Origin of the sequence: Maribacter sp. MAR_2009_72 (genome assembly GCF_007827235.1) — a bacterium.
Classification (GTDB): Bacteria; Bacteroidota; Bacteroidia; order Flavobacteriales; family Flavobacteriaceae; genus Maribacter; species Maribacter sedimenticola.
In genome coordinates this window covers 57672-115342 of the sequence record NZ_VISB01000001.1, presented here as the reverse complement: position 1 = coordinate 115342, position 57671 = coordinate 57672, and the positions used below count along the sequence as shown (strand labels likewise).

Below are 57671 nucleotides of genomic sequence, written 5' to 3'. Positions count from 1 at the left end.
CCCCAATAGTATTGTTATAGATGGCTTGACCGTAATAGTCGTCATCTTTCAATTCTTTTTTCTCCTCGGTCATATAATCTCTCATTGCCTTTCTATATTGACCAAGGCTGGCATAAATATCATAAAAGGCAATATTTTCGGTTAAACCAAGCTCTCGTTTTATGCGCCTAACCTCTATTTGATTGGAGAACATTTGTAATTTGGCGTAATTATCATCCAAGAGGTCCAAGATGGTCTTCTTGAGTTCCATATCCAATTCATCAAGATTGCCATACATTGATTTTGAAATGGCCAAACTTTTTTGGTAGTTGCCAAGGTCATAGTAAATCTGTGATTGAATAAGTTGGTAATTTCTTATTGACGCCGTATCCTTGGTTTTTTCAGAACTATTTAAATATACCTTTACGGTATCTAACCAATCATACGGGGAAACTTGATTATATCTATTTGGAGTGTTGAAGAAAAAAAACGTACGTAGTTCGCCGTTCTCCAATTCTTGAAATTGCTTATAGTAATCTTCATTTTGCATTGAAAGGTCTTCTTGCTGTGCACATACTACAAATGAGTATACACTGAACAACAGCGACCAGATCAAATTTAAAATTAGATTCCTTTTCATATAAACTTAAAAGTAGATTCAAACATATAACAAATACCTGTTTCTACTAAATTTTTGTTGTGAACCTAAGTTATATTGACATCAATAAACTTTTGGTCCAAAAAGTGTGTTCTAGTTACTTTTCTTAACAAATCAATATTTCAACATAATCATTGTTCAATATTCTAAGTGGCCTTGATATTTAAAACGCACGATTATGTGGATTTGCACTTCTACAAATTTAAAAAATAGCCCTCCTTCTTATTTTAATTTGTTGTGTAACCTCCTATATATGTTGTGAAACTATTTTTAACGGCAGAACGATGTATTTCACCGATAAAACAAAACACTTTACCGATGAAAATAATCCATTCATCTATAAGATGTGCATAAAAAAACACCATCACTGGTGCTTTAGTATATGTTATAGTACATCTATCTACGAATTCATTGCAGAGATGATGAACTCTTTAAAATCTTTTGAAATAGGTATCAGTGTATTATTTATCATAATATCTTTTGAATTAATGGCATCAATGTGGTCCACATTAACGATATATGATTTATGTGCCCTATAAAACTTATTCTGTGGCAATTTTTCCAAATAGTCTTTTAAAGGTGAACGGACCAAAAATTTCTTATCTACCGTATTCACTTCTAAATAAACGTTATCCGCTTTAATAAATTGGATATCGCCAAATTGAATTCTGTAATATAAATGTTGTTTTTTTACGAATATTGAGTCCTTTAAAATAGAATTGGACATAGGAACATCCTCGTTGACCGTTTCATTGGATAATCCTTTAGAAAGGTTTTGCTTTCCATAGATAAAATTGGATAACGCAATTTCAATAGAGGTGTACAAATCTTGTTGCTCAAAAGGTTTTACTAAATAACCATTTGGTTTAACCGTCTTGGCATTTTCAACCGTAGCCCTATCTGAGTTTGAGGTTACGAAAATAAATGGAATGTCGTAATTATCCCTAATATGCTTTCCTAGGTCAATACCGGTTTTATCAGAAGCAAGAATAATATCGATAAGTACCAAATCTACCTGTTGCGTTTTTAATACCTCTACCGCTTGTTCGTAAACAATAACATTGTCTACTATTTCATATCCTATTTCCTCTAACATGGACTGCATATCATCCGCGATAATTACATTGTCCTCAACAATTAGAATTTTAATGGGTTGTTCCAAGGTTTAAAATGGTTTAGAAGGTTACAATCAAAATTACAAAAAATAATAATAACTAATAAAAAACAGCATTGCCGTTAAAAAAGTACTCAGTGCCAATTTTTTAAGCTCTGGGTCCAGATCCGCTTCATTTTCCGTTACGGCTACCTTGCGCATATGAACGAACACAGGCAAGAATCCAATAAGACTTACATAACGCAAATGTGATCCATTTGTTGTGAGCAAAAAGGAAAACAGACATAAAAATGCACCGATCAATAAAATGTAATGGTAATTTTTGGCCCTGGGATACCCCATTTTAACAACGACCGTATTTTTACCGACCGCTTTATCTGATCTATGATCCCGCATATTGTTTAAATTCAGCACACCAACACTTAGTAGCCCTATAGCCATGGCCGGTAGCATTGCTAACGGATAAAATGCCTTAACGAATAAAAAATGAGTACCTAAAACACTTACCAGACCAAAAAAAATGAATACAAAAACATCTCCCAATCCGTTATAGCCGTATGCAGATTTACCCACTGTGTACTTAATGGCCGCCCAAATTGCAAAACCACCAAGAAATAAAAAAAGTAGTACATAACCAACATGAGCCATTCCAAAAGATAACAGTATTAAAGAAACAACCAATAAAATGTTGATTATAATGCTGATATAAATTCCGTTTTTTAATTGTGTTGCAGTTAGAAGACCACTTTGCAGTGCTCTTTGTGGACCAATTCTATCTGTATTATCCGTACCTTTTATACCATCCCCATAATCATTGGCAAAATTGGAAGTTATCTGAAGACCAACCGTCGTTATCAATGCTAGAAATAGAATATTATTATTACTATAACCTTGCCATGAAGCTATAGCGGCACCTACCAGTATTCCGGAAATTGATAAAGGAAGAGTTCGTAATCTTGCAGCGTTAAGCCACGCTTTTAATTTGGTCACTAATAAGGGTCTTCAATTTGAATACGCTTACCGTCCTTGTAAGATGCTACGAAAGCGTCATCAAAACCAAGATCTACCAATTGCTTTCTAAATGACTGAGCTTCTTCCAGTGTTTCAAAATTTCCTAAGGAGTAGGAATAAAATGGATTGGTCTTAACGAATAGTGTATTTGTTAAAGCCTCTGATGCCAATGTAATATTGTTATCAACAAAGGATTTAACCTGTACGGAATATATTTTTTCCTTCTGAAGAAATTCCTTGGCCAAATAAAACTCTTTTACCAAGCTCAATTCTTCATTCTGCTCCTTCAGATTATCAATACGAGCTTTAATGGCATCTAAACTATCTATAGAGGTAAATACCAAATCACTATTATTATTCTTCTTATTGAATCCTCCAGAAATACTAATGCCAGCCGTTAACGAACCAAAGGCAATACCTGCCAAGATAAAGAATGTGGTAATCCCCGCAAAAATATTGCGTTGAATCTTACTCTTTTTTAATTCCTTATTCTTGAACTTTATCTGGTCTAATAGACGCTCATTAATAATTTGCGCCTTATCGACATCTTTATGTAATTCCAATAAATCACTCTCTTCTATAAAAGGCATATAACTGGGGTAATTTTTATTCTTAAAGCTAAATGTAAGCTAAAAACTGTAAATAACTTTTCATTTACTACGAAAATAAAATTATTTGATTAGTCTAACAACATTCCTGCTAAGAATTTAATCTATAAATCTGCAAATCAACTAATTAAGAAATTTCTCACAATAAGAGTTAATCCTCATTGAGTGAAATTCCATCAGATTCCAATTTAATCTTTCGTTCTTTATAAAGGGTACCTACACCTTTTTTAAATGTTTTTTTACTCATCTGGAAAGTATCCCTAATCTCTTCTGGGGAAGATTTATCATGTAAAGGCAAAAATCCGCCATGCTCTTTCAATACCTCGTAAATCTTAGTTGCCGCAGGTTCCAAGACCTTTGCTCCCAAAGGTTGCAATGAAATATCCAATTTATTATCCTTTCTTATGGTCTTTATACAACCAGGAATAACATCCCCAATATTAATAGGCTTAAATACTTCGTTAAAATACACCAATCCTTTGTGTCTTTCATTAACAATAACTTCCCAACCTAAATCGGTCTGTCTGGTAACAACCAGATCCACTTGTTCCCATACCTTTAGGTCTATATTATCGTTGCTCAGAAATTTATCCAATTTGTTGGAAGCTACCAATCTGCTGGAGCGTTCATCCAAATAACAATGCACAACGTACCACTGCCCTTCTTTCATCTTTACGCGTTGCTCCCTGAACGGGACCAAAAGATGTTTTTCCAAGCCCCATTCCATAAAAGCCCCAAATTCATTGACCTCAGCCACTTGCAATAATCTGAATTCCCCTAGCATAATATCCGGCTCCAAAGTGGTAGCTACAGGTCTCTCATCATAATCTAAATAACAAAATACCTTTATCTTTTCACCAATTTCATATGTGGAAGGCACATATTTATTGGGTAACAATACATCATTACCTTCTTCGTCACCTAAAAAAAGACCTACACTGGTATCTCTTAAGATTTCAAGATTATTTATACGTCCTAATTCTATCATGGCACAAAATTACATTTTATAATCTATAAACCTAACGGTAAAAAAAAGACCGTTGCCAAAATTGGCAACGGTCTTTAAATTGTACATTCAAAATTCTATTTATCGTAAACAGACGCTTTCTTAAAATGTTTACAAAGCATATAGTAAATAACGGCTCTATACTTATTTCTATTTGATGAACCATACTTATCCATTACGGTCTTAATAGCATCATCTAGCTTGGAATCATCCGCTAAACCTAATTTCTTAATCAAGTAATTATTTTTAACCGTATCCAATTCCTTTTGATCACTTCCAGAAACTTTTGAAGCATCTATATTATAAATTGAAGGTCCAAGACCAACTGTTACTTTTTTAAGCAAATCCATATCCGCGTTTTCACCAAATTTATCTTTGATGTCAGCAGCATACTTTTCAATTAAATCATCTCTTTTACTCATGTTAGTGTGTTATAATTAATGGTTAATACACCTCTAAGATATAAAACGAAAATAATCAATCAAAATTTTATCGTTTATTAATGCGGGAGTTTCAATTTCCAATAGTTTTGGACGGTCAGATTCACTAAAAAAACGGGGCATCATCTCATTGAGCGAATCTTTTGAATTTGCCTTGTTATGTTCAATATTAAACATCTTACAAAGGTGCTTGGCACTCAAATTATGTCGGGTTTCAAAAAAGGTTTTAAAAGATTCCGATTCTTTCTGTCCAGGAAGAATCCTAAATATGCCACCGCCTTGGTTATTAATGACGATAATCCTAAAATTATCCTTTATATAATTATTCCATAATGCGTTGCTGTCATAGAAAAAGCTCAAATCTCCGGTAATGAACAAGGTAGGATTTGCATTTACAACCGATGCGCCTATTGCCGTAGAAGTACTGCCATCTATGCCACTGGTTCCCCTATTACAATTAACGTTTATGGAAGCATCAATTTCAAATAACTGCGTATATCTAATTGTGGAACTATTGGCCAATTGTAGAAGATATCCCTTAGGGATGGCATTCAAAATAGAATTAAAAGCATAGAAATCTGAAAATGGGATTTGCGCAAGGTAAGTAGCTCTCTTTAACTTATAATTTTCCTTTACCATATGCCATTCCGTAAAATAACTGCTGCCAGATGCCTTAATATCCGTATACATCTCCTGAAAAAAATAATTGACGGAAACTTTTATATGTTCCTCCAAACAAAAAAATGTATTGTTAGCATTTATGCTTCCTACATGCCAGTGATGTTTTGGTTTATATTTTCGCAAGAACGCCTTAATTTTTTTTGAAACGATAAGTCCCCCAAAAGTCACCAAAATCTCTGGCTGCAGTTTGCTAAACCCTTCTTGGGGCTGTTCTCCCATTTCTATGGGAGCAATTATAGAATCTATACTATTAAAAAAATTAGGATGATTAAGGTTAGAAGTCGTTTCCGTAAAAACGATAACACTTGGATCATTCGCCAAGGCATTAATCATGGCCTCATTTAACGTACTTGGAGCACTTACCCCAACCAATACCATCTTTTTGGCTGTGCTGTTCCAAATTTTCCTTTTATTGTCCAAAGTTGGAGTATTCGTTTTGGGTTCCGCTAAATCCGGTATATTGGCACTAATACTTGGTTGTAACTGTGTTTGGTATAAAGGTTCCTCAAAAGGTACATTAATATGAACAGGGCACAGTTCTTTTAGCGCAAAAGTTAATGCGTTATTAAGTTCTACGTCATTATAATGCTGGACTTTACTTTGGGAACGTTCAATATGATTATCACTTATCCAGCTAGGCGCATACTGTTTTATAACCTCCGATGAATGGCTAACATCCTGTTTTAAGTTGGCGGAGTACCCTATCTGATTAGCATATATATTTTTTTGATGTATGGTTTGCCCATCTCCTATCCCAACTTTATAATACGGTCTATCAGCAGATATGACCACTAAAGGAATTGTGCTATAAAAAGCCTCTGCAACCGCAGGATAATAATTTAACAATGCACTACCCGATGTACAGAGAACGACCACAGGTTGCTGCAGCTGTTGTGCCATGCCCAACGCAAAAAAACCGGCGCAACGTTCATCCACAATACTAAAACATGTAAAAAAAGGATCTTCTGTAAACGATATGGTCAGCGGTGCGTTTCTTGAACCGGGAGAAATGACAATATTTGAAATATTCTTGGCCCTACAATGTTGAACAATGGATTGGGCAGTTGGTATAGATGAGTATTTCATGGACATCAAAAATACAACCAAAGCCTAAAATAACCCAAAAGATAGTGGTCTATTTGCTGTTCAAAATACGTAACATGGTCTTACTTTTATATGCCGTTTCCTCCCACTCCCGTTCAGGGTCGGAATCTTTAGTAATACCGCCACCAACATATATGTTTGCTTTATCTTGGACAAGTTGCATACACCTTAGATTAACATATAGTTCCGATGATTTCCTTATACTTTTGTAAGCACTGTTTTCTTGATTCTTACGATTCCTGTTCCGTGGCATTTCTTCCTGCAGATTCAATTCTCCCAAAAATCCGGTATAGAAGGAACGTTTATAAGATTCATTGTATAAAATAAAACGTTTAGCATTTTGTAAGGGGTTACCACAAACTGCCGGAGTAGGATGTAAAGCCTTCAGTACAGCGCCAAATTTAGATGGAGCTATAACTCCTGTCAGCTCGGTTCTCAGGTGCCATAATTGTCCCGCCCTTACAGATTCCCGCTCCAATACTTTCAATGCCTGAACATTTTCCTTCAAAACATCAACAATATAATCTGTTACCACCTGCTGCTCGTTCAATTCTTTGTAAGACCAACTTGGGGCCTGTCCTTTCTCTATTCTTTGAGTGCCGGCCAAGGACATTGTAGTAAACTGGGTTCCACTGGTCTTGATCAAGATTTCTGGCGTAGCCCCCATCCATGTCCCAATTTTAGGATGGTGCCAATAATAACAGAACGCTTCTGGATAAGTAGTTAGAAGACGTTGAAAAATATGATGATATGTGTCCGTCAGTTCTACGTGTACCTTTCTGGACAAAACTACTTTATCAAAGGTTCCTTTTTCAATATAGGACAAGGCTTTTTTCACCAACCGAATATAGTCTTCCTTACAATCAACATTCAATAGAACTGAGCTCTCAATGGGTTTTAACGTGTTATTTTCCGGTGTAAAATTACTTTTCAAAACTACATCCCTTTTAATGTAAATAGCATCTACATCCGCATCAAAAGGAGCAAAAACAAAACCAGTTTCAGAATAATCAACTACTGTATGAACCTCATCGCTATCCTGAAATATTCCAATTAATTCATGTGTATTTGGCTTTCTATAGAGTACAAAAGGTAAATGCTCATTTAAGCAAGACCTTGTACGATCAAAAAGTTCCTGTACCATATTAGGTTCTGGGTAAAGCTATGGTCGTTAATTTACATAGGGAAACCAATTCATCTGCCTCATTGGTGATTTTTATTTCCCAAAGCTGGGTGGTTCTTCCCTTGTGTACTATTACGGCTTTAGCAAATACAAAACCATCTTTTACACTTTTTACATGGTTGGCAGAAATTTCTATACCACGAACAAAATATGAACTGGCATCCAAGAAAATATAAGAAGCCGCACTACCCACACTTTCTGCCAATGCTACCATGGCCCCACCATGTAAAACTCCATCTGGTTGATGAACCTTAGGGGTCACCGGCATTTTGGCCAATAAAAAATCCTCACCCACATCTACATAATCAATTTGTAACGTCTCCATCAACGTATTCTTGGAAGTTTCGTTACAAATCTTAAGAATTTTCTCTTTGTAGTCGTTCATTCTTTTTTTTGTAAAATTACGCATTACATTGTCAACTGTAAAGTTTGAAAAGAAGTGATTTACTTATGAACAACACAATCAAGCACGTTTCTTATACAACCACCAATACATATGAAACTTTAAACAAACTAACTGGCAAGACCAAAAATATATGGCTTGTGTTCCATGGTATTGGTTATTTGAGCAAATTTTTCTTGCGTTATTTCGATGAATTAAATGCAGATGAAAACTATATTATTGCTCCGCAAGCACCTTCCAAATATTATTTAAAAAACACCTACAAACATGTTGGAGCAAGTTGGCTGACCAAAGAAAATACCGACATGGAAACCAATAACATCTACAATTATTTAAATGCTGTTTTAGCACAAGAAAAACTTCCCGAACAATGTAACCTAATAATTTTAGGGTTTTCCCAAGGTGTTTCAATTGCCCTGAGATATTCGGCATTTAGTCAAATCCCCTGTAGCAAGCTAGTTTTATATGCGGGTGGAATCCCCAATGAACTTAAAAAACACCACTTTGATCATTTAAAAAACACAAAAGTAATTTCTGTCATAGGAGATAAAGATGAATATCTATCCCCAGAAAGGTTAAGGGAAGAACGGCACAAACTAATATCTTTGTTTGGACAAAATATTCATTACATCAATTTTAACGGAGGCCACGAAGTGCGCAAAGATATAATCAATCAAATATAATAATGATGATTTCACCTGTTTTACAAGATGACAGGGTAATGCTAAGTCCATTAACCTCAACCAATTACAAAGAGCTTATTGATATAGCTCTTCAGGATAAACTTGTACAATATTCACCATCGGAAATTAATACGCCAAATAGTCTAAGGAATTATGTGGAGATAGCATTGCAACAAGCTAAGGCAGGTACCAGTATACCCTATATTATCTACGATAAAAAATTCAACAAATACGCAGGATCCACCCGGTTCATGAATATCAACCTTAAAAACAAAGTCCTGCATATTGGTTCTACTTGGATCGGCAAGGAATTTCATGGAACCGGCCTAAATAGCCATATGAAAGAATTAATGCTCACCTATGCATTTAATACTTTGGGGTTCGAAAAAGTGGAATTTAGGGTGGACGAAAGAAATATTGCCTCTAGAAAAGCAATTGAAAAACTGGGCTGTACTTTAGAAGGAATACTTCGTAAAAATGTATATCTCTTGGACGGCTTTAAAAGAAACACCTGTTGTTATGGACTTTTAAAGAATGAGTGGGCAGCCAAACAATAATGTTAATTGTTTTCTTTGAGGGAAGTCTTGTAATACGTAATTTTTCTGGTCTTATAAGAATTATCCGGTGTTATGATTTGCTTGATCCAATTACCTTGGTTTACTTGATCGTACTGATAGATATATTCTTTTTTTGAAGTACTTATACCAGACTTGGTAATTTCCTCGACCAGCATATTCTTATCATCGTAAACATAAGATGTCCTAACGGTAGGCTCAAAACTTTGCTCCGTGGCATTATAGCTGAATTCTTGCTGTGCCATTAATTTTCCGTCCATATCAAACACTTCTTCAAAAGCCATATTTGCTTCACCGTTTAGATATTCCTTGGTCAATACTACTTTCTGGTCAGGTTTGTTCTTTGGTTTTAAAATAGAGGTACGAATAGATTTTAAAGGCTGATCGTTCAACAGATAGGTTACCGTATATTCCCCATTAATTTTTTTATGCTCTACTTGGGTGATATCGGTACCGTCATTGTTTGTCCTTCTTATACTGGAAATATCACCGGCTTCGTCATATTCATATATATACTCTTCCAAGAACTGTTTGTCATAGGAGAAAATACGTTCTTGAATCTTTAGATTTTCCGTTGAATCTATTTGATAAAAATGCGCAATGGAGGTATTGGGATCAAAAACATTGTTCTGATAGGATTCCGAACGTTTTTCAATTAAATGATTGTTCTTGTATTTATAATAGACAACATCATAATCCTCTGCATTATAACGAGTTACGGATTTTGTAAGTAATCCATTTCTATTAAAATCATATTCTTCCTTACCATAGTCAGTACTTACCAAACAAGTTTTGACACTATCCCGTAAATCAAAATCTGCCAGGGTGAAAATTTGTATTTCCTGTCCATGTACCTTGATCGTAAATATGATGCCAAGTAGAATAAGTATTTGTAAGTATTTCTTTACCATAGCACAAAATTAGGGTATTATTACTGGGTGAAAAAAGAAATACGATAAAAGTAAAAAAGGGCGGTAAATACCGCCCTTTTTAATATCAATATATGGTTAACTTATTTAACCTCTTCAAAATCTACATCCTCTACATTATCACCTTCGGTTGCACCACCATCTGCAGTAGGCTCTCCTTGAGGAGCTCCAGCACCTTGTGCATCTGCCTGTGCTTTGTACATTTCCTCAGATGCTACTTTCCAAGCCTCATTGATTTTATCCAAGGCAGGATTTATAACTGCTATATCCTTGGTTTCATAAGCCGCCTTAAGTTCTGTTAAGGCTTCTTGGATCGGTTTCTTTTTATCGTCGGATAATTTATCTCCAAACTCTTCCAATTGCTTTTCTGTCTGGAAAATCATTCCGTCCGCCTCGTTTAACTTGTCAGCAGTTTCCTTGGCTTTTTTATCCGATTCAGCGTTAGCTTCAGCCTCAGCCTTCATCTTCTTGATTTCTTCCTCGGTTAGACCTGAAGAAGCTTCAATACGGATATCTTGTGATTTTCCTGTAGCTTTATCCGTAGCGGATACTTTGATAATACCATTGGCATCGATATCAAAAGTTACCTCAATTTGAGGAGTACCTCTTTTTGCCGGTGGAATCCCATCTAAATGGAACCTACCAATAGTCTTGTTATCATTGGCCATTGGACGCTCTCCTTGCAATACATGAATTTCAACCGATGGTTGGTTATCCGCTGCTGTTGAGAACACTTGAGATTTCTTTGTAGGGATAGTAGTATTGGCTTCTATCAACTTGGTCATTACACTACCCATAGTTTCAATACCTAATGAAAGTGGTGTTACATCCAATAATAATACATCCTTAACATCTCCCGTTAATACACCTCCTTGAATAGCCGCACCGATTGCAACGACCTCATCTGGGTTTACCCCTTTAGAAGGTTTCTTGCCAAAGAATTTTTCTACGGCCTCTTGAACTGCAGGAATTCTTGTAGAACCACCTACTAGGATTATTTCATCAATATCGCTCTTGGACAATCCGGCAGATTTCATTGCCGCCTCACAAGGCTCTATTGTTCTTTTTACCAAATCAGCGATCAATTGCTCAAACTTAGATCTGGTCAAAGTTCTCACTAAGTGCTTAGGTCCAGAAGCAGTTGCGGTAACGTAAGGTAAGTTAATTTCTGTTTGTGCAGAAGAAGACAATTCTATCTTGGCTTTTTCTGCAGCTTCACGCAAACGTTGCAAAGCCATTGAATCTTCCCTAAGATCCAGACCTTCTTCAGCCTTGAACTCTTCCGCTAACCAATCAATGATTTTTTGATCGACATCATCACCCCCTAAGTGGGTATCACCATCTGTAGCCAATACTTCAAATACTCCATCACCCAACTCTAATATAGATACATCATGTGTACCACCACCAAAGTCAAATACAACTATTTTTTGATCGGTATCCTTTTTATCCATACCATATGCCAAAGATGCAGATGTTGGTTCGTTGATAATACGTTCAACGGTTAAACCTGCAATCTCACCAGCTTCTTTTGTTGCTTGTCTTTGTGCATCGTTGAAGTATGCAGGAACCGTAATTACGGCACGAGAAACTTCCTGACCTAAGTAATCTTCGGCCGTTTTCTTCATCTTCTGAAGAATCATTGCCGATAATTCTTGTGGAGAATATAAACGACCGTCAATATCTACCCTTGGCGTATCATTATCTCCTTTTACAACCTTATACGGTACTCTTTCCGCTTCCTTTTGGGATTCTGAATACTTGTTACCCATAAACCTTTTAATAGAATAAATGGTTTTGGTAGGGTTGGTAACCGCTTGTCTTTTTGCCGGATCACCTACTTTAATCTCTCCACCTTCAACAAAAGCGATAACCGAAGGAGTTGTTCTTTTACCTTCTGCATTCGGAATTACTACTGGTTCATTACCTTCCATTACGGAAACACAGGAATTGGTAGTACCCAAATCTATTCCAATAATCTTACTCATCTTATATATTTTAAATTAGTGCTTTATTTTATAATCGCTAACAAGAGGACAAACAATATGCCAAGCAAGAAAAACTGACATGATGTCATTAACAACATCAAATGCTTGATGAATTATGCCAATCAAAGCATATTATTGCATTTCTAAACATTGTAACTTAGCAGCACAAAACAATAGAAATTGGAAAGAGAGAGTATAAGTATTTTTGATATGCTTAAAATAGGTGTTGGGCCATCAAGTTCCCACACCTTGGGGCCATGGCGTGCCGCAGAGAGATGGTTGGCCAGGCTTGACTCTAGAAACAACCTGGAACTGGTAGATGAAGTTATAGTACATCTATATGGTTCGCTTTCGTTGACTGGAAAAGGGCATGCCACGGACTATGCCGTAATGTTAGGATTATTGGGCATGGACCCGGAACGAATTCCAATAGAAAATATAGACCCATTAATCAAAACAATAAATCAAGATCATGTTTTACGATTAAACGGTGTTTATGACATTACATTTGACCCTAAAAAAAACATTATATTCAATAAAAAATTTCTACCCTATCATGCCAACGGCGTAAAGTTTCAGGCGAAATTAAAAACCGGTAGAACAATTTCAAAGACGTACTACAGCATAGGAGGTGGTTTTGTGGTAAGCGAAGAACGAAAAAACGCCAAACGCAAAATAGACATGTTCAATAATTTTCCTTATCCTATAGAGAAGGGAACCGACCTTTTGGAGGCTTGTAAAACAAATGGATTAAAAATTTCCGAACTGGTCTTACAAAATGAATTGTCATTACGTACCGCACAACAAATTGATTTTGAATTACAAAGAATTTGGGGTACGATGTTGGAATGTATGTACACCGGATGCCATACGGAAGGTACTTTACCAGGTGGGTTGAACGTGAAACGCAGGGCGTTTGAAATGCACCAAAATTTAAAAAGCGACCTCCCCTATTCAAATTCCGAAGAATGGATGCAAACCTTAAGGCTAACCGAAGTAAAGTTCAGGCAAATTTTAAAGTGGGTAAGTTGCTTTGCATTGAGTGTCAATGAGGTGAACGCATCATTAGGACGTGTAGTTACCGCTCCTACCAATGGCAGCGCCGGTGTCATTCCCGCTGTACTTATGTACTATATGGTCATAGAAAACCATGCCGGCAATTTTGAGCATATTAAACAATTTCTACTAGTGGCCGGAGAAATCGGTAGTATTTTTAAGAAAGGTGCTACAATATCTGCGGCAATGGGTGGCTGCCAAGCAGAAATTGGCGTTTCATCCGCAATGGCCGCAGGTGCTCTTACGGAACTCTTGGGCGGTACGCCGGAACAAGTGCTAATGGCCGCTGAAATTGCTATGGAACATCATTTAGGACTTACCTGCGACCCCATTGGCGGCTTGGTCCAAATTCCATGTATAGAACGAAATTCCATGGGGGCCATTAAAGCCATCAATGCCGCTGAACTAGCTTTAGGTTCTGACCCATCTGCTGCAAAAGTTCCACTGGACAAAGTGGTGCAGACCATGTGGGAAACAGCAAAGGATATGAGTACCAAATACAAGGAAACATCTGAAGGTGGTTTGGCCGTTGGCGTCTATTTAAGTGATTGCTAAATACCCTATTGGCTACAATTAAACTTAAAATATGAAAAACCTTATTTCTGAAAGAGTAGCAGATTTTATTAAAAACTATCCACCATTTAATGTATTGGATGTAAAATCACTTTACCTTTTAGCAGAACAAGTACTCATCATTTATAAGGAAAAGAATAGTATAGTATTTTCCGAGGACGAAAACCCACACGCGCATTTCTATCTTGTACATAAAGGGGCGGTAACGCTAACGAACACTACAACCAATACTATTATAGATTTTTGTGACGAAGGCGATATTTTTGGACTCCGCCCGTTGATTGCCAATGAAAATTACAAATTAGAAGCAAAGGCCCATGAAGAATGTATCCTATATGGTATACCCATAGAGGTATTTAGGCCAATTGCAAAACAAAACGAGGAGGTATCAGTATTTTTAATGGAAAGTTTTGCTTCCAACACCCGTAATCCGTATTCCAAAAACCAAAAGGGCCAACTTTATGGTTTTGATGTAGATTCTGACAAAAACAAAGATGTCAATATACCAGATTTACAACTAGCAAATTATTCAAAAAAGCTAATTTCCTGCTCTCCTAGGACTACCATACAAAAAGCTGCAGAATTAATGACCAAAAAACATATAGGTTCAATTCTAGTGGTGAGCAATGAATTACCGGTAGGTATTATCACGGACAAGGATTTGCGCAGTAAAGTTATTTCGGGCAAACATCCTATTACCGCTACCGTAAGAACCATCATGACATCACCGGTAATTACCTATCCTAAAAAACTTACCATTACACAAGCACAAATGGCCATGATGAAAAGTAACATAAGTCATTTGGTCATTACGGAAGATGGTACGGTCAATTCCAAAGCGTTGGGCATAATGTCCAAACATGATGTTATGGTCTCTCTTGGGGACAACCCTGCAGTTTTGGTAAAGGCAATTAAAAGAACTCAAAAAGTAAAACAGATCAAACAACTTAGAAAAAGTGTTATGATCCTGCTAAGCGGTTATTTGGAACAAAATATTCCATTGGGACTAATTGCCAAGATAATTTCTGAGCTTAATGACACCTGTATTAAGCAAGTTGTTGAACTCTCTTTGGCAAAGATGAATGAAAAGCCACCGGTTAAATTTGCATGGCTGGCACTAGGAAGCCAGGGAAGAAGTGAACAGTTATTACATACAGACCAGGACAATGCCCTGGTTTTTGAAAATGTACCAGAAGCCGAACTACCTAAAACAACAGCTTACTTTTTAGGGTTGGCAAAACGCGTTACTAAGGGGCTGAACACCATTGGCTATGAATATTGCCCTGCAGATATGATGGCATCTAACCCAAAATGGTGCTTAAGTTTACAGGAATGGAACAATAGGCTATCTTACTGGATCAGTAATCCCGGCCCCAATGAAGTTTTAATGTCCTCTATTTTCTTTGATTATAGTTTGGCATATGGTGAACGCGATTTGTTGGACCAAATGTCCGAACATATTTTTAGAACGGTTGAAAAATATCCGATATTCTTAGTCCATATTGCCAACGGAGCATTACAAAGTCCGTCTCCCACAGGCTTTTTCAGACAGTTTGTCGTGGAACAGGACGGTCAGCATAAAGATTTTTTCGATTTAAAAAGTAGGGCTTTAAGACCATTAATAGATGCTGCAAGAGTGCTTATATTATCACATTCCATAAAAGGAATTAGCAATACATGGGAGCGCTATGAAAAATTGGCGGAGTTGGAACCCAATAATCAAGAACTATATATGGCATGCTCCTATGCTACAAAAGCCCTACTTAAGTTTAGAACGCGCCAAGGTTTATTACATCATGACTCGGGAAGGTTTATTGAACTGGAAGAATTGACCAAGCAGGAAAAAATGAAACTAAAACGAACATTTAAAGCCATTAAGGAAATTCAAGAATTGATAACCTTACGCTTTAAAGTAGCAAATATATTGGGCTAATGGCATTGTTCTCCAAAAAATCCAAACATTTACCAGCTTTTTGGACCAATTATGAAAATAGGTTCAAAGAGAAAATAGCTGCAGATTTAAATGAAATTACATTTGTGGTCTTAGATACTGAAACAACCGGTTTTAGTTTCGATGAAGATCGTATTCTTTCTATAGGTGCCGTTAAGATTAAACATGAAACCATTGCCGTTCAAGAAGTTATGGATGTTTACTTGGAACAAGAAAAGTTCAATAAAGATAGTGTACCCGTACATGGTTTATTAAAAAATGGTCAGCGTAACTGCATAAGCGAAATTAACGCTATGGAGCAATTTCTGGACTATATTGGCAATGCCGTAATTGTGGCTCATCATGCAGGTTTTGATATGGGTATGCTCAACATGGCCCTTAACCGTAACGGGCTGCCCAACCTTAAAAATAAAATTTTGGATACAGGTGTCCTATACAAAAGAACGCTTATAAAAACGTATTTAATACAGCCCAAAACCAATTATACGTTAGATGAACTTGCCGAAAAATTTTCCATTTCAAAAAAAGATAGACATACCGCCCTGGGTGATGCCTATATAACCGCAGTGGCTTTTTTAAAGATTATCAGCCGCTTAAAGGAAAAAAGAAAATTTTCCGTGAAAAAACTATTGCATTAGTTTAAATGCTTTCCAAATAAGCTAACACATTTCTATTTATACGGTCATGAATATTGCTCGTATCGGCCTTTACAAAAGGTTGACCTATAATATGTTCATAAAGCTCTATATATCGGTCTGATACCGAGGCTATATACTCATCTGTCATGTGTGGTACCGTTTGCCCATCTAGACCTTGAAATCCGTTGGCTATTAGCCATTGCCTTACAAACTCTTTGGACAATTGTTTTTGAGATTCATTGTTGTCCTGGCGTTCCTGATATCCTTCTTTATAAAAATATCTGGAAGAATCCGGTGTATGAATTTCATCGATCAAAACTATTTTACCCTCACGAGTCTTTCCAAATTCATATTTTGTATCGACCAAAATCAAGCCTCTTTCATCTGCTATCTGGGTACCTCGTTCAAACAGTGCATAAGTGTATTTTTCCAAGACAGCATAGTCTTCTGCAGAAACAATGCCTTTAGAAATAATATCCTCTTTTGATATATCCTCGTCATGGTCTCCCATCTCTGCCTTGGTAGCGGGAGTTATTATGGGTGATGGAAACCGATCGTTCTCCTTTAACCCCTCTGGTAATGGTACACCGCAAAGCAATCTTTTACCGGCCTTGTATTCCCGGGCAGCATGTCCTGACATATAACCCCTTATCACCATTTCAACCTTAAAAGGTTCACAGGCAACCCCCATGGCTACGTTTGGATCAGGTGTGGCGGTCAACCAATTGGGCACAATATCTTCCGTTAAAGCCATCATTTTGGTTGCAATTTGATTTAAAATTTGACCTTTATATGGAATGCCTTTGGGCATAATGACGTCAAAGGCAGATAATCTATCGGTGGCAACCATTAAAAGAATATCGTTCTCCAACGTATAAACTGTTCTTACTTTACCCTTATATACATTTTTTTGACCGGGGAAATTAAAATCGGTATCGTAAATAGTATTGTTCAACATGTAGCTTTAATTGTGGTGTTCAATAGTTTTATAGGCGGCAATTACTTTTTTGACCAATTTATGGCGTATAACATCCTTATCATCCAAATAAATAACATCTATACCCTCTACATTCTGTAAAATAAGTAAGGCTTCCTTTAGACCGGAAATTGTTCTACGAGGCAAATCTATTTGACCGGGATCTCCGGTAATCAAAAAACGCGCATTCTTACCCATTCTTGTTAGAAACATTTTCATTTGGGCATGAGTGGTATTCTGTGCCTCATCTAGGATTACAAAGGCATTATCCAAAGTTCTACCTCTCATAAATGCCATTGGGGCTATCTGTATGACACCGGTTTCTATATAATGTGCTAATTTTTCGGCAGGGATCATATCACGTAATGCATCATAAAGGGGTTGCATATAGGGATCAAGCTTTTCCTTTAAATCCCCTGGCAAAAACCCTAAATTCTCACCGGCTTCCACAGCGGGTCTTGTCAATATAATTTTCCTGACCTGCTTTTCCTTTAAAGCCTTTACTGCAAGTGCAACACTGGTATAGGTTTTACCGGTTCCGGCAGGACCCACAACAAAGACCATATCGTTTTTTCTTGCTGCATCTACCAATCTTCGCTGGTTTGCCGTTTGTGCCTTGATCAGTCTACCGCTTACCCCATGCAATAGTGTTTCACCGCTTTTGGCAGAAGATTTGTCATCATCTTCAGAACTGGTCAATACCCGTTCTATACTGTTTTCGTCCAACTTATTATATTTCAAGAAATACTGAATAAGGAGATCAAATCGCATCTCAAACTCCTCAAGAAGTTCTTCATCTCCATAGGCTTTGATCTTATTGCCACGGGCAACGATCTTTAGCTTGGGAAAGTATTTTTTCAATAAGTCAATATGCTCGTTTTGTTGTCCAAAAAACTCTCTTGGACTAACTTCTGTCAATTCTAGGATAATTTCGTTCAAACAGTCTTTTTTAGTAAGTATTATAGATAGCGAAGTTTAATTTCCAATCGCTGTTTTTTTGTTTAGTTTTGTAGTTCAAATTTAAGCAAATTTTAAGTTTGACTAATTAAAAACATATCAACATTGCTGTATGGCAATAATCACCCTAACTACGGATTTTGGACTTAAAGATCACTTTGTAGCAGTACTAAAAGGCTCTATATATAGTGAACTGCCCGATGCTAAAATTGTTGATATTTCCCATGACATTATGCCATTCAATATACATGAATGTGCATATATCCTATCCAATTCATATAAAAGTTTTCCTAAGGGCACCATCCACATTGTAGGTGTAGATTCTGAGGAGACCCCAGATAACAAACATGTAGTGGCATTGATCAATGGCCATTACTTTATTAGTGCCAATACTGGTGTAATAGGTCTTATTACTGAGGAAATGACTCCAGAAAAAGTAGTAGAGATCAATTTACCGGATTCAATAGCCTATTCTTTCCCTGTACTCAATGTTTTTATTCAAGTAGCATGCCATATTGCAAGGGGAGGAACATTGGAAATTGTAGGTAAGCCTTTTGACGGACTCCATAAACTAAGGGAGTTTGCGCCTAGAATAGTAGAGGACGGCAAAAAAATTATTGGTAGTGTAATCTATATAGATAATTATGGAAACGTAATTACCAACATCCGTAAAAACTTGTTCGAAGCTTACCGTAATGGACGGGAATTTAAATTATTGGTCAGAAACCATAAGATAGACAAAATCCATAAAGCTTATGGAGATTTCATAGATTACGACCAGGAAAAAAACCAGCGTAAAGGGGCTGGCGACCTTTTGGCCATATTTAATTCATCTGACTACATAGAATTGGCTATCTTTAAAAGTAACTTAACTACTGTTGGTGGCGCCTCTACCCTTCTGGGGCTTGATTATAGGGACACTATAATGGTAGATTTTGAATAATGAAGTTAATGGAATTCTATTAATACCTTTTCTATATCATTGTGTAGAAAGCAATAGTTAATAACTATTTTTTAAATGATAAATTAATTTAGCTTGTTGCAGCAATACCGATACTTACACCAAGGCAATAGACCGTTAAAACTGTTAATAAGTTTGTTTCCTTAAAAAGACCAATTAAAATATCTTTGTTGGTATTGAAAACTACCAATAATAAGGAGTTTCAACTATTTTTAGAATAGATTTAAATTTTTACCCATAAAAAATAAATAATGAAATTTATAGTTTCAAGTACTTATTTGCTAAAACAGCTTCAAATTTTAGGAGGTGTTATTAATAACAGTAATACGCTGCCAATTCTAGATAATTTTCTTTTTGACTTACAAAAGGATAAATTGACCGTTTCGGCTTCAGATCTAGAAACCACTATGAGTTCCGTAATTAAGGTTGACTCAGATAATGAAGGCACTATTGCCGTACCTGCAAGGTTACTTTTAGAAACTTTAAAAACTTTTCCAGAGCAACCGTTAACGTTTGTGGTTGAAGATAACAATACGGTAGAAATAAGTTCCAATCATGGTAAATATGCTTTGGCATATGCAGACGGTGCAGAATTTCCAAAAGCAGTGGAATTGACAAGTCCTAGCTCCACGACCTTACTTGGTGATATTCTTGCAACTGCAATCAACAAAACCATTTTTGCTGCAGGTAATGATGATTTGCGACCTGTAATGAGTGGTGTATTCTTTCAGTTTTCGCCAGAGAACTTAACTTTTGTCGCCACAGATGCCCATAAATTGGTAAAGTACCAACGTACAGATGTTACCGCATCACAGGTAGCTGAGTTTATCATGCCTAAAAAACCATTGACCTTATTAAAAGGGATTTTGGCAGGTAGTGAATCTGATGTATTGATCGAATATAACGAGAGCAATGCTAAATTCAGCTTTGAGGAAACGGAATTGATCTGTAGGTTAATTGATGGAAAATATCCTAATTATGAAGCGGTTATACCGAAGGAAAATCCAAACAAACTTACAATTGCCAGAAATCAGTTCTTAAGTTCCGTTAAAAGGGTATCTATTTTTTCAAACAAAACGACACATCAAATTCGCTTAAAGATTGCCGGGGCAGAATTAAATATTTCTGCAGAAGATATCGATTACTCAAATAAAGCGGAAGAACGATTAACTTGTTCCTACCAAGGTGATGATATGCAAATAGGCTTTAACTCCAGGTTTTTAACTGAAATGTTGAACAATTTAAATTCTGATGATGTTTCGTTGGAAATGAGTTTACCTAACCGCGCGGGAATTTTAACTCCAACGGATGGTTTGGATGAAGGGGAATATGTTACCATGTTGGTAATGCCAGTAATGCTTAACAGTTAATAAACCAACCTATATCAATTAAAAAGGGACTATAATTTCTTATGGTCCCTTTTTTTAATGTGTCTTAATTATTATGAAATGAACCTAAAGGTTCCAAAGTAACTTGGTGACTGGCCATTACTAGCCTTTATGGCGTTAACGGCAGGTATAATTAAAGATAATATACCTGAAAAGATCAGAACCAAAATACCAAGTCCAAAAAACAAAATACCGGGTATGCCAATTATTAGATAAAGGATTAGCGAAAGTTGAAAATTTATTATCGATTTGCCATGCTCATCCATTCCTATAACAGAATCCTTGGATGTTAACCAAATAACCAAAGGCACGATAAGTCCGCCAAAACCGGTTACAAAATATAAATATTGAGATAAATGTGTAACCACCAAAAGATTGCGGTCTTCACGTAAAACTATACTATTATTTACAAGTTCCATTTTTGATTGATTTTATGATGAATACTATAAATATGACGCATAACTTACGTAATTGTTACATTCATTACTTTTATAATTTTCTTTTCAATTTTTTTAATTTCTCGTTTTCCTTCATAAGCTTAATTTGCTTATTTGCTACTTTATCTTCAATTTTCTGAATTTCTATAGATGATAACGAACCTTTTATAGTTCCCTTTTCTAATTGTCCCTTTAATTTTTCAATTTGCCTTTCTTCTTTAGCAATGGACTTCTCTTTTGCATTAATCTGTTTCTTAAGCTTCTCAACTTTTTTTTCCTCAGCGGCTACTTTTTCCTGTTTTTTTGCTTTAGCTTCCGCTTTTTCCACCTTTTTCTTTACCAATTCCAATTCCTGCTCGGCTGTAAGTGTATCGGTAGAATTTTGAGATTCGGATTGGGCCTTAGCAGCACCACAAATCATAATTAATAACGCAAGTACAATAAATTTTTTCATGTTTTAACCAATTTTTAATCTGTAAAATTACTATATAATTAATTACCTAAAGCGTTATATCATGAATTTGGGAATGCCTTAACCATTAATAAATGATTATTTTTGCCAGATGATTCAGAACGATACCATAATAGCACTAGCGACCCCTTCAGGTGCGGGGGCCATTGCAGTTATTAGAATTTCAGGCCCAGAGGCTATTGCTATTGCTTCTGAACATTTTGAATCTGTTTCCGGCAAAAAACTTGGCAACCAAAAAAGTCACACTATACATTTAGGATATATCAAGGAAGGCGCCAATACTTTAGATCAAGTATTAGTTTCCATTTTTAAAAATCCACACTCTTATACGGGTGAAGATGTAATAGAAATTTCATGTCACGGTTCATCATATATTCAACAACAAATTATTCAGTTATTCTTAAGAAATGGATGTAGAACGGCTACCCCAGGTGAATTTACCCTTAGGGCGTTTTTAAATGGAAAAATGGACTTAAGCCAAGCGGAAGCCGTAGCGGATTTAATCTCTAGCGATAATGCTGCCAGTCACCAAATTGCAGTTCAACAAATGCGTGGAGGTTTTAGCAATGAGATTAAAGTTTTACGTTCGGAATTATTGAATTTTGCTTCGCTGATCGAACTTGAGCTTGATTTTTCCGAAGAAGATGTAGAATTTGCTGATCGCACACAGTTTAAGGAATTACTAAAACGTATTCAGAAAGTATTGCAAGGCCTTATAGATTCTTTTGCAGTTGGTAATGTTATAAAGAATGGAATACCTGTAGCCATAGTAGGTGAACCTAATGTGGGAAAATCCACATTATTGAACGCCTTTTTAAATGAAGAACGGGCTTTGGTTTCAGATATAGCAGGCACTACTAGGGACACCATTGAAGATGAAATTTCCATTGGCGGAATAGGCTTTAGGTTTATAGATACGGCAGGTATCCGTGAAACCGAAGATATTGTAGAGGGCATGGGTATTAAAAGAACTTTTGAGAAGATAGAGCAGGCACAGGTCATACTATTATTGGTAGATGGGCCTCAACTAGTATCGGGAAACCAAAAGTTAAGAAACACTGTATTAGATTTTGAAAAATTAAAAAATAAAAATCCGCAAAAACCTTTATTGTTATTAATCAACAAAGCAGATATGTTATCTAAAGATGATAGATTACAAATTAATCAACATTTAGAAAACGTTCATTTTATTTCAGCAAAGAGAGGAATAGGCGTGGACGAACTTAGACACTCGCTTTTAAATTTCGTAAATACAGGAGCATTACGTAATAATGAAACCATTGTCACCAATACACGTCATTACAATTCTCTTTTAAAAGCGTTGGAAGAAATAGAAAAGGTACAATTTAGTATGAAAGAAAATATTTCAAGTGATTTAATGGCTATTGATATAAAAGAAGCACTGTACCATTTAGGCGAAATTACAGGTCAAGTCACTAATGATGAATTACTAGGAAACATTTTTGCCAATTTTTGTATCGGAAAATAAAAACCATTAAAATATATGTTCAGTTTTTTTACTAAAAAGCATTTTTTAATTGACCATTTAGAAGGTTTTATTGACATTCATAATCATATTCTTCCGGGTATAGATGATGGAGCCAAATCTGTTGAAGATTCAATTAAGCTTATTAAAGGGTTTAATGACTTTGGTGTTACGGATTTTATTTTCACACCACATATTATGGAAAATTATTATCCAAACGACCCTACTACCATTAATAAAGCTCAATTACTTTTAAAGAACGGTCTAAAAATGAATGACCTGGAACATATTAATATTGATGTTGCTGCAGAGCACATGATAGACTCAGGTTTTGAAAAATTAATGGACGATAAAAAAATGATGCCATTGGCGAAAAATTACTTATTAATAGAAATGTCTTACCTACAAGCTTCTATTAATTTTAACCAAGCGGTATCCATGATTAAACAAAATGGATTTCATCCTATTTTAGCTCATCCAGAACGTTATGCATATTTGACAAGCAAAAAAAACATTTATGCCCATTATAAATCCGAAGGTATTTTTTTTCAACTTAATATGCTGTCTCTAGGAGCACTGTATGGCAGTACGGTGCAAAAAACCGCATTCAAACTTTTGGAGGACCAAAAATTTGACTTTTTAGCTTCTGACGTCCATCACATTAATCATATTAATGAACTAAAGAACATAAAAGTTAAAACAAAACATAAAACAATTATTGAATCTTTGGTACATAATACTAATTACCATTTTTCACATTAAGCACTACTCCCTTTTAATCAACACTCTTTTCTGCAACCTTGTACCACTCAATGAATTGGCAATAATATAATAAGTCCCGGAGTTATACTGGCTAACATCTATTTTAACGGATTCATTATCTAAAACATTGATTGCTTTAAGTAATCTACCTAGTGTATCATAGATTTCTATAGAGTCTACTTTTATATCATCATTAAAATTGACCGTCAGTAAATCCGATACCGGATTTGGAGATATGATCATTTTATGTGATTCCTCTTCTACATTGTTCTGCGTATATTCCGTAAATACATTGTCATTTCGCTGTAACGATTTTGATGTAGCACTATTTCCGCTAAGGTTGATCACCTCCAGGTTGTCGTAGTACGCCGTGCCGGCGGAGCCGATGGCATAGTTGCTGAACATCCATAGGTCGATCGTCGATATCCCGGAGGGAACCGTAAAAGTGGACTCGTAACGGCCCCACGTGGGGCCATAGCTGAAGGAGGCCAGCGAGTTGTTGGGGGAATCGTCACGGTTCACCTCCAGACGTGCGGCGCCGCTGCCGTCCATCCCGTCAAGGCCGATGAAGAGCTCGTCCCCGGCGGAGATGCCGTGGTCGGACAGGCGAATCGTTAGGCGGTAGTGGCCCCAGGGCTGGCCGGGGTCCACGTTGACCACCTCGATACCGCAGGCACTGCCGTTGGTAACCGTGTCCGTTCCGTTGACGGCGTCCACACCCCCGACGAAGTCGCCAAGGGGAAGCGAAAGGCCCGCTGCGTCGTTCGTAAGCCCGGAAGGGCATTCCACGAAGCAGTCCAGGCCCTCGTCGACCTCACCGTCGCAGTCGTTGTCGATACCGTCGCATACCTCGGTATTGCCAGGATAGGAAAGCGCCTCCCCGTCGTCGCAGTCGGTCCCGTCGAGCACATAGCCCTCGGGGGCGTCGCATGCCTCCACCGGTGACCCCGGGTCGCCGTAACCGTCCCCGTCAGCGTCCAGGTAATAGGCCGTAAGGGAAAAGCCCTCGTCGACCTCCCCGTCGCAGTCGTTGTCGATACCGTCGCATACCTCGGTGTTGCCCGGATAGGAAAGCGCCTCCCCGTCGTCGCAGTCGGTCCCGTCGGGCACATAGCCCTCGGGGGCGTCGCATGCCTCCACCGATGACCCCGGGTCGCCGTAACCGTCCCCGTCAGCGTCAAGGTAATAGGACGTCAGGGAAAAGCCCTCGTCGACCTCGCCGTCGCAGTCGTTGTCGATACCGTCGCATACCTCGGTGTTGCCAGGATAGGAAAGCGCCTCCCCGTCGTCGCAGTCGGTCCCGTCGGGCACATAGCCCTCGGGGGCGTCGCAGTCCTCCACCCAGTTCTCCGGGTCGCCGTAACCGTCCCCGTCCGTATCGGCATAATAGCGCTGGTAGCCATCTCCGCCGCAGGGGGGCGTGGCGCTAAGGTTGATCACCTCCAGGTTGTCGTAGTACGCCGTGCCGGCGGAGCCGATGGCATAGTTGCTGAACATCCATAGGTCGATCGTCGATATCCCGGAGGGAACCGTAAAAGTGGACTCGTAACGGCCCCACGTGGGGCCATAGCTGAAGGAGGCCAGCGAGTTGTTGGGGGAATCGTCACGGTTCACCTCCAGACGTGCGGCGCCGCTGCCGTCCATCCCGTCAAGGCCGATGAAGAGCTCGTCCCCGGCGGAGATGCCGTGGTCGGACAGGCGAATCGTTAGGCGGTAGTGGCCCCAGGGCTGGCCGGGGTCCACGTTGACCACCTCGATACCGCAGGCACTGCCGTTGGTAACCGTGTCCGTTCCGTTGACGGCGTCCACACCCCCGACGAAGTCGCCAAGGGGAAGCGAAAGGCCCGCTGCGTCGTTCGTAAGCCCGGAAGGGCATTCCACGAAGCAGTCCAGGCCCTCGTCGACCTCACCGTCGCAGTCGTTGTCGATACCGTCGCATACCTCGGTATTGCCAAGATAGGAAAGCGCCTCCCCGTCGTCGCAGTCGGTCCCGTCGAGCACATAGCCCTCGGGGGCGTCGCATGCCTCCACCGGTGACCCCGGGTCGCCGTAACCGTCCCCGTCAGCGTCCAGGTAATAGGCCGTAAGGGAAAAGCCCTCGTCGACCTCCCCGTCGCAGTCGTTGTCGATACCGTCGCATACCTCGGTGTTGCCCGGATAGGAAAGCGCCTCCCCGTCGTCGCAGTCGGTCCCGTCGGGCACATAGCCCTCGGGGGCGTCGCATGCCTCCACCGATGACCCCGGGTCGCCGTAACCGTCCCCGTCAGCGTCAAGGTAATAGGACGTCAGGGAAAAGCCCTCGTCGACCTCGCCGTCGCAGTCGTTGTCGATACCGTCGCATACCTCGGTATTGCCAGGATAGGAAAGCGCCTCCCCGTCGTCGCAGTCGGTCCCGTCGGGCACATAGCCCTCGGGGGCGTCGCAGTCCTCCACCCAGTTCTCCGGGTCGCCGTAACCGTCCCCATCCGTATCGGCATAATAGCGCTGGTAGCCATCTCCGCCGCAGGGGGGCGTGGCGCTAAGGTTGATCACCTCCAGGTTGTCGTAGTACGCCGTGCCGGCGGAGCCGATGGCATAGTTGCTGAACATCCATAGGTCGATCGTCGATATCCCGGAGGGAACCGTAAAAGTGGACTCGTAACGGCCCCACGTGGGGCCATAGCTGAAGGAGGCCAGCGAGTTGTTGGGGGAATCGTCACGGTTCACCTCCAGACGTGCGGCGCCGCTGCCGTCCATCCCGTCAAGGCCGATGAAGAGCTCGTCCCCGGCGGAGATGCCGTGGTCGGACAGGCGAATCGTTAGGCGGTAGTGGCCCCAGGGCTGGCCGGGGTCCACGTTGACCACCTCGATACCGCAGGCACTGCCGTTGGTAACCGTGTCCGTTCCGTTGACGGCGTCCACACCCCCGACGAAGTCGCCAAGGGGAAGCGAAAGGCCCGCTGCGTCGTTCGTAAGCCCGGAAGGGCATTCCACGAAGCAGTCCAGGCCCTCGTCGACCTCACCGTCGCAGTCGTTGTCGATACCGTCGCATACCTCGGTATTGCCAAGATAGGAAAGCGCCTCCCCGTCGTCGCAGTCGGTCCCGTCGAGCACATAGCCCTCGGGGGCGTCGCATGCCTCCACCGGTGACCCCGGGTCGCCGTAACCGTCCCCGTCAGCGTCCAGGTAATAGGCCGTAAGGGAAAAGCCCTCGTCGACCTCCCCGTCGCAGTCGTTGTCGATACCGTCGCATACCTCGGTGTTGCCCGGATAGGAAAGCGCCTCCCCGTCGTCGCAGTCGGTCCCGTCGGGCACATAGCCCTCGGGGGCGTCGCATGCCTCCACCGATGACCCCGGGTCGCCGTAACCGTCCCCGTCAGCGTCAAGGTAATAGGACGTCAGGGAAAAGCCCTCGTCGACCTCGCCGTCGCAGTCGTTGTCGATACCGTCGCATACCTCGGTATTGCCAGGATAGGAAAGCGCCTCCCCGTCGTCGCAGTCGGTCCCGTCGGACACATAGCCCTCGGGGGCGTCGCAGTCCTCCACCCAGTTCTCCGGGTCGCCGTAACCGTCCCCGTCCGTATCGGCATAATAGCGCTGGTAGCCATCTCCGCCGCAGGGGGGCGTGGCGCTAAGGTTGATCACCTCCAGGTTGTCGTAGTACGCCGTGCCGGCGGAGCCGATGGCATAGTTGCTGAACATCCATAGGTCGATCGTCGATATCCCGGAGGGAACCGTAAAAGTGGACTCGTAACGGCCCCACGTGGGGCCATAGCTGAAGGAGGCCAGCGAGTTGTTGGGGGAATCGTTACGGTTCACCTCCAGACGTGCGGCGCCGCTGCCGTCCATCCCGTCAAGGCCGATGAAGAGCTCGTCCCCGGCGGAGATGCCGTAATCGGACAGGCGGATCGTTAGGCGGTAGTGGCCCCAGGGCTGGCCGGGGTCCACGTTGACCACCTCGATACCGCAGGCACTGCCGTTGGTAACCGTGTCCGTTCCGTTGACGGCGTCCACACCCCCGACGAAGTCGCCAAGGGGAAGCGAAAGGCCCGCTGCGTCGTTCGTAAGCCCGGAAGGGCAAGATTCATCTATATTGTCTTCCTCTACGTTGACATATAAACTTTTGGTATCCGTTAACCCACTATCATCGGTTACAGTTAAGAAAACTTCAAAATTCCCGACAGAACTGAAGGTATGTTGTGGATTTGCAACACTTGATGTTGTTCCATCCCCAAAATTCCACGCGTAAGTAGCTACACCTATATCGTCAGTTGAATTACTTCCTGTAAATTGAACATTCAAAGGGGCAATTCCAGACACCTTATCTGCTGATATTATTGCAGTGGGACCACTATTGTTATTTGAACCGTTGACGGTAATATATGCAGTTTTTTCATCTTTTAATCCGTTATAGTCATATACCGTAAGGCTAACTAAATATACACCTGGCACTTCATAAATGTGAGAAGGGTTAGGAACATTGGAAGTAGTTTGATCTCCAAATCTCCAAATATAATTATCGATACCATCTAAAATATCACTATCATACGAAGTACTTGAATCGAATACAACATTTAGGGGCGCATTTCCTATTATAGGACTAGCTGTAAAATTTGCCGTCGGAGGATGGTTACCTCCGGTAGCGGTTAAATTAATAATCTTTAAATTATCAAAATATGCTATACCGGGCGAGTTAGCTGCATAATTACTAAACAGCCAAATATCAAAGGTTTGGGTATTTTCAGGAATTACAAAAGAAGATTTAATAGTCGACCAATTTTGTGAAAAATTTCCGCTAATCAACGGAGGTCTCGAATTGGTATTATTTTGACGTATTTCATATCGTGGAGATACTTCACCTTTACCATCCAATTCAATGGAAATTTCATCACCGGTTTGAATACCGAATTGATTTAAATTTACAGATATAGTAAAACGAGCAAATGGTTCATTTATATCGTTATTCACAATTTGTAAAGCACATTCAGAACCATTTGTTTCAATATTGGTTCCATTTGCCTCGTCCAGACCAGTGTTTAATACACCTGAAGTTATGAATATTGAACTATCCCCATTTGGCAAATAACCAGGACATCCCTCTTCGGAATTTTCTTGAACTAAATTAAAGTATATGGTGGTGGGACATCCAGCTGGAGTAGTCAAAACAAATTGACCTTCATTGGATGTATCGACCAATCCATTATTTCTATCTGGATTGTTCCATGGTGCCAAACCAAAATCCGGTGTCACAAATGTATCTATTTGATAAGCATTTTCCTCCGTAAATTTATCCGCATCTTGAAGGTTACTATAAGTTGGTCCGTCATACTGAGGTGTAGTTAAAATATACTCCCCTGTGTATTCAGGAGTTGGTCTAATAAAGACTTCAGAACCAAGTGGAACAGTAACAACGTTACTCGTTATCCAAGTACCGTTTACCCCTATTTTATACTGAGCGGTAAGGTAATTCCCTTCACAAATGGTAATATTAGGATTGTTGGTATTTAACCCTTCTTGGTACATAGCCCTTATTTCGGCAGGTTCCAATACTTTATTATAAACTTTTAACAAATCTATCTTTCCACTTATTTCATCAGTAATACCGCTTGTATTCCCATAGTCAGGAATACCATCAATATCTGAAGCTGATGGGTTACTTGGGTCATCCGGGTCATACCTGTGATCATAAAAACCTGAGACGGTATATTTACTTTGTCTCAGCCCATTATTATTCATATCTATTAAACCGCTTACCTTTCTATTGCAAACCTCTACCCCATTGGCATAAAGTATTGCAGTATTGCCGTCATATGTTGCCGCTAGGTGCACCCAAGTATCCAATGGGGCATATCCTGCATAACAATCTAATGGACTGTTTGCATTAAAGGCCCATTTGTAAAGTGTGTTATGAAAACCAAAAAAAAGTTGTGGATAATCATGACTAAAAATTCCGACATTTGCTATTTTTCCATTGGCTTCGGGAATACCACTATTGCTATTTCTATATACCCAAGCTGATATAGTAATAGAATTTGTCGTGGAAGCCAACTCATCGCTATAATCTATTTCCAGTAATGAATTACTGTTAAATTCCAAGCCATCAAATTCAATGGCATTTCCAATAATACCATCTGACCATGAAAATTGATTTGGCTGCACCACGTCTCCATCATTATCTCGCTGTACAATTGTACCATGATGTCCATATTGCGAATTATCTAGGGCATTTAAATCTTGATCAGATCCATCAAATTGCATATCCAATACCAAGTTGGGATTATAAATAATTGGTGCTTCAGAACCTATTTGTATGGTATGTGCAATGGATGGAACACCATTTGCATTTATTCCAAAAAGCATATAATACCCTGGCGGCAATAATTCCCGCTCCGGAATTTCAATATCATATATATTCCCGTTGGCGGTAAAATCTACAGGAATTCTACGTTGCTCATTATTTGTTGAATGTGTAGCTGCGGAAAAACGTATTAAGCTAAATTGTTGTATTCCAGGTGTAGCTTCTATATTAATTGTGGAATCATAGCCTGAACTTTCAGGTCCATTGATTATCTCTGGCCTTTCCGCCAAAGTATTATCAGGATTAAACAAATATGGAGGACTATATATCTCCGCATCCATATGGTTAACACAATCCTCGGTACTATCACAAAGACCACCACCACCTACAAAAACCCTACCGTCTACCATTAGTATGGCTACACTATGGTAAGTACGCGGTATCTGCATGGCTGCGACTGAGCGCCAACCGGTATTCTCATTAAAAATTTCAGCACCTTTTACCGCAGTAACATCGGTAAAAACAGCTGCATATTCCAATCCTCCCGTTATAAGTACTTCACCATTGGGCAATACCGTACTATTATGCATAGTTCTAGGTCTTGACATATTGCCCACGAATGACACATTGGGCATATCTCCAAAACCGATACCATTTAAATCAATAATAAATGAATTGTCCCGTGCAGGAACGGTTCCTATGTCATCATCACCATATGCTCCTGCCCCACCTGTTTTTAAAATCTTACCTTTATCGAACATTACGGTATTTCCTTTCATGGAATAATAATCCCGTATGTTCTGATTTACATCTTGTCTTATCCCCGCTTCGATTATGGATCCCCCAGGCACGTCGACATCGATCCAATGCATCATTTCACTAGGGCCTGCATGAAATAATTTTCCGTTGGGTGCGGGCCATAACCACACATGGTTATCAATTCTATAGTTTCCTTGGTTCTCTTCCGCATAATCTGCACCTACAAAAATATCCTCGCCATGAACATTGGATAATTTTTGCCAACCGGTTAAAGTAGAATAGCGCTCCGCATTCCTGTTACCATAAAAGCCTCCGCTCCATGAGCCGCCGATTGTAAATACGGAGCCGTCCTTTAAAGTAACATTACCTTGATAACCCCTAGGTATATTCATTTGATCGGCAACGGTCCAGGAATTGGTCCTCCAATCATAGATACTAGTTTTTTCACTACTGGTTCCACCGGCAGAAAGAATTCTACCATCGGCGAGATTATTAATACCGGGACAGAACATATCATGATCCGTATTACTCGTAAATGATCCTAAAGCAGCACCATTACCATCAATACCCCCTTTGGGGTCAAATAACTCCGTAAAGGTAGTTCCATCCCCTTCTACTACAAAAGTATCCCTAAATTGAGAAGACCATGTTATTAAATTTCCATTGGGTAAATTAGCGACCGCCACCGGTACAATACCGAACTGAATAGGATTGCTCCATTCACCTTCAACACTCTTATTTTGAGCGGTTAAAAATTGAAAATTAATAAAAAGGATAAATATCCATAAAGTAGATATGCGAATGCGCCCCATAGTAAAAAAAGTGTAATATTAAAACATTGGGGGATTCCTATAAATTTAACCAATATGAAAAATCTATGGGAACAAAAATTGGATTACTCGATGAATATGGTAATTATAACGATAAACGATCTTTACCCACTATGAAAAGACTTGCCACCATTTTTTTGTTTTGATTCCGTAACCATAGCCATATTTGCCGCCATAGCCAAGATTACTCTCTTTTACATCATTGACCACAAAATTAAGACCAACCAATTTACCTTCTTTTTGAAGTGAAATAGGAAAATCCACAACTTTGGTTTCAGTTATATGGGCCCTTGTTACATAAATTGTATGATTGGCGTAAGGTGAGATTAGAAGCGTATCTGTAACAACCATTAATGGAGCAGAATCAATAATGACATAATCATACTTTTGTGATACCTCCTCGATTAAATTTTTAAACCGATCACCCATCAACAATTCAGATGGATTGGGTAAGATTTTCCCAGAATAAATTACGTCAATAGTATTGTTATGAACCAACATGGTTTTGATCAAATCATCTGTTTCAATAGAATGATCCATTAAATACTCCGATAACCCTAGTTTATTGTTTTTCTTAGCTTTACCTAAAATATCCACATTTTTATCTTCCTTGAAAAAGTCAGTTAATTTAGGATTTCTAATATCCGCGCCTATTAATAATACTTTTTTCTTTGTACTGGAAAAAATCATTGATAGATTAGAAGATACAAACGTTTTACCTTCGCCAGATACACTTGAAGTTACTAAAACTACATTGTTCCTATCAACAGAATTCTTAGACTTGATCAAATAATCCAAATTTGTTCTTAAAATCCTTAAGGACTCCGCCAAGACAGATCTATCATCCTCATGTATATATTTCTGAGATTTTTTATCAACACTTGGTAATTCTGCCAGTACCGGATAATTGCCAATAACTTTTTCAAGCATGGACTTGCTATGAACCTTGTTGTCCATTAAATCATGCGCATACAATATGGAGAATGGAAGGATAAAACCTAATAAAAATGAAGCTAGATAAATCTTAAATTTATTGGGTGAAATTGGTTTTTCATCCGTTAAATAAGCACTATCAATAACCTTGGATTTTGGTGCGGTAGATGCCAAAGCCACTTGAGATTCTTCTCTTCTTTGTAACAGATATAGATATAAGGATTCTGTTGTCTCCTGTTTTCTAGTAATATCCCTTAATGCTCTTTCATTTTTTGGTGCGGAATATATTTTGGAATTTATCCTGGATTGTTGTTTACTAAGGTTATTTACCGTTAAGGACAAATTATTTTCCATAGCACCTAAACTGGCTGCTAAACCATTTTTAATGCTTTGTAGCTCTTCATTTAAACCAACAATGACAGGGTTTTTGTCATTAGAACTTTTTAACAACCTATTTCTCTCTTGTAAAAGCTGATTATATTTTGCTGTGCTATTTGCAATTGATGGATCTGAAATACCAATATTTGAAGGAAGCGTTTCATTTGTATCATTTTGATCGGTTACGATTTCCTTCATTGCCGAAGCAATGTTTAATTGATTCCGATAATTTTCAAGTTCTTGTTGTGTTGCAGCACCTACGTTTAAATTTATATTGGCCTGTGACTGAAGATCTGCCAAGCCCCTATCTGTTTTAAATTCTTGAGCAGTTTGGTCAACCGTTGCCAAATTGGAGTAAATATCTGAAATTCTCTCATTAATAAACTTAAACGTTCTGTCCGCTATTTCTTTTTTATCTAAAACAGCGTTAGTATTATAAACGTTAACTAGTTCATTCAAGATTCCAATACCTTTTTCCGGTATAGGGTGCTCAATGGAAAGCGTCAAGATTTTTGAAAATTCATCTATGGTCGATATTTTGACCATTTTTTTAAAATTTTGAGCCACTACGGTAATTGGGTTAACAATAATTTTAATATCCTCACCCTCATAAGCATTAAAGAACTGAATATTTGGCGTAATAATTACATCACCTACAGGTGTACTAATATTCTTACCAAACGAATAAATTTTTGGAAGTTCATCTTCCTTGTTTCTTAGTTTAAAATTACTTTTCGAAGTTAATTCTATATAAAAAATATGTTTGGCATTGTATAACAAAGAATCTGGAGAAAGGAAATTAATATTGACGGGAACCTTATTATAAATTTCAGATTCTTTGATATCCCCAACTTGGCTAAACGTTACGTTTGCTTTTAAATTTTTTACGACCTCAATAAAATTTGACCTTGAATTTAAAACTTCTATCTCATCTTCAACTTCATTTTGCTTTCCACCTAAAAAATCCAAATCCTTAAATACAGCAAGTTCTGAAGAAGCACCTTTTTCTTCTAAAATTTGAATTTTGGCACTAATGTCATATTTAGGTACGGCATATCTATTATAAATATAGGCTGCACCCAATAAGATAATGATAGTCAACAAGAACCAATACCAGCGTTTTGCATAACGAACAACAATATCATTTAAATCTTGTTCTTGTTGAAAACCTTTTGAGATAGTATTCATAAATAATTAATGAAATGTTTTGTTTAATTTCTTTGGGTCAACAATAATACCGTAGATGTAATAATAATAGATGCAATAGAAATTGCATTTGAAGTTCTATTATCCAAACTGGAAGAGGTTATTAAAGATTTATTGGGCTCCACGTACACAACATCATTTTGTGTTAAATAATATACTGGGGAATCCAAAGCCTTTTTTGAAGTCAGGTCAATGTGATTATAAACCTTGGTTCCATTAAAATCCCGCAACACCAATACATTCTCACGTTTTCCTTTAATATGCAAATCTCCCGCCAATCCTATGGCTTCTAAAATTGAAATCTGCTCCCCGTTTACTGGATATGTACCAGGCTTATTAACTGCTCCCAAAACGGTAACAGTAAAATTCTTTAACCTAATGTTTACTATTGGATTTTTAAGGTAATCCGCTAATTTATCCTTTAATAAGGTCTTAACTTCAGCAGGGCTTAATCCTTCAATCTTTACCGACCCAAGTACTGGAAAATCAATATTGCCTTCCTTGTCTACTATATAATCTACCTGCTCTGGTCTAAAACCTCCTTCTTCGGCTCCCTTAAAAAGGTTAAAAGGCAAACTAGCTTCTGGATCAAGGGTTGATATATGAATACTTACAACGTCATCTACTTTAAACCTATATGAATCTGTATTGTCATTGACCAGAGTTTCAAAATTAGTTGCATCTTGAAAATAAACTACTTCTTTTCTAGATGCACAAGAAGCAAAAAAAAGTGCACATAGACCCACAATCGTAAAACGCTTAAACATTATCATATAATTTAAATTATTTAGAAAATTCTCTTTTTAATCCTGTTTCCAATTTAATGATTTTGGAATCGTCCTCCTTTACCTTATCCAGTTCGGCAAATTTAGAATTCTTTGAAATATATTCAGGAACTATTTCCTTCATCAATTTTACGGTATCACCATTGAACAAGATATTGGTTATACATAATTCATCGATTTTAGATCTTACGTATGTAAAGTCGTCATCACGAACCTTACTGATCATAATTTTCTTATTATAAGTTGGCAAAGTATCCTCATCATTGGCCAACAACTCTTCATATAGTTTTTCACCTGGTCTTAATCCAGTGATCTTAATATCGATATCCTCAGGATATGATAGACCGGAAAGCTTTATCATATTTTTTGCAAGGTCAAAAATCTTAACAGAATCACCCATGTCAAATATAAAGATTTCACCACCCTTGCCCATAGACCCCGCTTCCAAAACCAATTGTGAAGCTTCAGGAATGGTCATAAAATATCTGGTAATATCCTTATGCGTAACAGTTAACGGTCCACCGCTCTCCAGCTGCTTTTTAAATAACGGGATTACAGATCCGTTTGAACCAAGGACATTTCCAAATCTTGTAATTATGAATTTTGTACTGCCCAATTTCTGCATACACCCAATATACTTTTCGGCAATTCTTTTTGAAGCGCCCATAACATTTGTCGGGTTAACGGCTTTATCCGTAGAAACCAGTACAAACTTATTGGCGTTATATTGTATTGAAAGATCCGCAATCACTTTTGTACCAGCAATGTTAACCTTTATAGCCTCATATGCATTATACTCCATTAAAGGTACATGCTTGTAAGCTGCCGCATGAAATATATAGGTAGGTTTAAATTCCTGAAATATTTGATTCATCCTATTTCTGTCCCTCACATCCCCGACAATACATACAAAATTGTGGAATCCCTTTCTAATAAGTTCCTGTTGAAGATCATACAGCGCAGATTCGGCTTGGTCTACAATTACCAATGTTTTATACTCATATAAGCATATTTGCCTTACCAGCTCACTACCAATAGAACCTGCTCCACCAGTTACAAGTACGGTTTGGTTTTCCAGTTCTTTTGCAGTTTTTAAATTTTTGATCTTTATTGGGGGTCTGTCCAATAAATCCTCGATTTGGACATTTTTAATCTGTGATGCTTTTAGCTCACCGTTGATCCATGTTTCTATAGGAGGAACTATTTTTACCTTAACATCAAGATCGACCAAACGTTTTACTTCTTCGCGCAATTGCTTTTGGGGAATATCCAAGGCGGTAAAAATGATTTCCTGTATCCCTCTTAAATTAACAAACTCCTTACTTAATTCAGATTTTCCATGTACATGGATTCCATTAATGTTTTTTCCGGTCTTTTTATCCAAATGATCTACATAACCAACAACTTTAGCAGAATTCTTTGGACTGCTTATCAATACATTATAAGTCATAATGCCCGCATCGCCTATTCCATATATAAGAACGTTCTTTGTAAATTTAGTAGTGGAATTTATAAGTCTATGGTAAAGCGATTTAAAAATAAATCTTGCCGCCGTAAGCCCTATAAAAGAAAGCAAACTATGAATTATTACAATGGATAAAGGAACCGTAAATTCCCCAGCAAAACCATAAAACTTATTAATGATTACTGCCAGAATGGTAAATATATTGGCCAAACAGACCACATTAAACAGATTGTATACATCCTTTGCCCCTGTATGCCTAATTACCCCTTTGTAGGAACCAATGATAAGTATGGCCGCTAAAGAAGCTAATAGCACTACAGGTAATTGGGTTAACAATTGTCCGGTATCAAATGAAAGGGTAAGATTGAATCTTATAAAATAGCTCAACAAGAAAGCTATTCCAAATATGAATAGGTCTATTACTATAACTATCCATTTAGGGCGATAATTTTCAGAATTTCTAACAATGTAATTTAGAATCATATCTTTTTATAAATAGGTTAAATTTCTCAAATCAAATATACCAATAGACTTAGCATATCCCTGAAACCCGACTTATAATTCGCCAAAGATATTATAAAATCGTTTAACGGTGCTTTTTCTTGAATCTGAACTTTCAAAAATTCAATAACATCCTAAAATTGACATATTTGATCGGTATTTGACCAATTTATTATAGAACACAATTTACGTATTTATATTATGTACTGCAGCATGTTTTTCTGGTATGTCATTGAACGATTATATATTGGTATTAAACGTTTAATAAAGATTGGCTTAATATGGTTTGGTTATTTTTGTACTATCGGAAAGTGATTTTTTTAATACTTGAAGTAGAACACAAATGACACAAAAATTTCATTTCATATTATTACTATTTTTAAGCGTACCCTTATTGGTGTTTTCTCAAAATGAAAGTACTATGGGAAAGTGGGGAGATCCAATTGAATTTGGCATAGTACCTGTTGCAGTAGCAAATTTACCAAACGGAAATTTACTTACATGGTCATCTCAATTCAGGGACACTTTTATTGTTGAAGGAGACGGAATGACTTTTACCGAACTTTTTGACCCTAAAGCCAATAATGGCCTAGGTGCATCATTGGGTGAATTTACAAGTAACACCGATCATGACATGTTTTGTCCCGGCATAAACAATCTTGCCGATGGTAGAATTTTATCTGCCGGGGGAACCAGTAGCGAAAGGACCAGTATTTATGACTGGAGGACCAATTCCTGGACCGTAGCGGACGAAATGAATATTCCACGGGGCTATCAAGGAAATGTTACGTTATCAGATGGTTCGGTATTTACTGTTGGAGGTTCATGGAGTGGTGGAAATTATGGCAACAGGGATGCGGAAATTTATTCTTCCCTAACAGGATGGTTGAAATTACCTAATATACAAGGCGAGGATATTTATGTTAATGAGGATTTAGCAATGGAAACCCAAGGAAACTACAGAACAGACAACCATGTTTGGCTATGGCCAGCACCTAATGGGAAATTGTTTCATGCGGGTCCTAGTGAAAGAATGCATTGGATAGACGTTGATGTACCAGGGGGGAGCATAGTTGACGCAGGTAAACGCCAAGATTCTGGCGCAGGGGTTTCAGATGGTTATTCCATGAAGGGTAATACGGTAATGTTCGATATTGGTAAAATATTGAAAACTGGAGGCGCACCAGCTTATGGTGCAGATTATTATGGCACTACCCCTGCGCGAGATAATTCTTTTATCATTGATATTAATGGAACAGGGCCCAACCCTGCCCCTACGGTTACTTTTACCGGTAACATGAGCTTGGCAAGAACTATGCATAACAGTACTGTATTACCTACTGGAGAGGTCCTGATTACAGGTGGTTTACAAAAAGCAGCTGTTTTTACAGATGACACAGCTGTTTTAGGTGCTCAAATTTTCAATCCATACGATAGTGGGAACAAATGGAGTACGGTAGCGGCAATGTCTATACCAAGAACTTATCATAGTGTTGCTATTTTAATGGTAGACGGTAGGGTATTTGTAGGTGGCGGTGGACTTTGTGACGGATTATCCTTAACACAAGGATGCACCAATCACATGAATGCGGAAATATATAGCCCGCCTTATCTGTTCAAGTCCGATAATACTTTGGCGGAAAGGCCAGAAATAATCGATGGTCCTGAAAGTTCAGGTTATGATACTACAATTAATGTAGAGGCTACACCTGGAATACAACAATTCAGCTTAATACGTTTTTCCGCAGCTACACATTCTACAAATAATGAACAGCGCAGAATCCCTGTAAATTTCACTACATCCGGTAATTCTTATGACATAGAAATTCCTAATCGTGAGCTGCTTCCTCCAGGGTATTATATGTTATTTGCTATTGATAATAATGGTGTACCGTCAATTGCCCATACCATTAAAATTGGTTCTGAAATTCCGTTATCCAATAATTCCAATTTAGTTTTGGACATGCAATTTGACGAATCAACAGGAACCATTGTTCCTGATAATTCCCAATACGGTAATCATGGTACAATTATACAAAGAGATGATAACGGAGATCCGGTTACGGCAAATCAGCATTCTTGGCCAGAAGGTATAATTGGAAATGCCCTGGAATTTGACGGACTTGAATTTACAAGTAATTCACTTTTAGAAATAGATTACAGTGAAGAACTGGCATCTACCGCAAATTCTATAACCCTATCTGCGTGGGTATACAGAAACAGTAATAGTGTAATTTCCGGAAGTGGAAAAGTTGCTAATGTAGGCATATTTAGCCAATCATATCCCAATATGTTCTTTGGCTTTCACAATACCTTGTATAAATGGGCATTTTCTACAGAAGCAGAGGCATTAAATTGCTATTCCGGCTATGCACCATTAAATACTTGGGTGCACCTAGCGGCAACATATGATGGCAATACTGCAATACTTTATGCCAACGGTGTAGAAGTTTGTAGGCGACAAATAAGTGGCCCCATTAAACTGGTAAACGATAATTCTGACCTTAGTAAATTTACGGCATCTGGATTTTATGAGGATGGAAGCAGAAATATTCCAGTAACTTATGGTGGTAACGACAGTGGTATAACAGATGAGATAAGTGGTAAAATTGATTTACTTAAAGTATATAATAAAGTTCTTGAGCCTGCTGAGATACAGGCACTTTACAATGAAGGTTTTGACACCAATAATCCACAAATCACAAACTGTAATGGTAATTATTTAACAGTACAATATAAAATCGGAGCTAATGGCTCCCCAATCCAAGGAACGGACATAGTAGTTCCCGAAGGTTCCGAAGTCTATATTAAGGCCGCAAATGCTACAGGAGAATATTATATAACCACAACACAGTATGATGGGCCTACCATAAGTTCTTTGGATAGCACTAAGATGACTGCAGATGGCTATTATAGATTAGATACTTCAGTAGACATCATAGCAATACCACCTTGGAACAATCCAAATAGAAATGATGGCTTTGTGGATACATCCAATGTAGGACAATTTGTGGTATCTACACCTACTGGATGCCAGACTACGATTAATTTATCTTTATTGGAAGATAATCAGGAAGAAGGTTGTCCAAACTACTTACCAAATGGCGACCCTTCCATATTCATCACTTCAGGGGCATTAAATACTGGGTTAGATGAAGCAAACGGAACCAATATTGAAACCAATGGATCAGAATGCGCTTTGGAAATCATAAACAATGACAGTGACAATCCATGGGCACGTTTTACCGTGACAATAAATCTTCAAAAGTTTGGAATACAAGCTGGTGATGAACTATATCTTGAACTTGACGGAAAAGGAAATAACAATGCAGCATTTGAGGTTGTACGCGATAATTCCAATGCAAACCCACCAATTGGCAGCTATACGTTTACTCAAAATTGGACCACGTTCAAAGGATCTATTATTGTTCCAGGAAATACCCAAACCTTAGACTTATGGTTGTATAGTAACTATAGTAAATTAGAACCGGGCACAGCCTATTTTGACAATTTGAAAGTCATCAATCTAACTGCAACCAATGGAAACAGACCCCCTACTGCAGAATTCACTGCCACACCGCTTACCGGGGATGCTCCCTTAAATGTTAGTTTTAATGCAAATGCATCTACGGATGAAGACGGTACAGTCAATCAATACGTATGGAAATTTGGGGATAATACCACTTCGAATGTTAAAAACCCATCACATTTGTACAATACGCCAGGAACCTATTTGGTTAGCCTAACGGTTTTTGACGATGGTGGCTTACGTGACGAAAAAACTACGTACATTACAGTTCTGGATACTGGCAACCAATCACCGGTCGCTGTGGCTGAGGCCAATGTCACCTCTGGAAATGCCCCATTAACGGTCCAGTTCACGGGTAGCAACTCTACCGGTGACGGACCCCTTAGCTATGCATGGGACTTTGCGGATGGCGGTACATCTACATTGGAACAACCGGAGCATATCTTTACAACCGGAACTTATACGGTTTCCTTAACCGTCACTGACGGCTCCAATGCAACTGACACGGATACCATTACAATTACGGTCAATGACCCTCCAAATCAATTACCACAGGCTGTCATTGATGCGGACCCTATTTCCGGTTCGGCTCCATTGGAAGTACAGTTCACAGGTGATAATTCTAACGATGATGGACCGCTAACCTATACATGGAATTTTGATGATGGGGCTACCTCAACTTTGGACAACCCTACTCATATTTTTACCAACAGTGGAACTTTTGATGTCACGCTAACGGTAACCGATGAGTTTAACGAAACCGATTCGGAAACAATAACCATCACGGTCAATGACCCTCCAAATCAAATACCACAGGCAGTCATTGATGCGGACCCTATTTCCGGTTCCGCTCCATTGGAAGTACAGTTCACAGGTGATAATTCTACCGATGATGGACCTCTAACCTATACATGGAATTTTGATGATGGGGCTACCTCAACTTTGGACAACCCTACTCATATTTTTACCAACAGTGGAACTTTTGATGTCACGCTAACGGTAACCGATGAATTTAACGAAACCGATTCGGAAACAATAACCATCACGGTCAACGATGCCGCCAATCAAATGCCGGTGGCCGTAATAGAGGCTGACCCTATTTCCGGTTCCGCTCCATTGGAAGTACAGTTCACGGGCAGCAACTCTACCGATGACGGTACCCTTGAGTATGCATGGGATTTTGATGATGGGGCTACCTCAACTTTGGACAACCCTACTCATATTTTTACCAACATTGGAACTTTTGATGTCACGCTAACGGTAACCGATGAGTTTAATGAGACCGATTCGGAAACAATAACCATCACGGTCAACGATGCCACCAATCAAATGCCGGTGGCCGTAATAGAGGCTGACCCTATTTCCGGTTCGACTCCATTGGAAGTACAGTTCACGGGCAGCAACTCTACCGATGACGGTACCCTTGAGTATGCATGGGATTTTGATGATGGGGCTACCTCAACTTTGGACAACCCTACTCATATTTTTACCAATAGTGGAACTTTTGATGTCACGCTAATGGTAACCGATGAGTTTAATGAGACCGATTCGGAGACAATAACCATCACGGTCAACGATGCCGCCAATCAAATGCCGGTGGCCGTAATAGAGGCTGACCCTATTTCAGGTTCGGCCCCATTGGAAGTACAGTTCACGGGCAGCAACTCTACCGATGACGGTACCCTTGAGTATGCATGGGATTTTGATGATGGGGCTACCTCAACTTTGGACAACCCTACTCATATTTTTACCAATAGTGGAACTTTTGATGTCACGCTAACGGTAACCGATGAGTTTAATGAGACCGATTCGGAAGCAATAACTATCACGGTCAACGATACCGCCAATCAAATGCCACAGGCAGTTATTGATGCAAATCCTATTTCAGGAAATGCTCCACTAGATGTACAGTTTTCAGCTAGCAATTCTACAGATGACGACGAAATTGTTTCATATATATGGTCATTTGATGATGGTAACACGGCAAGCGGTGAAAATGTCAGTCATACATTCCAAACCATTAAAGATTATGAAGTTACGCTTACTGTAACGGATTCCAATGGTGCATCGGATACTGAAAGCATTATTATTTCTGTCAATGACCTGGATAATCAACCTCCAGTAGCTAAAATTGAGGCAAACCCGCTTTCTGGAAATGCGCCTTTGCTTATAGAGTTTTCAGGAGGAAGTTCTACGGATGACAATGGCATAGTTTCCTATGAATGGAATTTTGGAGATGGAACCACATCAAATGAAATTGACGTAAACCATTCTTATGAATTTATGGGTGAATATTTGGTTACCCTAACCGTAACAGATGTGGAGGGCCTTACAAACGAGAAAAATGTAACCATCTTTGTCAATGAATCAAGCAATCAAGCACCAGTTGCCATACTAGATACTGATTTAACAGAAGGTGGTGCTCCGCTCACCGTAGAATTTATTGGATCTAATTCAACAGATGACACCTTAATTACTACCTATGAATGGGATTTTGGTAATGGAGAAAATGCAGAGAACGCCAATGTACAATACACGTATAACACTCCGGGTGTTTATACTGTAGCACTTACAGTTACGGATAGTGAAGGCCTTACTGATACTACTTCTACGATTATTACAGTTAATGAAGGCAATATTGATTGTAGTGCTAAATTGATTGATACTTATTACTCCGTTAATAATGGAGATCAAGAGTTGAACGCTACAACTGTTATAGCGTTCGTTGGGGATGACCTAACACTTGGTTTACAGCCTAATAATGAAATGTTTACAGTTACAGGACCGCTCAATAAGGAATTGAACGTGTTACCTTTGGTGATTGAAAACGCCCAAATTTCTAATAGTGGTATATACACGTTACAAACAGAGGATGGATGTTCCTTTATCATCAATGTTCAAATTACCTTAAATGAAACCTTGAACAATGCTTCCATAGATGATATTATAATTTATCCAAATCCAGTAAGGGGCGAGACTTTAAAGATTGAACTTTCAAAATTCATGAACGAGGGCATAAATATTGGTTTCTATGACATTTATGGTAAATTAGTTTTCCAGAAAATGATTAAGAATGATCATGAAGAAATTTATGAGCTGGATTTATCTACCTTAAGCCGTGGAATGTACCTAATGGAAATTATAAAAACTTCAAATGACAACTCAACCATTAAAAAAGTCATTAAGATTGAATAATTAGTGTTTATTTTGAAAATGGAAATATTTTGTAAACAATCACCATTTAACGAAACAACATATTGAAAATTTTAATTACCGGTGCAGCAGGCTTTATTGGTTTTCATTTAGTCAAAGCATTATTTCTTAGTGGACATGAGGTTATAGGGTTAGATAATTTAAATAATTATTATGACGTTAATTTAAAATTAGCCAGACTAAGGGAATTGGGTATAGACAATATATCTGATTCCCAAATTGGACTTAAGATAAATGGTCTGCACAATTTTTCTTTTTATAAAGGCGATATATGCGATACGCCATTTATTGATAATCTATTTAAGACAGAACATTTTACCCATGTAATACATTTAGCTGCTCAAGCCGGTGTTAGATATAGTATTACCAATCCAGATACATATATAGATTCCAATATTATAGGATTTTATAATATTCTAAAAAATGCTAAACAATTTGCCATTGAACATTTTATATATGCCAGTAGCTCCAGCGTTTATGGAAATAGTAAAAAAATGCCATTTTCCACAAGTGATAATGTAGACCAGCCCATAAGCCTTTACGCGGCAACCAAAAAATCCAATGAGCTTTTTGCGTATACGTATAGTCATTTATTTAATTTAAAAACAACCGGATTGCGTTTCTTTACCGTATATGGACCATGGGGAAGACCAGATATGGCTTATTATAAATTTATAGAGGCCATAATGGCGGATAAGAAAATTCCTGTATATAACAATGGTAATTTAGAACGGGATTTCACCTATATCGATGATATTATAAACGGTATAATTAAAGTGATAGATACTGGCTTTATTTCCAATTCAGAAAATGAAAATTATGCCATTTATAATATAGGTAATGGAAACCCAATTAAGTTAATGGATTTTATCTCGACAATAGAACATCATTTGGGAAGGAAAGCTATTATGGAAATGCTTTCAATGCAAGATGGTGATGTATATAAAACGTACGCAGACATTTCGGATTTAAAATTTAATTACGGTTATCAACCAACAACCAATTTAAATGAAGGAATTAGGAATTTTGTAGAATGGTACAAACAGCAGTATTAATATTAAAGTCTAAAGTGCAATTTTGTGGTATATGGAAAATTCCGGTGCCAAATTTAAATTAGAATAATAATACATATATAAAAATGAAAATAGGTATAATTGGGTTAGGTTATGTTGGACTTCCATTAGCGGCACTTTTTGCTACTAAATATAAAGTTGTTGGTTTTGATATTAACCAAAAAAGAGTCGATGAAATCAATGCGGGAAAAGACAATACACTTGAATTGAGCGACCTGGATTTGCAAAAGGTTCTAGTTGAGAATTTAGACGCAAAAGAAAAAGGTTTGGTATGTAGTTCATCTATAGAAGAACTTGCAGATTGCACCTATTATATCATTACTGTACCAACCCCAGTTGACGACACCAAAAGGCCTGTCTTTACACCACTTATAAAAGCTAGTGAAACAGTAGGTAAAGTTCTTAAGCCCAATGATATTGTCATATATGAATCTACGGTTTACCCTGGTGCTACGGAAGAAATTTGTATTCCCGTATTAGAAAAAAGTAGCGGAATGGTCTTTAATAAAGATTTTTACGCAGGATATTCTCCGGAACGTATCAATCCAGGGGATAAAAAACATACTGTAGAAAAAATCCTAAAAGTTACCTCTGGCTCCACAAAGGAAATTGGTCAAAAAGTAGATGAATTATATAAGTCGGTCATTACCGCCGGCACCCATTTGGCACCTACTATTAAGGTTGCGGAAGCATCTAAGGTTATAGAAAACACCCAGCGAGATATTAATATTGCTTTTGTAAACGAACTTGCTAAAATATTTGCTCTATTGGGTATAGATACAAACGATGTATTGGAAGCTGCAGGCACCAAGTGGAATTTTCTTCCTTTTAAACCAGGATTGGTAGGAGGACATTGTATTGGTGTAGACCCTTATTACCTAGCCCAAAAAGCCCAAGAACATGGCTATAATCCAGATTTGATACTTGCGGGTAGAAGAATTAACGATGGCATGGGAGAATACTTGAGTTTGCAGATAATTAAGTTAATGCTAAAACATGATACGCAGGTTAAAGATGCAAAAGTATTGATATTGGGTATAACCTTTAAGGAAGATTGTCCAGATGTAAGAAATACCAAAGTAGTTGATTTAGTCAATAATTTAAATGAATATAGGGTAAAAACAACGATATATGATCCTTGGGCAAGTCCAGAAGAGGTATTTCAAGAGTATGGTCTTGTAACTACACAGGAAAAACCCAATGAAAAATTTGATGTTATTGTACTAGCAGTTTCCCATGATAAATTTTTAAAAGAAGATCTTTCAAAATTTCAGCATGAAAAAACATTAATTTACGATGTTAAAGGAAAACTGGTAAATGGCTATACGGCCAGATTATAAAAATATTTTAAATTTTAAAAAATTAATTTTGCAAACCTTCGTTTGTAGAATATCAAAGATTTACAAAGAACAATCTTTAAGTCTTGCCAATAATATAAAATACTATGAATTTAACAGTAATAGGAACTGGGTATGTTGGCCTGGTAAGTGGAACATGTTTTGCTGAAATGGGTAATACCGTAACCTGTGTAGATATCGACCAGAATAAAATCGATAATTTAAAAAAAGGCATTATTCCCATTTATGAACCAGGTCTTGAGCAAATGGTTTCAAGAAATGTGGAAAACAAAACATTATTTTTTAGTACAGATTTAGCAAAGAGTCTAGAAAAATCAAATATTGCATTCATTGCCGTTGGAACACCTATGGGTGAAGACGGTGCTGCAGACCTACAGTATGTTTTGCAAGTGGCCTCTGATATAGGGGACCACATGCAGCAAAAATTGGTTATTGTGGATAAGTCCACCGTACCCGTTGGAACAGCGGATCAAGTAAAAGCAAAGATTCAAGAACGGTTGGATAAAAGGGGAGTACAAATTCCATTTGAGGTAGTATCCAATCCAGAATTTTTAAAAGAAGGAGATGCCATCAATGATTTTATGAAACCGGACCGTGTTGTCATAGGAGTAGAATCTCAAGAAGCAGAAGAACAAATGAAAGCTTTGTATGCGCCATTCTTTAGAACACAAAACAGAATGATTTCCATGGATGTTCGCTCCGCAGAAATGACCAAATATGTGGCAAATGCCATGTTGGCTACTAAAATATCGTTTATGAACGAAGTGGCCAATATATGTGAATTGGTAGGTGCGGATGTCAATAAAGTAAGAGTTGGTATTGGTAGTGATAGTCGCATAGGATATAGTTTTATATATCCCGGTAGCGGATATGGGGGGTCATGTTTCCCTAAGGATGTAAAAGCATTAAAACGCTCTGCACAACAACACGGGTACACTCCGCGCTTAATTGAAGCTGTTGAAAAAGTAAATGATGATCAAAAATTTGTCATCGCAAATAAAGTAGTTGCTCATTTTGGAGAAGATTTAACAGGTAAAACGTTTTCTGTTTGGGGATTGGCATTCAAGCCGGAAACCGATGATATGCGTGAAGCACCTGCAATATATATCATCAAGGAACTGGTAAAAAGAGGAGCCAAAATACAAGCCTATGACCCAAAGGCAATGCACGAGGCTAAAACTTTTTATTTAAAAGACGTACAAAGTGTTTCTTATTTTGACTCCAAATATGATACCCTAAAAAATGCCGATGCCATGATACTCCTAACTGAGTGGAAAGAGTTTAGGTCTCCAGATTTTGAGGAATTAAAAGTTAGACTTAATGAACCCGTAATATTTGATGGCAGAAATCAATATACCGCATTAAGGATGGAGGAAAAAGGATTTACTTATTACCAAATTGGTAAGAAATAAGATACAATCCACACAAATTTTTGAAAAGGCCAAGAATTATTTATTCTTGGCCGTTTTGTTGATAATCATTTAAAAATAAACCAGATATAAATACTGTTATCCATTAATTTTGTCGTTTGGCGATCAATAAAACATTTATAAAAATTGCAGCCTATTTTTACATGTGTTGATTCTACTAGAACATAGATTCAATAGCTCTTAATTACCTACTATGTTGAAAAGAAAAAGTTTCCTGACAATTTTATTCTTCATTTTTACTATATCATTTTATGCCCAGGATATGGATAATGATGGCGTGCTAGATGGGGTTGATACCTGTATAAACACAGTTGACATAACCAATTCTGATTTTGATGGCGATGGCATTGGTGATGTTTGTGATTTGGATGACGACAATGATGGAATTTTGGACAGTGAAGAATGCGAAGTTCCAATACGAAATGCTGGTTTTGAAAATGACCCTTCTGACGCTATAGATTGGGAAGTTGATAGTGCTGTAGGAGCAGGAATAGAAACTCCATCAGCTACAGGTGCATTTCCTTACACACCAGAGGGAAACCAATATTTCTTTTTAAATAATTATTTAACTATACCTGCAGCAACTGCGATTACAAATAGGCCACTATCGGTTTACCAAGAAACTAATTATATTCTTTCTTTTTATGTTGGTGACGGTATTGGTACGATTGATAGCAGAAACGATGGTATTAGTGATATTGAAATGGGTTACGGCGATGATGCCGCAGCATTTCAACCTATTGCAGGAGCAAACATTACTGTTGATGGTGCTTCAACACCAGAGGGATGGAATCGGTTTGAGATACAATTTAGTATACCTAATGGATCACCCGCACTAAATCAAGGTATTTTAATTCGTGTTACTCATACAGGTATTGGCTTTAGTGATACCAGAGCTGCATATGACGGATTTGAACTAAAAATAGACACGGACGGTGACGGTGCTCCAAATTGTACGGATCTGAATTCTGATGGGGATGCTGACGGCTGTTTTGATGTTGTAGAAGGCGGTCATACAGATGCTGGCGGTGGTGTTATTGGGGGGTTACCTAATGTAGATGCCAATGGTCTGGTAACTGGAGCAGGCGGATATACAGGTAATAAGATTGCAGTAATCGATGACGCAATAAATACTTGCGCTCCCAATTATAATGATTTTGATGCAGATGGGGTACCTAACGATATTGATTTGGATGACGACAATGATGGTATTACTGACCAATATGAATGTGAAATACAAATTGTCAATAGCGGGTTAGAATTAGCCGACCTACCAAATTATCCTGTAGCCGGTTGGAACGATTATTCCTTAGGAGGCACACCGGGAATAGAAACTACTTTAGATGGCACAAACCATTTTAGCGCTGCTGAAGGTACTACTTATGCCTACATCAATGGAGATGCAAGCATTGTATCCAGAACGGTTTACGGAACATATGAAATAGGACATTATGATCTGTCCATTTCAATAGGTGATGGAATAGAATATGATAATTTTTACAGAAATGATGGCCGATCTATTATAGAAATTGGTTATCATGACGGAAATCCAGATAATTTTCAACCCATAACCAATGGGTCACTTACCGTAGAAAGTTCTGAAACTCCCAACGGATTTTGGACGAGTTTTACCGTAAATGGAGAAGTAAATGCTGGTGATCCCGCTTTAGGGCAGGCTATTGCAGTTCGTATAGAACATGTATCAAATCTGGCCTTATTACAATTACAGGGTAATTATGACAATATTAAAATTGTAAAGGATACGGATGGTGATGGAGTTTCTGATTGTATGGACTACGATTCTGATGATGATGGATGCCCAGATGTTGAGGAAGCAGGATATACGGATATTAGTGGTGGCAGATTGGGCAACCTACCCAACATAGATGCTAACGGATTGGTAACAGGAGCCGGTGGATATTTGGGAAATAGTTATGCCGTCGTAGATTTCGTAAATCAATGTACGTTACTTGATAGCGATGGTGATGGCGTTGAAGATGGTAATTTTTTCTATTATGATGCAACCAATACCCTGCAAACAAATATTGATCTTGATGACGACAATGACGGATTAACAGATATAGATGAAGGATGCGATCTTACCAGCAATATCAACATAAGAGGATATTATAATTTTGAATTTGCTCCCCAAACATTTTTCGCTCCCGGTTTTCCATATGATAATATTGTAAACTTTTGGAATTACACAGGTGTTGGTGGTGGTTTACATATGCCTAATGCAGAAACCTATGGACCTACATTCTCACCAAATTTTGTTACTGATGGCACAGGTTTAATTGATATTCCAGATGACATTGGCAACCCAATTGGTACGATGTTTGAAGATACATTTTTATTTCTTGGGGGCGATGCTACCATTACCCAAGATTTAGCCACACTAGCTGGAAATGCGAATTCAATTATTATTGAGGAAGGCGGTTACGAAATTACCATTGCCGTAGGAGATGGAGTAGACCAAGTTGATTCAGGTAGAAATGATGGTATAAGTACCATTCAGGCAGGTTATTTTTCCGGTGGTGTGTTTACCGTTATAAATCAATTAATTGTTGGTCCAGAGGACACTCCCAATGGTCAATGGAGAGATTTTTCTTTTTCCGTAGACCCATCAACAGACCCAGCATCTATTGGCGAGCATTTAGTAATTCGTATTATACACGAGGCCAACGCCGCTTTAAACCAACAGCAAGGAAATTATGACCATATTAGAATAAGCAAAGATACTGACCTAGATGGTCTAATAGATTGTTTAGATGATGATTCGGATAATGATGGGTGTCCTGATGCTACGGAAGCAGGGTATACCAATGATGACAATGATGGTTATGTTGGTAATGGCGTGCCAGTGGTAGACGGTAACGGGCTAGTAACGGGAACAGATGGTTATACCCCACCTGTAAATGCCGGTTTGCCCATTATTACACTGGCAGAACCTGTGACAATTTCAGCACAATTGACGGACCCAACCATTGTTTGTGAAGGGCAAGATGCTGTATTTAATATAACTGCAATCAGAGCTGGCACAAATCCTAATATAGAATACGAATGGTCTGTTAGTACGGATATCGGAACTACTTGGACCATAGTAGAAGATTATAGTGTTGGCACAAATATTTTAACGGTAACTGGTGTTACCGCAGCAATGGATGGTAACCTTTATAGAGTTTGGGTTCGAGGGGATGATTATTTATGCTATGAAGAATCCATTGCATCTCTTCAAGTTACACCAGGACCCACAATACCTACCTTAACCAGCAATACGGATATTTGCGAAGGTGAGGATGCTATATTTACCATTACTGGTGACCCTGATGATGTTGTTAATTATAATATAGATGGTGGTGGTACTACTGCTGTTGTGCTAGACCCAATTACTGGTACCGCAACAATAACAGTAACAGCGGCATCTATTGATACAACCCTTTCTATTAGTAGTGTTGAGGATAGTGTAAATTCCTGTTTAGTAACACTGGCCACCCCTATTACCGAAACCGTTACGGTTAATACAGTACCCACGGCACCTATAAACCCTACTGATCAAGCAGCTTGTGAAGGCAGTGCAAATATTGCAATTAGTGTTGAGCTAGACCCTCTGGGTACCGGAGATACTATAGATTGGTTTAGTGGCCCGACCGGAGGGGTTTCTTTGGGATCAGGACTGACCTATACCTCTATCGAAACTGCACCAAATACATATACCTATTACGCAGAGGCATCATCATCCACTACTGGTTGCACAAGTGCAACAAGAACAGCCGTAACCTATACCATAAATCCATCGGTAACTGCTGATATCATTACTGTTCCAACAAACATTTGTGATTCCTATACCCTACCCGCATTATCAGCCGGAAATAATTATTACACAGGTACTGGTGGTACGGGAACTATATTAACCGCCGGTGAGATTATTACAACATCGCAAACCATATATGTTTATACAGAAACAGGAACTACACCCAATTGTACAGATGAAAGTAGTTTTATACTTAATATTGATACCACCCCCAGCCTTATTCCTGTTTCCAATACTTGTTCTACTGACTTATTAACGTATGAGGTAGTTTTTCAACCTTTGACCGGCACACTTACCACTACCGCCGGCACTGTTGTAGGTAATGATACCATAACGGATATTCCTGCAGGTACAGATATTACTGTAACAGCTACAAATAATGGTTGCGCAACCAATTTAGACATTACTGCTCCTAATTGTAATTGTCCAACATTGGATGAACCGGTAAACATTCAAGATCAAAGTAATTGTACGGGTCAACCAACGGCCACTTTATCAGCAGATCTACCAACTACAGGAGGAGATACCTTAAATTGGTACGATGTAGCCAGCGGCGGTGTTTTATTGGGCTCAGGAAATACCTTTACACCAACTGAAACCCTTACAGGCACTTATTCTTATTTTGTGGAAACTTTTGATTCTGTAACGTCATGTTCAAGTATTAGATCAGAGGTAGTATTAACGATTATTGATACACCCGTTGCAGATAGTCTGGCCAACCCGCCCGCTTCCTGCGATTCTTATACCTTACCTGCGTTGAATCCTGGCAATACCTATTACACCGGTCCTAATGCAACTGGGACGATCTTAAATGCCGACGATTTAATAACAAGTTCACAAACCATATATATATTTGCAGAATCTGGCACAAATCCTAATTGTACGGATGAAAATAGTTTTGATGTTACCATTAACACCACCCCTACCCCAATTCTTGTATCAAATACATGTACGGCAGACTTATTGAATTACGAAGTAACGTTACAACCATTAACCGGTATACTGACCACTACGGCGGGAACAGTTGTTGGAAACGATAGAATCATTAACATACCGGCCGGAACCGATATTACCATTACAGTGGACAATAATGGTTGTACAGCTACATTGCCGGTTACCGCGCCAAATTGCACCTGCCCTACATTATCAGCCCCTACCAACCCTGTAGATGGTTTTAATTGTAGTGGAGAAGCTACCGCCAGCTTATCGGTAGACACGCCCCCTATCAATCAAATTATAAATTGGTATACTTCTGATAACGGAGGTGTCCCCGTAGCTACAGGTAACATGTTTACACCAAATGAAACAGCCGCTGGTCAATATCTATATTACGCGGAAATTTTTGACCCCATTACCTCATGTTCCAGTGAAAGAGTTTCAGTGACGCTTACGATAACACAAATTCCTACAGTAGATATGGTACAGAATGTAGAATCTTGTGAATTTTACATTTTGCCGTCACTACCGGATAGTCAAAGTTATTTTACAGGTCCAAACAGAACCGGAACAGCTTTAAATGAAGGTGACCAGATCATATCGACCCAAACTATTTATATATATGCAGAAGCGGATAATAATCCAAATTGTGCCAACGAAGCTTCTTTTGATGTTACGATATTGAATGAACCTATTTTGGACATTCCTACGACCTTAAGCCTTTGTTCTGAGGAAACGGGACTTATAGAGATTATATATTTAGGGGAAGATTTAGGCCCAAATTACAGATATGATTGGACACCGGACAATGATGTGGATAATGACGGTGTAGAAGAAGCAATATTTGCAATATCAGCAGCAGGAACATATACGTTGGAAATTTATGAGATTGGATCCACAATGGAATGTGGCGGATTTACTACGTATTCTACCACAATAGAAGAAGTACTGCAACCTACAACATTAGAAGTAGAAGTAACGGCCAAAAGTTACATATTGGATTCCGGTAACCGTGTTAGATTGATCGTGGATGAAAATCCTTTAGTTTTTGACCAATTTGAATATAGCATAACAAGTGCCGAAGGTCCCTACCAAGAAAGTAATATTTTTGAAAATGTAGATGGCGGTATCTATACTGGGTATGTTAGGGCAAAATCTTCTTGTGAGTTTACGGTAGCCAGTAGTCCATTTTTAATAGTAAACTATCCTACATTTTTCAGTCCAAACGGTGATGGTGCCAATGAAACATGGAAACCTTTGGGTGTTGAAAATTTAAACATAACATCGCAATTGGACATTTACATCTATGATAGACATGGTAAATTACTTACCAAATTAGACCCATTAGGTCCTGGTTGGGACGGTACTTATAATAATAGTTTAATGACAGAATCAGATTATTGGTTCAAAGTGAATTTAATTGATGAAATAAATAATGAACCTATAGAATTTAGTGGTCATTTTAGCTTAATCCGATAACAGGAAATCAATTGAGCAAAAATTTCTTGGCATTAGAATCAAAAAAAAAAGGTAAAAATGGGTGAAATTCGATTTTTTTTCTTAAAAATGTTAATAAAAGCTGCATTTCATCGAAATATGGACTTTTAAAAAATCTAAATGGTTTAGACGAAACGTAATGTTTGGGTAATTCATCGAATAAAATGTGAATTTCATCGATGATAAAAATTTTATAAATATTTTTGAATCCCCAAATTAGTTTAAATCGTTTAAATCTTATCCTTGTTATGAAGCTTAACCTAAAATTACCTACTACCTTGTTCTTACTTTCTTTTGTCTTTCTTTTTTTAACATCCTGCAGCAAAGATTCTGATATATTATCAGACTATGTAGTGAATAATTCCAATCCTACCGCTGGTATAGAAAATAGGGTTTTGGATGACACCTTTATTTTGCAAAGTAACAATGCAATAATTTTGGATGTTTTACAGAATGATCGTTTTGATGATTTGAGCAATGTAAGAATTATTGAAACCTCGTTACCTAAATCTGGTACAATTACTATTAATGATGACAATACACTGACTTACACGCCAAAATCGGCTGAGCCAGTAAATAACGAAACATCAAACAATCCGGTATCGGAACCTGCGCCAGAAACGACTGAAGAGCCTGAGACCACAACTGAAGAGACAGAAACACCCGCAACAGAACCGGAAACAACGACTACGGAACCGGAAACCACTGAACCAGAAACTTCAGAACCGGAAACTACAAATACAGAAACTGATAATTCTACGGAAGAAACCACAGAATCCACGGATAATGACCCTCCAGTTGAAACAGAAGAAACCACTGGTCAAGAGAACACTACAGAAGAAGAAACCGATACGTTTACTTATGTAACCGAAGAAGTCAATGAAGATGGAGAAGTAACAACTGAAGAAGGTTCAGTAACCATCAGTAAAACAGAAGTACCTACCACAGGTGAAAATGTGTATTTTGTAACGACCAATGGTAATTCTTCAAATGACGGACGTAGCGAACAGTCATCTTGGGATATAGCGCATGCTTTTAGAACAGCAAGAGCTGGGGATATCGTTTATGTAAAAGCTGGTGATTATGGCAACAGACATTTAGAAGTAAGTAATTCAGGCAATGAGAACCAACCTATTTCCTTTATAGGATACACTTCTCAACCAGGGGATGTAGTGGCTTCAAACTCAGCGACAGTATCTTATCAAGATTATAAAAATCAAAATGATAATGTTAATGCCAACTATCTACCTACGTTATCCGGTATTAATGAAGCTAGGGAAAATAGGGCCGGTAGCGCTATAATTATTGAAAAACAATATATTAATATCAGTAATTTCCAAATTAGGAAAATGTCTTATGGGGTATATAGCAATAGGGCCTCCCATATTAAACTGGATAATATCATTGCTGTAAATATAGCCTCTGAAATTAAATCCCAAAGTGGAAGAGCTTTTCCAAGCTATTATTTAGATGACTCTTACATAACAAATTCAATTGTTATTAATGCTGGGACAGGTGGGTTATTGTTTGATTCTTGTGACAACAATACCATATTGAACAACCAAGTTTATTCTGACAACAATATTAATGCATGTGATTATTATGTCTTCTTATGGGGAGACAGTAGCGGAAATAGAATTGATAACCTAATTGTTGAAAAAGTTGGCGATCTGGAACACCCAGGACATGGTTTAGGTGGCTTCCACAAGATGAACAATAATGTATTTACAAATTTTAAAATAATCAATACAAGTTTAGAACTGTCATATGCAGGTGTAGAAGGTAATGTATTTAAGGATTTCTCCATAACCGGAAATTTTCCTGAACAACAATACCACAATGCTATCCAAATTGCCAATGGAGCTACTAATAACAGATTTGAAAATTTCTCCATAACCAATGGCAACGGAATTCAATTTTTGGAATGGGATAGAGGAGATACCAGCGAATGGAATATTTATAATCAAACCAATGCAGGTAACAATAATATGTTCATTAATGGTGAAATCAAGGATTGCATGTACGGCGTAGTTTTCCACCATTTGGAAAGAAGCAATTCACCAGCAGAGAACAATACTTTTCAAAATATAACTTTCGAAAATTTATCTCTAGGGCTTTTTGCGGCAAATCGTCCTAACTATGGAAATAAGATGATAGATTGTAGAGTAAACAAAGTTTCGACCCTATGGGATTCCAGAAATGGAAATGTATTGAACTTTGATTTTGGCAACACTGTATTTTCATTGGTTGATTTTTTAATTCCAAATTAGTATTATCTAAAAAGAAAATAGAACCAACTAATAGAATTTTTAGGATAGTTGTTCGTTATATTTAAAAATTAAAATGTTTAGATACGAATGAACAACATTGATACTGATAAATCATCTATTTTATTGATTGTCTTCAATAGAATTGATAAAGTCAAGAAAGTATTACCTGCAATAAAAGCATATGCTCCTAAAAAACTATATGTAGCGGCAGATGGCCCACGACCTACACACGAAACTGATTTTGGTTTAACAGAAGAGGTTCGGAATTATATTCTTAAAGAAATTGATTGGGATTGTAAAATAATTACCAAATTTTCAGATAAGAATTTAGGTTGTAAGTATGGGCCATTATCCGCTATTAATTGGTTTTTTGAAAATGAAGAACAAGGAATAATACTTGAAGATGATATTCTACCCACACAAAGTTTTTTTAATTTCTGCGACTACTTTTTAAAACATTTTAAAAATAACAAAGAAATTTTCAGTATCACCGGAATTAATTTAAATGAAAAACTATCTTTAAAAAATGAGGATTATTTTTATGCAGGATACTCGTTTACATGGGGCTGGGCCACATGGAAAAGTAGATGGGAGAAATACAAGGAAGTTTTAAAAGACTTCAATTCCTCTGATCTTTTGTCTTACGTTTCTAGCGGTCATAAATGGGATCAGGCTTCCGTTATAGGTTTACACAAAAAAGTTGCCCAAAGTCTAAAAGATGAAATAGATGCCTGGGACTTTCCATGGGCATTTACTCAATTTATAAATAAAGGTTATAGTGTTGTTCCAAGTAAAAATTTGGTAAAAAACATAGGATTTGATGCTGAAGGAACACATACCCACTCTCCCCCACATTATTTAAACAATAAAGTATCTGAAATTAAGTTTCCATTAAACACAAATGAAACGATTATCAATAACAAAAAGTATGATATATTCATTTGTAAGGAAATTTTCAATTGGAAATCTCTAACAGAAAAAATTACCGACATAAATCATTACAAAAATTATTTAAAAAGCAAATTTTAAAAATTTTGCTTACATCACTGTAATTTTTAGTATTGAACCTAAACCCTTTTATAATATGCATTTATGGATAATATTAGGGTATTGCTTCTATATAAAATTAAATATACAAGCATGAATATAGGGTATTTTGTAGTTTTGCAAAATTTAATCAGGTTTATGACGTTAAAGAACATATTAGTTCAAAAAAGTATAAAAAAATAAAATACAAATACAAACCAATTTCTATTTATGAAAAAAGTCGCACTAATCACAGGAGTTACCGGACAAGATGGCGCATATTTAAGTGAATTTCTATTAAAGAAAGGTTACGAAGTTCATGGTCTAAAAAGACGTTCTTCTTTATTCAATACAGACCGTATAGATCATTTA

At 38.1% G+C, this 57671-nt stretch carries 36 protein-coding genes (2 of these 36 cut by a window edge); 17 read left to right on the top strand and 19 right to left on the bottom strand.

Going from position 1 to position 57671, the window contains the following annotated elements; translation table 11 throughout:
* The 9 genes from JM81_RS00400 to JM81_RS00360 form a co-directional block, all read right to left on the bottom strand.
* Window positions 1-619, bottom strand: the 5' end (the start) of a protein-coding gene (locus tag JM81_RS00400) for a histidine kinase dimerization/phosphoacceptor domain -containing protein (RefSeq protein ID WP_144800243.1). It extends 1355 nt beyond the left edge of the window; 619 of the gene's 1974 nt are visible here — the first part of the coding sequence; it begins with the start codon at window positions 617-619; the stop codon falls past the left edge of the window.
* Window positions 620-1037: 418 nt separating this feature from the next.
* A complete protein-coding gene (locus JM81_RS00395) occupies window positions 1038-1799 on the bottom strand; it encodes a LytR/AlgR family response regulator transcription factor (protein ID WP_089261565.1) in 762 nt (253 codons plus the stop codon).
* 33 nt (window positions 1800-1832) lie between these two features.
* Window positions 1833-2741: a 1,4-dihydroxy-2-naphthoate octaprenyltransferase gene (gene menA / locus JM81_RS00390; protein ID WP_144800242.1), complete on the bottom strand. Its 909-nt coding sequence runs from the start codon at window positions 2739-2741 to the stop codon at window positions 1833-1835.
* Window positions 2741-3352: an SPOR domain-containing protein gene (locus JM81_RS00385; RefSeq protein ID WP_089261569.1), complete on the bottom strand. Its 612-nt coding sequence runs from the start codon at window positions 3350-3352 to the stop codon at window positions 2741-2743. The genes menA and JM81_RS00385 overlap by 1 nt, the downstream gene beginning before the upstream one ends.
* Before the next feature lie 169 nt (window positions 3353-3521).
* Window positions 3522-4358 (bottom strand): S1 RNA-binding domain-containing protein, encoded by an 837-nt coding sequence (locus tag JM81_RS00380; protein ID WP_089261571.1) that lies wholly within the window; start codon window positions 4356-4358, stop codon window positions 3522-3524.
* 95 nt (window positions 4359-4453) lie between these two features.
* Window positions 4454-4798: a DUF2853 family protein gene (locus tag JM81_RS00375; protein ID WP_144800241.1), complete on the bottom strand. Its 345-nt coding sequence runs from the start codon at window positions 4796-4798 to the stop codon at window positions 4454-4456.
* Window positions 4799-4831: 33 nt separating this feature from the next.
* Window positions 4832-6583, bottom strand: a complete 1752-nt coding sequence (menD, locus tag JM81_RS00370; RefSeq protein ID WP_144800240.1) for a 2-succinyl-5-enolpyruvyl-6-hydroxy-3-cyclohexene-1-carboxylic-acid synthase — start codon at window positions 6581-6583, stop codon at window positions 4832-4834.
* Window positions 6584-6632: 49 nt separating this feature from the next.
* A complete protein-coding gene (locus JM81_RS00365; RefSeq protein ID WP_144800239.1) occupies window positions 6633-7745 on the bottom strand; it encodes a chorismate-binding protein in 1113 nt (370 codons plus the stop codon).
* A gap of 1 nt (window position 7746) precedes the next feature.
* Window positions 7747-8169, bottom strand: a complete 423-nt coding sequence (locus JM81_RS00360) for a PaaI family thioesterase (RefSeq protein ID WP_089261633.1) — start codon at window positions 8167-8169, stop codon at window positions 7747-7749.
* A 44-nt stretch (window positions 8170-8213) separates the two neighbouring features.
* On the opposite strand from JM81_RS00360, the gene JM81_RS00355 reads away from it, so the two are divergent.
* Entirely contained in the window at window positions 8214-8870 is a 657-nt protein-coding gene (locus tag JM81_RS00355) for an esterase (RefSeq protein ID WP_315897734.1), read from the top strand.
* 5 nt (window positions 8871-8875) lie between these two features.
* Window positions 8876-9427 (top strand): GNAT family N-acetyltransferase, encoded by a 552-nt coding sequence (locus JM81_RS00350; protein ID WP_144805533.1) that lies wholly within the window; start codon window positions 8876-8878, stop codon window positions 9425-9427.
* 2 nt (window positions 9428-9429) lie between these two features.
* On the opposite strand, the gene JM81_RS00345 is transcribed toward JM81_RS00350, so the two are convergent.
* Both JM81_RS00345 and dnaK read right to left on the bottom strand, forming a co-directional pair.
* The gene (locus tag JM81_RS00345) at window positions 9430-10356 is read right to left on the bottom strand and encodes a hypothetical protein (protein ID WP_089261581.1); all 927 of its coding nucleotides are present in this window, start codon (window positions 10354-10356) and stop codon (window positions 9430-9432) included.
* 101 nt (window positions 10357-10457) lie between these two features.
* Window positions 10458-12362, bottom strand: coding sequence for a molecular chaperone DnaK (gene dnaK / locus JM81_RS00340; RefSeq protein ID WP_089261583.1), 1905 nt, complete (start codon window positions 12360-12362; stop codon window positions 10458-10460).
* Between the two features lie 210 nt (window positions 12363-12572).
* Between dnaK and JM81_RS00335 the strand changes: the two genes are divergently transcribed.
* Genes JM81_RS00335 through JM81_RS00325 form a run of 3 tightly spaced genes read left to right on the top strand, consistent with a single transcriptional unit; the run spans window position 12573 to window position 16580 of the window.
* Window positions 12573-13973 carry an L-serine ammonia-lyase gene (locus JM81_RS00335; RefSeq protein ID WP_144805532.1) on the top strand — a complete coding sequence of 467 codons (1401 nt, stop codon included), beginning with the start codon at window positions 12573-12575 and terminating at the stop codon, window positions 13971-13973.
* A 31-nt stretch (window positions 13974-14004) separates the two neighbouring features.
* Window positions 14005-15924 carry a DUF294 nucleotidyltransferase-like domain-containing protein gene (locus tag JM81_RS00330; protein WP_144800238.1) on the top strand — a complete coding sequence of 640 codons (1920 nt, stop codon included), beginning with the start codon at window positions 14005-14007 and terminating at the stop codon, window positions 15922-15924.
* A complete protein-coding gene (locus tag JM81_RS00325) occupies window positions 15924-16580 on the top strand; it encodes a PolC-type DNA polymerase III (RefSeq protein WP_144800237.1) in 657 nt (218 codons plus the stop codon). Before JM81_RS00330 ends, JM81_RS00325 begins: the two co-directional genes overlap by 1 nt.
* 1 nt (window position 16581) lies before the next feature.
* On the opposite strand, the gene JM81_RS00320 is transcribed toward JM81_RS00325, so the two are convergent.
* Together JM81_RS00320 and JM81_RS00315 are read right to left on the bottom strand one after the other, a co-directional pair.
* Window positions 16582-17538: a phosphoribosylaminoimidazolesuccinocarboxamide synthase gene (locus tag JM81_RS00320; RefSeq protein WP_144800236.1), complete on the bottom strand. Its 957-nt coding sequence runs from the start codon at window positions 17536-17538 to the stop codon at window positions 16582-16584.
* A 6-nt stretch (window positions 17539-17544) separates the two neighbouring features.
* Window positions 17545-18495 (bottom strand): PhoH family protein, encoded by a 951-nt coding sequence (locus tag JM81_RS00315; RefSeq protein WP_089261593.1) that lies wholly within the window; start codon window positions 18493-18495, stop codon window positions 17545-17547.
* A 130-nt stretch (window positions 18496-18625) separates the two neighbouring features.
* Here JM81_RS00315 and JM81_RS00310 point away from each other — a divergent pair, with 130 nt between their 5' ends.
* Both JM81_RS00310 and dnaN read left to right on the top strand, forming a co-directional pair.
* Window positions 18626-19456 (top strand): S-adenosyl-l-methionine hydroxide adenosyltransferase family protein, encoded by an 831-nt coding sequence (locus JM81_RS00310; RefSeq protein ID WP_089261595.1) that lies wholly within the window; start codon window positions 18626-18628, stop codon window positions 19454-19456.
* Window positions 19457-19725: 269 nt separating this feature from the next.
* Window positions 19726-20844 carry a DNA polymerase III subunit beta gene (dnaN, locus tag JM81_RS00305; protein ID WP_089261597.1) on the top strand — a complete coding sequence of 373 codons (1119 nt, stop codon included), beginning with the start codon at window positions 19726-19728 and terminating at the stop codon, window positions 20842-20844.
* A 71-nt stretch (window positions 20845-20915) separates the two neighbouring features.
* Here dnaN and JM81_RS00300 read toward each other — a convergent pair whose 3' ends face one another.
* Entirely contained in the window at window positions 20916-21281 is a 366-nt protein-coding gene (locus JM81_RS00300; protein ID WP_089261599.1) for a DUF4870 domain-containing protein, read from the bottom strand.
* 70 nt (window positions 21282-21351) lie between these two features.
* On the bottom strand, window positions 21352-21753 hold the full coding sequence (locus JM81_RS18345; RefSeq protein WP_186435508.1) for a hypothetical protein: 402 nt from the start codon (window positions 21751-21753) through the stop codon (window positions 21352-21354).
* Window positions 21754-21862: 109 nt separating this feature from the next.
* On the opposite strand from JM81_RS18345, the gene mnmE reads away from it, so the two are divergent.
* Window positions 21863-23260: a tRNA uridine-5-carboxymethylaminomethyl(34) synthesis GTPase MnmE gene (mnmE, locus tag JM81_RS00290; protein ID WP_144800235.1), complete on the top strand. Its 1398-nt coding sequence runs from the start codon at window positions 21863-21865 to the stop codon at window positions 23258-23260.
* A 15-nt stretch (window positions 23261-23275) separates the two neighbouring features.
* Complete coding sequence (locus JM81_RS00285; RefSeq protein ID WP_144800234.1) at window positions 23276-24019, top strand: tyrosine-protein phosphatase; 744 nt, start codon at window positions 23276-23278, stop codon at window positions 24017-24019.
* Window positions 24020-24022: 3 nt separating this feature from the next.
* Here the strand turns inward: JM81_RS00285 and JM81_RS00280 are convergent, their stop codons facing one another.
* The 4 genes from JM81_RS00280 to JM81_RS00265 all read right to left on the bottom strand — a co-directional run bounded on the left by JM81_RS00280 (window position 24023) and on the right by JM81_RS00265 (window position 37135).
* Window positions 24023-31867, bottom strand: a complete 7845-nt coding sequence (locus tag JM81_RS00280; protein ID WP_144800233.1) for a MopE-related protein — start codon at window positions 31865-31867, stop codon at window positions 24023-24025.
* Window positions 31868-31996: 129 nt separating this feature from the next.
* Window positions 31997-34384 carry a GumC family protein gene (locus JM81_RS00275; RefSeq protein WP_144800232.1) on the bottom strand — a complete coding sequence of 796 codons (2388 nt, stop codon included), beginning with the start codon at window positions 34382-34384 and terminating at the stop codon, window positions 31997-31999.
* Window positions 34385-34407: 23 nt separating this feature from the next.
* Window positions 34408-35169, bottom strand: a complete 762-nt coding sequence (locus tag JM81_RS00270; protein ID WP_405381832.1) for a polysaccharide biosynthesis/export family protein — start codon at window positions 35167-35169, stop codon at window positions 34408-34410.
* Between the two features lie 16 nt (window positions 35170-35185).
* Entirely contained in the window at window positions 35186-37135 is a 1950-nt protein-coding gene (locus JM81_RS00265) for a polysaccharide biosynthesis protein (protein ID WP_144800230.1), read from the bottom strand.
* 439 nt (window positions 37136-37574) lie between these two features.
* On the opposite strand from JM81_RS00265, the gene JM81_RS00260 reads away from it, so the two are divergent.
* From JM81_RS00260 to gmd, 8 genes are all read left to right on the top strand, one after another.
* Window positions 37575-43877, top strand: coding sequence for a PKD domain-containing protein (locus JM81_RS00260; RefSeq protein ID WP_222430279.1), 6303 nt, complete (start codon window positions 37575-37577; stop codon window positions 43875-43877).
* 62 nt (window positions 43878-43939) lie between these two features.
* The gene (locus JM81_RS00255) at window positions 43940-44950 is read left to right on the top strand and encodes an NAD-dependent epimerase/dehydratase family protein (protein WP_144800228.1); all 1011 of its coding nucleotides are present in this window, start codon (window positions 43940-43942) and stop codon (window positions 44948-44950) included.
* Between the two features lie 83 nt (window positions 44951-45033).
* Window positions 45034-46308: a nucleotide sugar dehydrogenase gene (locus JM81_RS00250; protein WP_144800227.1), complete on the top strand. Its 1275-nt coding sequence runs from the start codon at window positions 45034-45036 to the stop codon at window positions 46306-46308.
* 104 nt (window positions 46309-46412) lie between these two features.
* Window positions 46413-47738, top strand: a complete 1326-nt coding sequence (locus tag JM81_RS00245; protein ID WP_144800226.1) for a UDP-glucose dehydrogenase family protein — start codon at window positions 46413-46415, stop codon at window positions 47736-47738.
* Window positions 47739-47949: 211 nt separating this feature from the next.
* Complete coding sequence (locus JM81_RS00240; RefSeq protein ID WP_144800225.1) at window positions 47950-53985, top strand: T9SS type B sorting domain-containing protein; 6036 nt, start codon at window positions 47950-47952, stop codon at window positions 53983-53985.
* A gap of 266 nt (window positions 53986-54251) precedes the next feature.
* Window positions 54252-56273 (top strand): Ig-like domain-containing protein, encoded by a 2022-nt coding sequence (locus tag JM81_RS00235; protein ID WP_144800224.1) that lies wholly within the window; start codon window positions 54252-54254, stop codon window positions 56271-56273.
* 87 nt (window positions 56274-56360) lie between these two features.
* On the top strand, window positions 56361-57302 hold the full coding sequence (locus tag JM81_RS00230; RefSeq protein WP_144800223.1) for a hypothetical protein: 942 nt from the start codon (window positions 56361-56363) through the stop codon (window positions 57300-57302).
* Window positions 57303-57530: 228 nt separating this feature from the next.
* Window positions 57531-57671, top strand: the 5' end (the start) of a protein-coding gene (gene gmd, locus JM81_RS00225) for a GDP-mannose 4,6-dehydratase (protein WP_144800222.1). 975 nt of this gene lie beyond the right edge of the window; the window shows 141 of its 1116 coding nt (coding positions 1-141); its start codon is at window positions 57531-57533; its stop codon lies off the right edge, out of view.

Excerpts from the sequence above, each read along its gene's own strand:
- JM81_RS00385 (WP_089261569.1), bottom strand. The coding sequence starts at position 3,352 with ATGCCTTTTATAGAAGAGAGTGATTTATTGGAATTACATAAAGATGTC.
- JM81_RS00380 (WP_089261571.1), bottom strand. The coding sequence starts at position 4,358 with ATGATAGAATTAGGACGTATAAATAATCTTGAAATCTTAAGAGATACC.
- JM81_RS00375 (WP_144800241.1), bottom strand. The coding sequence starts at position 4,798 with ATGAGTAAAAGAGATGATTTAATTGAAAAGTATGCTGCTGACATCAAA.
- menD (WP_144800240.1), bottom strand. The coding sequence starts at position 6,583 with ATGAAATACTCATCTATACCAACTGCCCAATCCATTGTTCAACATTGT.
- JM81_RS00365 (WP_144800239.1), bottom strand. The coding sequence starts at position 7,745 with ATGGTACAGGAACTTTTTGATCGTACAAGGTCTTGCTTAAATGAGCAT.
- JM81_RS00360 (WP_089261633.1), bottom strand. The coding sequence starts at position 8,169 with ATGAACGACTACAAAGAGAAAATTCTTAAGATTTGTAACGAAACTTCC.
- JM81_RS00350 (WP_144805533.1), top strand. The coding sequence starts at position 8,876 with ATGATTTCACCTGTTTTACAAGATGACAGGGTAATGCTAAGTCCATTA.
- JM81_RS00345 (WP_089261581.1), bottom strand. The coding sequence starts at position 10,356 with ATGGTAAAGAAATACTTACAAATACTTATTCTACTTGGCATCATATTT.
- dnaK (WP_089261583.1), bottom strand. The coding sequence starts at position 12,362 with ATGAGTAAGATTATTGGAATAGATTTGGGTACTACCAATTCCTGTGTT.
- JM81_RS00335 (WP_144805532.1), top strand. The coding sequence starts at position 12,573 with ATGCTTAAAATAGGTGTTGGGCCATCAAGTTCCCACACCTTGGGGCCA.
- JM81_RS00330 (WP_144800238.1), top strand. The coding sequence starts at position 14,005 with ATGAAAAACCTTATTTCTGAAAGAGTAGCAGATTTTATTAAAAACTAT.
- JM81_RS00325 (WP_144800237.1), top strand. The coding sequence starts at position 15,924 with ATGGCATTGTTCTCCAAAAAATCCAAACATTTACCAGCTTTTTGGACC.
- JM81_RS00320 (WP_144800236.1), bottom strand. The coding sequence starts at position 17,538 with ATGTTGAACAATACTATTTACGATACCGATTTTAATTTCCCCGGTCAA.
- JM81_RS00310 (WP_089261595.1), top strand. The coding sequence starts at position 18,626 with ATGGCAATAATCACCCTAACTACGGATTTTGGACTTAAAGATCACTTT.
- dnaN (WP_089261597.1), top strand. The coding sequence starts at position 19,726 with ATGAAATTTATAGTTTCAAGTACTTATTTGCTAAAACAGCTTCAAATT.
- JM81_RS00300 (WP_089261599.1), bottom strand. The coding sequence starts at position 21,281 with ATGGAACTTGTAAATAATAGTATAGTTTTACGTGAAGACCGCAATCTT.
- JM81_RS18345 (WP_186435508.1), bottom strand. The coding sequence starts at position 21,753 with ATGAAAAAATTTATTGTACTTGCGTTATTAATTATGATTTGTGGTGCT.
- mnmE (WP_144800235.1), top strand. The coding sequence starts at position 21,863 with ATGATTCAGAACGATACCATAATAGCACTAGCGACCCCTTCAGGTGCG.
- JM81_RS00285 (WP_144800234.1), top strand. The coding sequence starts at position 23,276 with ATGTTCAGTTTTTTTACTAAAAAGCATTTTTTAATTGACCATTTAGAA.
- JM81_RS00280 (WP_144800233.1), bottom strand. The coding sequence starts at position 31,867 with ATGGGGCGCATTCGCATATCTACTTTATGGATATTTATCCTTTTTATT.
- JM81_RS00275 (WP_144800232.1), bottom strand. The coding sequence starts at position 34,384 with ATGAATACTATCTCAAAAGGTTTTCAACAAGAACAAGATTTAAATGAT.
- JM81_RS00270 (WP_405381832.1), bottom strand. The coding sequence starts at position 35,169 with ATGTTTAAGCGTTTTACGATTGTGGGTCTATGTGCACTTTTTTTTGCT.
- JM81_RS00265 (WP_144800230.1), bottom strand. The coding sequence starts at position 37,135 with ATGATTCTAAATTACATTGTTAGAAATTCTGAAAATTATCGCCCTAAA.
- JM81_RS00260 (WP_222430279.1), top strand. The coding sequence starts at position 37,575 with ATGGGAAAGTGGGGAGATCCAATTGAATTTGGCATAGTACCTGTTGCA.
- JM81_RS00250 (WP_144800227.1), top strand. The coding sequence starts at position 45,034 with ATGAAAATAGGTATAATTGGGTTAGGTTATGTTGGACTTCCATTAGCG.
- JM81_RS00245 (WP_144800226.1), top strand. The coding sequence starts at position 46,413 with ATGAATTTAACAGTAATAGGAACTGGGTATGTTGGCCTGGTAAGTGGA.
- JM81_RS00240 (WP_144800225.1), top strand. The coding sequence starts at position 47,950 with ATGTTGAAAAGAAAAAGTTTCCTGACAATTTTATTCTTCATTTTTACT.
- JM81_RS00235 (WP_144800224.1), top strand. The coding sequence starts at position 54,252 with ATGAAGCTTAACCTAAAATTACCTACTACCTTGTTCTTACTTTCTTTT.
- JM81_RS00230 (WP_144800223.1), top strand. The coding sequence starts at position 56,361 with ATGAACAACATTGATACTGATAAATCATCTATTTTATTGATTGTCTTC.